General features: G+C 71.1%; 48 protein-coding genes and 1 pseudogene (1 of these 49 running past the window's edge). 20 read left to right on the plus strand and 29 right to left on the minus strand.

Annotated features, from left to right (window positions below; all coding sequences use genetic code 11):
* A partial coding sequence (locus HNO83_RS20180) for an Rv3235 family protein (RefSeq protein ID WP_249776390.1) occupies positions 1–564 on the plus strand: 564 nt, incomplete at its 5' end.
* Positions 565–797: 233 nt separating this feature from the next.
* Here HNO83_RS20180 and secA read toward each other — a convergent pair.
* The 6 genes from secA to mtrA all read right to left on the minus strand — a co-directional run bounded on the left by secA (position 798) and on the right by mtrA (position 9,495).
* Positions 798–3,605: a preprotein translocase subunit SecA gene (gene secA, locus HNO83_RS00010; protein WP_175335469.1), complete on the minus strand. Its 2,808-nt coding sequence runs from the start codon at positions 3,603–3,605 to the stop codon at positions 798–800.
* Between the two features lie 237 nt (positions 3,606–3,842).
* A complete protein-coding gene (gene hpf, locus HNO83_RS00015; RefSeq protein WP_175335470.1) occupies positions 3,843–4,544 on the minus strand; it encodes a ribosome hibernation-promoting factor, HPF/YfiA family in 702 nt (233 codons plus the stop codon).
* A 128-nt stretch (positions 4,545–4,672) separates the two neighbouring features.
* A complete protein-coding gene (locus tag HNO83_RS00020) occupies positions 4,673–5,371 on the minus strand; it encodes a ComF family protein (protein ID WP_217498542.1) in 699 nt (232 codons plus the stop codon).
* 90 nt (positions 5,372–5,461) lie between these two features.
* Complete coding sequence (locus tag HNO83_RS00025; protein WP_217498543.1) at positions 5,462–7,171, minus strand: LpqB family beta-propeller domain-containing protein; 1,710 nt, start codon at positions 7,169–7,171, stop codon at positions 5,462–5,464.
* Entirely contained in the window at positions 7,168–8,796 is a 1,629-nt protein-coding gene (gene mtrB, locus HNO83_RS00030) for an MtrAB system histidine kinase MtrB (RefSeq protein WP_175335471.1), read from the minus strand. The genes HNO83_RS00025 and mtrB overlap by 4 nt, the downstream gene beginning before the upstream one ends.
* A 15-nt stretch (positions 8,797–8,811) precedes the next feature.
* Entirely contained in the window at positions 8,812–9,495 is a 684-nt protein-coding gene (gene mtrA / locus HNO83_RS00035; RefSeq protein ID WP_175335472.1) for an MtrAB system response regulator MtrA, read from the minus strand.
* 176 nt (positions 9,496–9,671) lie between these two features.
* Here mtrA and HNO83_RS00040 point away from each other — a divergent pair, with 176 nt between their 5' ends.
* From HNO83_RS00040 to HNO83_RS00060, 5 genes are read left to right on the plus strand one after another with little or no spacing between them, the layout of a single operon-like run.
* A complete protein-coding gene (locus HNO83_RS00040; RefSeq protein WP_175335473.1) occupies positions 9,672–10,955 on the plus strand; it encodes a DUF7847 domain-containing protein in 1,284 nt (427 codons plus the stop codon).
* A complete protein-coding gene (locus tag HNO83_RS00045; protein WP_175335474.1) occupies positions 10,940–11,596 on the plus strand; it encodes a DUF4129 domain-containing protein in 657 nt (218 codons plus the stop codon). Before HNO83_RS00040 ends, HNO83_RS00045 begins: the two co-directional genes overlap by 16 nt.
* Positions 11,593–12,858 carry a DUF4350 domain-containing protein gene (locus HNO83_RS00050; protein WP_175335475.1) on the plus strand — a complete coding sequence of 422 codons (1,266 nt, stop codon included), beginning with the start codon at positions 11,593–11,595 and terminating at the stop codon, positions 12,856–12,858. Before HNO83_RS00045 ends, HNO83_RS00050 begins: the two co-directional genes overlap by 4 nt.
* The gene (locus HNO83_RS00055) at positions 12,855–13,862 is read left to right on the plus strand and encodes an AAA family ATPase (protein WP_175335476.1); all 1,008 of its coding nucleotides are present in this window, start codon (positions 12,855–12,857) and stop codon (positions 13,860–13,862) included. The genes HNO83_RS00050 and HNO83_RS00055 overlap by 4 nt, the downstream gene beginning before the upstream one ends.
* Before the next feature lie 8 nt (positions 13,863–13,870).
* The gene (locus HNO83_RS00060) at positions 13,871–15,202 is read left to right on the plus strand and encodes a DUF58 domain-containing protein (protein WP_175335477.1); all 1,332 of its coding nucleotides are present in this window, start codon (positions 13,871–13,873) and stop codon (positions 15,200–15,202) included.
* Between the two features lie 4 nt (positions 15,203–15,206).
* Here HNO83_RS00060 and HNO83_RS00065 read toward each other — a convergent pair whose 3' ends face one another.
* Positions 15,207–16,202, minus strand: a complete 996-nt coding sequence (locus tag HNO83_RS00065; RefSeq protein WP_175335478.1) for a stage II sporulation protein M — start codon at positions 16,200–16,202, stop codon at positions 15,207–15,209.
* 17 nt (positions 16,203–16,219) lie between these two features.
* Between HNO83_RS00065 and HNO83_RS00070 the strand changes: the two genes are divergently transcribed.
* Together HNO83_RS00070 and HNO83_RS00075 are read left to right on the plus strand one after the other, a co-directional pair.
* The gene (locus HNO83_RS00070) at positions 16,220–17,059 is read left to right on the plus strand and encodes an RDD family protein (protein ID WP_175335479.1); all 840 of its coding nucleotides are present in this window, start codon (positions 16,220–16,222) and stop codon (positions 17,057–17,059) included.
* A gap of 62 nt (positions 17,060–17,121) precedes the next feature.
* On the plus strand, positions 17,122–17,802 hold the full coding sequence (locus tag HNO83_RS00075) for a cyclase family protein (RefSeq protein WP_175335480.1): 681 nt from the start codon (positions 17,122–17,124) through the stop codon (positions 17,800–17,802).
* Between the two features lie 3 nt (positions 17,803–17,805).
* Here the strand turns inward: HNO83_RS00075 and HNO83_RS00080 are convergent, their stop codons facing one another.
* Genes HNO83_RS00080 through HNO83_RS00095 form a run of 4 tightly spaced genes read right to left on the minus strand, consistent with a single transcriptional unit; the run spans position 17,806 to position 21,537 of the window.
* Entirely contained in the window at positions 17,806–18,357 is a 552-nt protein-coding gene (locus HNO83_RS00080; RefSeq protein WP_175335481.1) for a GNAT family N-acetyltransferase, read from the minus strand.
* A complete protein-coding gene (gene ahcY, locus HNO83_RS00085) occupies positions 18,357–19,835 on the minus strand; it encodes an adenosylhomocysteinase (RefSeq protein WP_175335482.1) in 1,479 nt (492 codons plus the stop codon). The genes HNO83_RS00080 and ahcY overlap by 1 nt, the downstream gene beginning before the upstream one ends.
* A 27-nt stretch (positions 19,836–19,862) precedes the next feature.
* Positions 19,863–21,284 (minus strand): phosphomannomutase/phosphoglucomutase, encoded by a 1,422-nt coding sequence (locus tag HNO83_RS00090; RefSeq protein WP_175335483.1) that lies wholly within the window; start codon positions 21,282–21,284, stop codon positions 19,863–19,865.
* 43 nt (positions 21,285–21,327) lie between these two features.
* On the minus strand, positions 21,328–21,537 hold the full coding sequence (locus HNO83_RS00095; protein WP_175335484.1) for a DUF3499 family protein: 210 nt from the start codon (positions 21,535–21,537) through the stop codon (positions 21,328–21,330).
* Between the two features lie 42 nt (positions 21,538–21,579).
* Between HNO83_RS00095 and HNO83_RS00100 the strand changes: the two genes are divergently transcribed.
* Positions 21,580–22,023: a metallopeptidase family protein gene (locus tag HNO83_RS00100; RefSeq protein ID WP_175335485.1), complete on the plus strand. Its 444-nt coding sequence runs from the start codon at positions 21,580–21,582 to the stop codon at positions 22,021–22,023.
* Between the two features lie 32 nt (positions 22,024–22,055).
* Here HNO83_RS00100 and HNO83_RS00105 read toward each other — a convergent pair whose 3' ends face one another.
* The 5 genes from HNO83_RS00105 to HNO83_RS00125 all read right to left on the minus strand — a co-directional run bounded on the left by HNO83_RS00105 (position 22,056) and on the right by HNO83_RS00125 (position 29,570).
* The gene (locus HNO83_RS00105) at positions 22,056–23,489 is read right to left on the minus strand and encodes a DUF5719 family protein (RefSeq protein WP_175335486.1); all 1,434 of its coding nucleotides are present in this window, start codon (positions 23,487–23,489) and stop codon (positions 22,056–22,058) included.
* Positions 23,482–26,766: a glycosyltransferase family 2 protein gene (locus tag HNO83_RS00110; RefSeq protein ID WP_175335487.1), complete on the minus strand. Its 3,285-nt coding sequence runs from the start codon at positions 26,764–26,766 to the stop codon at positions 23,482–23,484. Before HNO83_RS00110 ends, HNO83_RS00105 begins: the two co-directional genes overlap by 8 nt.
* Positions 26,767–26,861: 95 nt before the next feature.
* Complete coding sequence (locus HNO83_RS00115) at positions 26,862–27,185, minus strand: WhiB family transcriptional regulator (RefSeq protein WP_175335488.1); 324 nt, start codon at positions 27,183–27,185, stop codon at positions 26,862–26,864.
* A gap of 187 nt (positions 27,186–27,372) precedes the next feature.
* Entirely contained in the window at positions 27,373–28,335 is a 963-nt protein-coding gene (galE, locus tag HNO83_RS00120; RefSeq protein ID WP_175335489.1) for a UDP-glucose 4-epimerase GalE, read from the minus strand.
* Positions 28,336–28,391: 56 nt separating this feature from the next.
* Complete coding sequence (locus HNO83_RS00125) at positions 28,392–29,570, minus strand: acyl-CoA dehydrogenase family protein (protein ID WP_175335490.1); 1,179 nt, start codon at positions 29,568–29,570, stop codon at positions 28,392–28,394.
* Positions 29,571–29,685: 115 nt separating this feature from the next.
* On the opposite strand from HNO83_RS00125, the gene manA reads away from it, so the two are divergent.
* The 4 genes from manA to HNO83_RS00145 all read left to right on the plus strand — a co-directional run bounded on the left by manA (position 29,686) and on the right by HNO83_RS00145 (position 34,831).
* On the plus strand, positions 29,686–30,852 hold the full coding sequence (gene manA / locus HNO83_RS00130; RefSeq protein WP_175335491.1) for a mannose-6-phosphate isomerase, class I: 1,167 nt from the start codon (positions 29,686–29,688) through the stop codon (positions 30,850–30,852).
* A gap of 14 nt (positions 30,853–30,866) precedes the next feature.
* Positions 30,867–32,198 carry an O-antigen ligase family protein gene (locus HNO83_RS00135; protein WP_175335492.1) on the plus strand — a complete coding sequence of 444 codons (1,332 nt, stop codon included), beginning with the start codon at positions 30,867–30,869 and terminating at the stop codon, positions 32,196–32,198.
* 94 nt (positions 32,199–32,292) lie between these two features.
* Positions 32,293–33,465: an SGNH/GDSL hydrolase family protein gene (locus HNO83_RS00140; protein ID WP_175335493.1), complete on the plus strand. Its 1,173-nt coding sequence runs from the start codon at positions 32,293–32,295 to the stop codon at positions 33,463–33,465.
* A 76-nt stretch (positions 33,466–33,541) separates the two neighbouring features.
* Positions 33,542–34,831 carry an O-antigen ligase family protein gene (locus HNO83_RS00145; protein ID WP_175335494.1) on the plus strand — a complete coding sequence of 430 codons (1,290 nt, stop codon included), beginning with the start codon at positions 33,542–33,544 and terminating at the stop codon, positions 34,829–34,831.
* Positions 34,832–34,843: 12 nt separating this feature from the next.
* On the opposite strand, the gene HNO83_RS00150 is transcribed toward HNO83_RS00145, so the two are convergent.
* Together HNO83_RS00150 and galE (HNO83_RS00155) are read right to left on the minus strand one after the other, a co-directional pair.
* Positions 34,844–35,821, minus strand: a complete 978-nt coding sequence (locus HNO83_RS00150; RefSeq protein ID WP_175335495.1) for a glycosyltransferase — start codon at positions 35,819–35,821, stop codon at positions 34,844–34,846.
* Positions 35,814–36,791 carry a UDP-glucose 4-epimerase GalE gene (galE, locus tag HNO83_RS00155; RefSeq protein ID WP_175335496.1) on the minus strand — a complete coding sequence of 326 codons (978 nt, stop codon included), beginning with the start codon at positions 36,789–36,791 and terminating at the stop codon, positions 35,814–35,816. Before galE (HNO83_RS00155) ends, HNO83_RS00150 begins: the two co-directional genes overlap by 8 nt.
* A 90-nt stretch (positions 36,792–36,881) precedes the next feature.
* Here galE (HNO83_RS00155) and HNO83_RS00160 point away from each other — a divergent pair, with 90 nt between their 5' ends.
* The gene (locus HNO83_RS00160) at positions 36,882–38,273 is read left to right on the plus strand and encodes a glycosyltransferase family 39 protein (protein WP_175335497.1); all 1,392 of its coding nucleotides are present in this window, start codon (positions 36,882–36,884) and stop codon (positions 38,271–38,273) included.
* Positions 38,274–38,288: 15 nt separating this feature from the next.
* On the opposite strand, the gene HNO83_RS00165 is transcribed toward HNO83_RS00160, so the two are convergent.
* From HNO83_RS00165 to HNO83_RS00180, 4 genes are all read right to left on the minus strand, one after another.
* Positions 38,289–39,386 (minus strand): glycosyltransferase family 4 protein, encoded by a 1,098-nt coding sequence (locus HNO83_RS00165; protein WP_175335498.1) that lies wholly within the window; start codon positions 39,384–39,386, stop codon positions 38,289–38,291.
* The gene (locus HNO83_RS00170) at positions 39,386–42,043 is read right to left on the minus strand and encodes an FG-GAP-like repeat-containing protein (RefSeq protein ID WP_175335499.1); all 2,658 of its coding nucleotides are present in this window, start codon (positions 42,041–42,043) and stop codon (positions 39,386–39,388) included. Before HNO83_RS00170 ends, HNO83_RS00165 begins: the two co-directional genes overlap by 1 nt.
* A gap of 148 nt (positions 42,044–42,191) precedes the next feature.
* The gene (locus HNO83_RS00175) at positions 42,192–42,599 is read right to left on the minus strand and encodes a DUF2304 domain-containing protein (protein WP_175335500.1); all 408 of its coding nucleotides are present in this window, start codon (positions 42,597–42,599) and stop codon (positions 42,192–42,194) included.
* Positions 42,600–42,611: 12 nt separating this feature from the next.
* The gene (locus tag HNO83_RS00180; RefSeq protein WP_175335957.1) at positions 42,612–43,292 is read right to left on the minus strand and encodes a glycosyltransferase family 2 protein; all 681 of its coding nucleotides are present in this window, start codon (positions 43,290–43,292) and stop codon (positions 42,612–42,614) included.
* Positions 43,293–43,421: 129 nt separating this feature from the next.
* Between HNO83_RS00180 and HNO83_RS00185 the strand changes: the two are divergent.
* From HNO83_RS00185 to HNO83_RS00200, 4 genes and pseudogenes are all read left to right on the plus strand, one after another.
* Positions 43,422–44,161, plus strand: a pseudogene (locus tag HNO83_RS00185) (glycosyltransferase family 2 protein).
* A complete protein-coding gene (locus HNO83_RS00190; RefSeq protein ID WP_175335501.1) occupies positions 44,158–44,526 on the plus strand; it encodes a DUF2304 domain-containing protein in 369 nt (122 codons plus the stop codon). Before HNO83_RS00185 ends, HNO83_RS00190 begins: the two are co-directional and overlap by 4 nt.
* Positions 44,523–45,770 carry a polysaccharide biosynthesis protein gene (locus HNO83_RS00195; protein WP_175335502.1) on the plus strand — a complete coding sequence of 416 codons (1,248 nt, stop codon included), beginning with the start codon at positions 44,523–44,525 and terminating at the stop codon, positions 45,768–45,770. Before HNO83_RS00190 ends, HNO83_RS00195 begins: the two co-directional genes overlap by 4 nt.
* A 20-nt stretch (positions 45,771–45,790) precedes the next feature.
* Positions 45,791–46,819: a polysaccharide biosynthesis protein gene (locus tag HNO83_RS00200; RefSeq protein WP_175335503.1), complete on the plus strand. Its 1,029-nt coding sequence runs from the start codon at positions 45,791–45,793 to the stop codon at positions 46,817–46,819.
* Here HNO83_RS00200 and HNO83_RS00205 read toward each other — a convergent pair.
* From HNO83_RS00205 to HNO83_RS00230, 6 genes are all read right to left on the minus strand, one after another.
* The gene (locus HNO83_RS00205) at positions 46,779–48,008 is read right to left on the minus strand and encodes a glycosyltransferase (protein WP_175335504.1); all 1,230 of its coding nucleotides are present in this window, start codon (positions 48,006–48,008) and stop codon (positions 46,779–46,781) included. The two genes, HNO83_RS00200 and HNO83_RS00205, sit on opposite strands and share 41 nt — an antisense overlap.
* A gap of 12 nt (positions 48,009–48,020) precedes the next feature.
* On the minus strand, positions 48,021–49,145 hold the full coding sequence (wecB, locus tag HNO83_RS00210) for a non-hydrolyzing UDP-N-acetylglucosamine 2-epimerase (RefSeq protein ID WP_175335958.1): 1,125 nt from the start codon (positions 49,143–49,145) through the stop codon (positions 48,021–48,023).
* A gap of 14 nt (positions 49,146–49,159) precedes the next feature.
* On the minus strand, positions 49,160–50,248 hold the full coding sequence (locus HNO83_RS00215; protein WP_175335505.1) for a polysaccharide biosynthesis C-terminal domain-containing protein: 1,089 nt from the start codon (positions 50,246–50,248) through the stop codon (positions 49,160–49,162).
* A 21-nt stretch (positions 50,249–50,269) separates the two neighbouring features.
* Positions 50,270–51,790 carry a DUF2142 domain-containing protein gene (locus HNO83_RS00220; RefSeq protein WP_175335506.1) on the minus strand — a complete coding sequence of 507 codons (1,521 nt, stop codon included), beginning with the start codon at positions 51,788–51,790 and terminating at the stop codon, positions 50,270–50,272.
* 87 nt (positions 51,791–51,877) lie between these two features.
* Complete coding sequence (locus HNO83_RS00225) at positions 51,878–54,172, minus strand: hypothetical protein (RefSeq protein WP_175335507.1); 2,295 nt, start codon at positions 54,170–54,172, stop codon at positions 51,878–51,880.
* Positions 54,172–54,654 carry a hypothetical protein gene (locus tag HNO83_RS00230; protein WP_175335508.1) on the minus strand — a complete coding sequence of 161 codons (483 nt, stop codon included), beginning with the start codon at positions 54,652–54,654 and terminating at the stop codon, positions 54,172–54,174. The genes HNO83_RS00225 and HNO83_RS00230 overlap by 1 nt, the downstream gene beginning before the upstream one ends.
* 227 nt (positions 54,655–54,881) lie before the next feature.
* On the opposite strand from HNO83_RS00230, the gene HNO83_RS00235 reads away from it, so the two are divergent.
* Together HNO83_RS00235 and HNO83_RS00240 are read left to right on the plus strand one after the other, a co-directional pair.
* The gene (locus HNO83_RS00235; RefSeq protein WP_175335509.1) at positions 54,882–55,817 is read left to right on the plus strand and encodes an ABC transporter permease; all 936 of its coding nucleotides are present in this window, start codon (positions 54,882–54,884) and stop codon (positions 55,815–55,817) included.
* 4 nt (positions 55,818–55,821) lie between these two features.
* Positions 55,822–57,033: an ABC transporter ATP-binding protein gene (locus HNO83_RS00240; protein WP_249776391.1), complete on the plus strand. Its 1,212-nt coding sequence runs from the start codon at positions 55,822–55,824 to the stop codon at positions 57,031–57,033.
* Between the two features lie 21 nt (positions 57,034–57,054).
* On the opposite strand, the gene HNO83_RS00245 is transcribed toward HNO83_RS00240, so the two are convergent.
* On the minus strand, positions 57,055–57,671 hold the 3' portion of the coding sequence (locus HNO83_RS00245) for an NAD-dependent epimerase/dehydratase family protein (protein WP_217498585.1). The gene runs 340 nt beyond the window's last position; only the last 617 of its 957 coding nucleotides appear in the window; the start codon falls outside the window, past its right edge; it ends in the stop codon at positions 57,055–57,057.

A 57,671-nucleotide genomic window follows, 5' to 3' on the forward strand; every position in this document is an offset into this window, starting at 1 on the left:
CGCCCCGCCCGCCTCCGCCGCCCCGGACGCGCGATCGCCACCCGCGCCGCCGGAGGGCGCGACGCCGCCGCCCTCCCCCGTCTCGCCCATCCGGAGTCCGGATTCGACCTCGCTCGCGCAGCGACCGTCCGGTCCCTCCCGCCGGCCGCTCTCGTCCCAGTGCCGCCGATCGGTACCGACGGGGTGGCCCCGCCGCGTCCTGGTCCCGATCTCGTCGACGCGGTCGACCCGAGCCCGGCGGTCCTCTGCTCGGCGCTCGCCCGGTGCGTCGTCGAGATCCTCGCCGGAGCGCGATCGCTCGACCAGGTCGCCCGCTGGGTCTCCGACGCCGTCTACGTGCATCTGCTGCGACGCAACATGCTCGCCCAGCGCGCTCGTCAGGATGCCTCGGACAGCGCCCCGCGGCCCAGAGTCCACATCGGGGATCCGAAGCTCAGCTCGCCGACCAAGGACGTCATCGAGGCTGTCGTCATGGTGCACCAGCCGGCGCGCTCCCGCGCCGTGGCGATCCGGCTCGAACGGCACCGGTCGCGCTGGCGCGCCAGCGCGATCAACGTGCTGTGAGCGCCCGGCGGGCGGCCGCATTCGGTCCGCAAGGCCCGCGCCCCGCCGCGCGCCCGGCGACCGCACGCTGGCGGCAGCAGGCCCGCTGGCGGCAGTGACTGCGCCCTGCCGTCACGTCTGCGGGTGCGCGCGCACCCGCAGACGGTCCCGGAGGGCGCAGTCGCACGATCCGGCTGATGCCGCACGCAGGAAGGGCGGTCCCGGCCGGGACCGCCCTGACCGCTTCGGCGAACTCAGCGCTTCTTGGACTGCGCCCGTCGCTCGGCGCGGTTGGCCGCGGGAGCCTCGTCGGCTGGGACGCGTTGGCCGAAGGCACCGCGCTGGGTGGCCCCCTGCGCGGGCGCCTCCGCCGGGGCGCCTTCCTGCTGCTGGGCGGCGCGCTGGGCACGGGCGGTGGCCGCCTGCTCCAGCTGACCGCGCTGGTTGCGGACCTCGACGCCGCCCTGCTCGCCCGGAGCCGAGTAGCTGAGCTTGGCCTCGCCCTCGCCCCGCGCGAGGCCCTTCGCCGCGACGGCCGGCGACTCGACCTCGCCCGGAGCCTGGTTGACCTCGACCTCCAGGTTGAACAGGAAGCCGATGGTCTCCTCGCGGATCGCGCCCATCATCTGCTGGAACATCGCGAAGCCCTCGCGCTGGTACTCCACCAGCGGGTCGCGCTGCGCCATGGCGCGGAGGCCGATGCCGTCCTTCAGGTAGTCCATCTCGTACAGGTGGTCGCGCCAGCGGCGGTCGATCACCGACAGCACCACGCGGCGCTCCAGCTCGCGCATCGCCGGGGCACCGAGCGACTCCTCGCGCTTCTGGTAGGCGATGCGGGCGTCGGACAGGATCTCGCGACGCATGAACTCGCGGTTGATCTTGCCCCTGTTGCCCGCCTCGGCGATGACCTCGTCGATGGTGACGCCCACCGGGTAGAGCGTCTTCAGCTCCGCCCACAGCGCGTCGAAGTCCCAGTCGTCGCCGCTGCCCTCGCCCGTGTGCTGGTCGAGGATGTCGTCGATCACATCGGTCAGGAACTGCTGCACGCGCTCGTGCAGGTCGTCGCCCTCAAGGATGTGACGGCGGTCGCTGTAGATCGCCTCGCGCTGGCGGTTGAGGACGTCGTCGTACTTCAGGACGTTCTTGCGGATCTCGGCGTTGCGCGCCTCCACCTGCGACTGGGCGCTGCGGATGGCACGGCTGACGACCTTGGACTCGATCGCCATGTCGTCCGGGACGCTGCTCCGGCCCATCAGGCTCTCGGCCGCGCCGGAGTTGAACAGCCGCATCAGGTCGTCGGTGAGCGACAGGTAGAAGCGGCTCTCGCCCGGGTCGCCCTGACGGCCGGAGCGACCGCGCAGCTGGTTGTCGATGCGGCGGGATTCGTGGCGCTCGGTGCCGAGCACGTACAGACCGCCGGCCGCGATGACCTTCTCGGCCTCCTCGGCGACCTGCTCCTTGACCTTCGTGAAGACCTCTTCCCAGGCGGCCTCGTACTCGTCGGGCGTCTCGACCGGTGACAGGCCGCGGGCGTTCATCTCGGCGACCGCGATGAACTCCGAGTTGCCGCCGAGCATGATGTCGGTGCCTCGACCGGCCATGTTCGTCGCGACGGTGACGGCTCCGAGCCGGCCGGCCTGGGCGACGATCGCCGCCTCGCGAGCGTGGTTCTTCGCGTTCAGCACCTCGTGGCGCACGCCCTTCTTGGCGAGCAGGCGCGACAGGTACTCGCTCTTCTCCACCGAGGTGGTGCCGACGAGGACGGGCTGCCCCTTCTCGTGGCGCTTCGCGATGTCCTCGACGACCTGGTCGAACTTCGCCTTCTCGTTCTTGTAGACGAGGTCGGACTGGTCGATGCGCTGCATCGGCTTGTTCGTCGGGATCGGGACCACCCCGAGCTTGTAGGTGCTCATGAACTCGGCCGCCTCGGTCTCGGCGGTACCGGTCATGCCGGACAGCTTCTTGTAGAGGCGGAAGTAGTTCTGCAGCGTGACCGTGGCGAGGGTCTGGTTCTCGGCCTTGACCTCGACGCCCTCCTTGGCCTCGATCGCCTGGTGGATGCCCTCGTTGTAGCGGCGGCCGACCAGGATGCGGCCGGTGTGCTCGTCGACGATGAGCACCTCGCCGTTCATCACGACGTAGTCCTTGTCGCGCTTGAACAGGGCGTTCGCCTTGATGGCGTTGTTCAGGAACGAGATCAGCGGGGTGTTGGCCGACTCGTAGAGGTTGTCGATGCCGAGGTAGTCCTCGACCTTCTCGATGCCGGGCTCGAGCACGCCGACGGTGCGCTTCTTCTCGTCGACCTCGTAGTCCACTTCGGGGGTGAGGCGCTTGGCGAGGTTGGCGAACTCGTTGAACCAGCGGTTCGCCTCGCCGGACGACGGTCCGGAGATGATGAGCGGCGTGCGCGCCTCGTCGATCAGGATCGAGTCGACCTCGTCGACGATCGCGAAGAAGTGTCCGCGCTGAACCATGTCGCTGGCCTGCCACGCCATGTTGTCGCGCAGGTAGTCGAAGCCGAACTCGTTGTTCGTGCCGTAGGTGATGTCGGCCGCGTACATCTCACGGCGCTCCTCGGGGGTCTGCCCCGCGAGGATCACGCCGGTCGACATGCCGAGGGCGCGGAAGACACGGCCCATCAGCTCCGACTGGTAGCTGGCCAGGTAGTCGTTGACGGTGACGACGTGGACGCCGCGGCTCGCGATCGCGTTCAGGTACGCCGCGGTCGTGGCGACGAGGGTCTTGCCCTCACCGGTCTTCATCTCGGCGATGTTGCCGAGGTGGAGGGCGGCCCCTCCCATGATCTGCACGTCGAAGTGACGCATGCCCAGCGTGCGCTTGGCGGCCTCGCGGACCGCGGCGAACGCCTCCGGCAGCAGGTCGTCGAGGGATTCGCCGTTGCCGTACCGCTCTCGCAGTTCGACCGTCTCGTGCGCGAGTTCCTCGTCGGTGAGTTCGCTGAAATCGTCTTCGAGGGCGTTGACCGCCTTCGCGTACGCCTCCAGCCGACGGAGGGTGCGACCCTCGCCGACACGGAGGACCTTTTCCAGAACTGAGGCCACTGATGCACTCCACTTATGATCGGTCGGGCTCACGGCCCGGCGCCCCGGCGGACGCACGCCGTACGGCAGACTCCGCCGACGCTATGGACATGCTACTTGTTCAGCCCCCGCGTTCGACCCGTGCGTCCTGAGAGGCACCTCAACGTCGCCTCCGAACGGTCACCGACGCGCGAGGCGCCGATGGCGACCGCCGCCCGGGCGGCCGCCATCGGCGCAGTCACGCGATCGGAGCGGACGTCAGCCGAGCTTGCGCGCGGCGGTGGCCACCTCCTGCAGCTCTTCGGCGTCCTCGTCGAGTGAGATCACGCCGTAGTCCCACCCCTTGCGGCGGTAGACCACACTCGGGCGCTGCGTCTCCTGGTCGACGAACAGGTAGAAGTCGTGGCCGACGAGCTCCATGTAATACAGAGCGTCGTCGACGGTCATGGGCACGGAGGCGAAGACCTTCTTGCGGATGACGACCGGGCAGTACTCCTCCTCGGCCTCCGTCTTCTCCTCCGTCTCATCGGACACGGCAGGCAGGCTGCCGGTGCGAACCTGGTCGAGCACGGCGACAGGAGCCGCCGCGAGCCCGACCGCACTGAAGCCGTCGGTGCTCGCCTCACGCAAGGAGGTCGGCCTGTGCTGACCGCGATGAACCTTCCTCCGGTCCTTCGCACGCCGCACGCGCTCGAGGAGCTTGCCGAGCGCGATGTCGAAGGCGGCGTACTTGTCCGTCCCCGTCGCCTCCGATCGCACGACGGCCTTCGGCCCGACGAGCGTGAGCTCGACCCGATCGTCGCCGTTCTGCCCACCGAGCTTCTCGTTGTGCCGGCTGACCTTGATCTCGAATGAGATCGCGCGTTCGGCCAGGTGCGACACCTTCTCCGACTTCTCGGTGGCGTACTCCCGGAAACGATCAGTGATGTCCAGGTTGCGTCCGATGATGTTGATGTCCATGAAGACCTCCCTGATCTGGCGCGATGTCCGCCCGGGATCAAGAAGGGCGGATCGCTCTCGCCTTTCCGACTACCGTAGTGCCGTCTCCCCCATTAGGAAACCGGAAAACACACGGCATTTCCCCGAGGTCACCTGAGCATCGCCTCAGCACCCGCCGAAGAGCGGCGAGGCGTGCTCGCAATGGTCGCCGCCCCCACCACCCTGCCGCCTGCCGCACTGATCGCCCGGGCCGCCTCCGCGACCGTCGCGCCCGAGGTGACGATGTCGTCGACGATGAGACACTCCCGTCCCGCGAGGCGCCGCGAGGCGACCATGCTGCCCTCCCGGTTGCCGGACCGCTCTCCTGCCGAGAGGCCGGCCTGATCGGCCGTCTGGCGCGAGAGGCGCAGCGCGCGCCACAGTGGAGGGACGAGGATGTGGGCCCTCGCCAGGACCGAACGGGTCGGATGGTATCCGCGTCGCCGCCACGCGGCCCGCGTCGACGGGATCAACACTGGCAGGAGCGCGTGCTGCTCCCCGGCGCCGGCCGGCGCGTGCCGCTGGGCCTCGGCGATCGCGGCGCGGAGAGCGCGCCCGAGCGCTCGGGCCACATCGACCCTGCCGCCGTCTTTGTACGCGAGGAGCACGCGCCGCGCGATGCCCTCGTACTGCAGTGCCGAGCACACGGGGACGCCGCGGGCGCGGTGGACGCTGGCCGAGGGACGTACGGCTTCGAGGCACGCGTCGCACAGCGACCGGTCGGGCCGGCCGCAGCCGGCGCACCGCACGGGGAGGACCACCGCGGCAGCGTCGAGAAGGGAATCGCGGATCAGGGTGTGAGCTGTCATGATCCGAGCCTCGTGGGTCGCCGCCGCCGGTGGAGCCGGAGGACCGGAACTGTGGAGAACGTCCGAGCCGCCGCGGTTGTGGACGGGTCGCTAGGGCTGCCCCTGCTGCACCGCGACCGCTCCCACCTTGTCGGTCTGCGCCTGCCAGCCGGTGCCCGTGGGCGCCAGCAGAGTCCCGTCGGCGCTCAGGACGACGTAGGGGGCGAGCCCCGACGCGCCGACGATGGTCCGGCCGCTCGCCGGCCCCGCGGTCGTGGTCTGCTCGCCGCCGACGGTCTGCTGGACGATGCTCGTCGCCTCGCCGGAGGTCGTGCTGAGAACGGCGACCGTGATGTCGCTCGTCCACGCAGCCGACCGCGGGGTGCCGTCGGGAACCGCCAGCTCGATCGGATCCGTCAGCGACAGGGGCGACCCGTTGCCGTTGCGGACGATGCCGGCCGCCATCAGCGAGTAGCCGGTCGTCGTGCGCAGGAGGGCTGCCACGCGCGTCCCGTCCCGGGAGACCGCGAGCGAGAGGATCGCGGTCGCTCCCGGCCAGTCGACGGCGACGGGATGCGGCTCGCCGCCGTTCGGCGTCGTGACCTGGATCGCCCGCGGCGACTCCAGCGGCACGGACCACACCCAGCCGTCCGGGTCGACCGACGGTCCGATCAGCCCGGACCGCGAGTCCACGCGCACCGGCTCGCCGCTCTTCCGGACGGAGTACACGCCCCCGGCCGAGAGCACCGCCGCCTGGTCGCGCGCCGCGGTGAGGCTCACCGCCGTCGGCTGGAGGGCGACGATCTTGTCGCTCATCCCGCTGAGCGCACTCACGGTGTCGCCGTTCAGCGAACCGAAGACGTCGCCGCGGGAGACGAACGGGTGCGAGTCGACCGGCGGGTTCCGCAGCGGGAGGGCCGACGCACCGAGCGAGGGCACCTGCTGGACGTTCCCCTCGATCGAGAGCTGGACGGTCTGCGCGAGACTGCCCAGCGACTGCTCCAGCTGATACTGCATCCGCTGCAGCTGCACGGGGTCCGCCTGCCCGGCCTCCGAACTCAGGTCCACCTGCGCCACTCCGCCCGCGGTCGTCACCGACGGAACGGCGAGCTGCGTGCCCTTCGGGAAGGAGGTGGCGACAGCGCCGGTCAGCCACGGCGCGGGACCGGCGAGCAAGGCGCTCGCCACCCGGGTCGCCGCGGAGGCGACACGGGCCGGGAACCAGCGCGCGTCCGGGACCAGGTACGCCCAGCCCGGGCTGTAGAAGTACAGCGTCTGCTGCGAGTACACCGCACGGAAGGTGGGGTCGTCGATGACCACGCCGTTCGGAGCCACGGCGATCCGCCATTCGCCGTTCTCCCGCACCAGCTGATAGTTGAGCCCCACCGGCGCCGTGCTGGCGACCGGGTGGAAGGCGCCGACCGCGTCCACATTCGCCACGGGCGTGACCTCCACGCGCCACAGCGTGCCCTGGTCGTCGTACGAACGGTTGCGGCCGTCGTCGACGGTGACCGACTCGTCCGGGTTCCAGCTCGCGGCCATCGACCGGGAGAGGTACTCGCGGGCGATCGCGAAATTGTTCTTCGGGTTGGAGGCAGCGTCGATGAAGCCCTGCACGATGCGCTGCTGACTGGCGCCCTTCTCGGGCGGCGACGGGTTGAAGTCCAGGTCGAGCGGGTCGTTCACCTGGGCGACGGGCGCGCCCTGCCGGACGGGGCCGGAGTCCGGGATGCTCGCGCACGCGGCGAGCGCGGCGAGCAGCACCACCGCGAGCGACGAGACCGCCGCCCGCACCGCCCGCTTCGGACCGCTCCGGCTCATGCGTGCGCCTCGCTTCCCGAACTCGCGCTCTGCGGCATCGTCGCCCCGGCGTCGGCCGGCGGCAGCGGGAGGGGGGACGCGGTGATCTCACGCCCGACCACACGCGGGAGGGTCAGCCGGAAGCAGGATCCGGCTCCGGGCGCGGACCACACCTGCAGCCAGCCCGAGTGGAGTGTCGCGTCCTCGAGCGAGATCGCGAGGCCGAGCCCCGTGCCGCCGAGGGTGCGCTTGCGCGAGGGGTCGGCGCGCCAGAACCGGTCGAAGACGTGGCCGGTGTCCTGCGGGTTCATCCCGATGCCGTAGTCGCGCACGGTGAGCGCGACGGCGCTCTCGTTGCTGTCGACGGTGACCACCACCGGCCGGCCCTCGCCGTGCTCGATGGCGTTGCCGATGAGGTTGCGCACCACGCGGCGGATGCGGCGGGGGTCCATCGGGACGTCGAAGTAGCCGCCCGGCGCGTCGAGGGTCAGCTCCGACCCGTTCTGCTCGGCCAGCGTCCGCAGCTCGTCGACGCAGTCCTCGGCGAGCCGGACCAGGTTGGTCGGCTCCGCATCGAGCACGACGGAGCCGGCATCGTAGCGGCTGATCTCGAGCAGGTCGGAGAGCAGCCGGTCGAACCGCTCGACCTGGGTGTGCAACAGCTCGGCGGTGCGGGCGGTCGCCGGCGCGAAGCCCTCCCGCTGGTCGTAGATGACATCGCCGGCGAGCCGGATGGTGGTGAGCGGCGTCCGCAGCTCGTGCGACACGTCCGACACGAAGCGCTGCTGCAGTTGCGACAGCGTCGCGAGCTGGTTGATCTGGCTCTGCAGGCTGTCCGCCATCCCGTTGAAGGAGCGCGCCAGCGACGCGAAGACGTCCTCGCCCTTCTCCGGGATGCGGACGGCGAGGTCGCCCGCGGCCAGCCGCTCACTCGTCTGCGCGGCCACCCGGATGGGCTCGACGACGAAGCGGACGATGACCCAGGTGATCGCTCCGATCAGCAGCACCAGCGCGAGCCCGGCGAGCAGCAGCGTGCTCTGCACGAACAGCAGCGTGTTCTCGGAGTCGCGCAGGTTGTAGCCGATGTAGAGCTCGTACTTGCCGTACGACGGAAGCGTCAGCTGCGAGCCGACGACGATCCCGGGGTCCGTGTTCCCGCCCGCCGCGGGGAGCGCCACCGATTGGTAGTACTGCTTCGTCCCGCCGTTCTGCACCTTCTCCCGCAGCTCGGGCGAGATCACGGAGTTGATGGCGGGGCTGCCGCGGTCGGGTGGCGCGAGCACCCCCGTGTCCTGGCCCGGCACGCGGTAGGCGGCCACCAGGCGGCTCGACGTCGAGGCCTGAACGCTCTGGAGCACGGTGTTGAGCAGATTCTTCCCCGCGTCGCCCGAGGACACGTCGGACGCGTTCAGGGTCGACTGGGCTGTGGTCGTCGCCCTCGACGAGTCGCGCAGCGCCTGGTCGAGGCGCGACTGATACAGGTCGTTGCTGATGCTGAGCGCCATGTAGACGCCGGTGGCGAGGATGGCGACGCCCGTGAGCAGAAGGGTGATCGCCACCGTCCGCAGCTGCAGGGACCTGCGCCACAGGTGGGCGATCCGGCCCGGCGCCTGGCGCCATCCGTCCCGCGTCGGCCACCAGCGCATCCCGGTCTCCGTCTGCTACGCGGCCGCGCCGGCGCGGTAGCCGACGCCGCGCACGGTCATGACGATCTTCGGGTTGTCCGGATCCTGCTCCACCTTCGCGCGGAGCCGCTGGACGTGCACGTTCACGAGGCGCGTGTCCGCCTTGTAGTGGTAGCCCCACACCTGCTCGAGCAGCATCTCGCGGGTGAACACCTGCTGCGGCTTGGAGGCGAGGGCGAGCAGGAGGTCGAACTCCAGCGGTGTCAGCGCGATGCGGGCGTCGCCCCGGCGGACCTCGTGGCCGGCGACGTCGACGACGAGGTCGCCGACGGTCAGCTCGTCGGAGGGCGGCGCGGCGGGAGCCGGGCGGAGCCGGGTGCGGATGCGCGCCACGAGCTCCTTCGGGTTGAAGGGCTTCACCATGTAGTCGTCGGCACCCGACTCCAGTCCCTTGACCACGTCGGCGGTGTCGGACTTCGCGGTGAGCATGATGATCGGCGTGCCGGACTCGGCCCGGATGCGGCTGCAGACCTCGATGCCGTCGAGGCCGGGGAGCATGAGGTCGAGGAGGACGAGGTCGGGCTTGGCTGACCGGAAGACGTCCACTGCGAGCGAGCCGTCCTCGCAGAAGACGGGGTCGAAGCCCTCGGTGCGCAGGACGATGCCGATCATCTCCGCAAGCGCGGTGTCGTCGTCGACCACCAGGATGCGACTAGTCATGTCGGATGTTCCCCGAACCCCTCTCGAGCGGCCTCAGCCGCGATACGACATGACCAGCGTAATGGAACGGGGCTGGCACCGGCTTGAATGAAAGCCCTGTGTGCCCTGTGGATGGGGCATCGCGCGGTGGGCCGATGTGCCAGCATGGGAGCTACGCGGGGACGGAAGGGCACGGGGTGAGCGACGAGCAGACGTGGCGGGCGCCAGGATCCGGTGGGGGCGACCCCGCACAGGGCGGCGAGCCGCAGGGCCAGCGGGGGCAGCCGCAGCAGCCACCGTACGGGCAGCCGCAGCAGCCACCGTACGGGCAGCAGCCGCCGTACGGGCAGCAGCAATGGCAGCAGCAGCCGGGCTGGCAGCAGGGCTACCCGCCTCCCGGCGCGCAACCCGCCTGGACGCCGCCGCCGAAGCCCGGCCTCATCCCGCTGCGTCCGCTCACGCTCGGGCCCCTCCTCGCCGCGCCCTTCCAGGCGCTCCGGCGCAACCCGAGGATCACCGTCGGCGCGGCCCTGCTGCTGCAGGGCATCCCGCAGATCGTGGTGACCGTCGTCATCGCGGGGGCCGCCGCCTTCCTCGTCAGCCGCGTCGCCTCCGGCGAGGCGCAGGACCAGCCGGCGCTGCAGGCCGGGCTGGTCGGTGGCGGGATCGTGCTCGGGGCGCTCGCGCTCGTCATCTCCACCGTCTTCAGCGGCCTCCTCCAGGGCGTCATCGTCGGCGAGGTGGCGCGCGAGTCGCTCGGCGAGAAGCTCACCTTCGGCGCGCTGTGGCGGCTCGTCCGCGGCCGGCTGGGAGCGCTGATCGGCTGGACGCTGCTCTTCGCCCTCGCCTGGATCGTCGCGGTCGCCCTCGTCGTCGCGATCGCGTTCGCGCTCGCCACCATCGGCGGCACGGCCGGCGTGATCGGCACCGTCCTCGTCGGCATCTTCGGCGCGCTCGCGCTCATCGTGCTCGCGTTCTGGGTCAACACGAAGCTCGCCATGGTGCCGAGCGCGATCGTGCTGGAGCGGCTGCCGCTGACGGCGGCGGTCGCCCGTTCGTGGCGCCTCACCACCGGCTACTTCTGGCGCACACTCGGCATCATCCTGCTCGTCGGCGTCATCGTCTGGGCCATCACGCAGGCGGTGACGACCCCGTTCGGATTCCTCGGCATCCTGATCGGCGGCGTGGTCGCCCCGACCTCCGCGACCTCGACCGATCCGCTGACCGAGGTGCTGGTGGCGCAGCTGAGCGTCAACGTGCTCGCGAGCGTGGTCGGCGCCATCGTCGGCGCGATCGGGAGCGTCATCCAGACCGCCGCCGTCGCGCTCCTCTACATCGACCTCCGGATGCGCAAGGAGGGTCTCGACCTGGAGCTCGTCCGGTTCGTGGAGGGACGCCAGACCGGTCAGGACCTCCCGGACCCGTACCTCCCTCCGGCACGGCCGGCCGCGGCGCCTCCCGCCGGGTGGCCCGCCGGCTGATCGTGGTGCCCTTCGACATCCCGGTCGACCCCAGCTCGCCGGAGGCGCAGGAGTGGCTGCGTGAGGAGTTGTCGCGCCCGGAATACCAGGCGGCGAAGCCGACCTGGTTCGACCTGGCCTCCAAGGCCGTGTTCGACTGGATCCGCTCGCTCTTCACAGGACCGGCCGGGAACGCCACCTCGGTGATCGTCGTGGCGATCCTCCTCGTCCTGGCCGGCCTGATCGTGGCCGCGTTCCTGATCTACGGCCGCCCGCGCTTCAATCGCAGGTCCGCCGACGAACGCTCCTCCCTCTTCGGCTCGGAGCTGCGCACCGCGCGGGAACTCCGCGCCTCGTCCGAGAGTGCTGCGCGCGCCGGCGACTGGGCCACGGCCATCGAAGAGCGGTTCCGCGCGATCGCCGCGGCCCTCCACGAACGGACGCTGGTGCGCGTCTCCCCCGGGACGACCGCCACCGAGTTCTCCCGCCGCGCGGCGGCCGTGTTCGGGGACGAGGCGTACGCCCTCCTTGCGGCGGCGCGCTCCTTCGACGAGGTGCGCTACCTCGAGCGACCCGGGACGGAGTCCGCCTACCAGCAGGCCGTCGCCCTCGATCAGCGCCTCGAAGCCGCACGTGTCGCCCTGCCGGCGGTGCCGGTATGACCACCGCAGCGCCTGAGCGCGGACGCACCGAGACGTCGGCGCCGGAGACGGCCACGGCCGTCTCCCCGACCGTCCGCCAGACCACCCGCCGCGCCGTCCCGTGGCTGATCCTCGCCGCGATCGCCGTCGCGGTGGCCGTGTTCGGCATCCTGCTGACCGGCGGCCGCGCCGACCAGGGCACACCGCTGGACGCGAAGAACCCTGCTCCGGGCGGGGCGAAGGCGGTCGCGCAGGTGCTCCGCTCCCACGGCGTGGACGTGCGGACGGCGGACACGCTGAAGGCGGCACAGGACGCGGCGGCCGACGACGCCACCGTGCTCGTCTACGACCCCGACGGCAACCTCACAGCGGACCATTACCGGGCGCTGGCCACCGACGGACTCACCCTGGTGCTGGTCGAGCCCGACTTCCAGGCGCTCCGGACCGTCGCACCCGAGGTCGCGGCGGCAGGCTCCCCCGGCGGTCCCGTCCGCGCAGGCTGCGACGTTCCCGCGGCCGAGCGGGCGGAGCGCATCGACCCGCGCGCCGTCTCGGACCAGAGCGCCGGATATCCCGGCACCTTCCGGGTCTCCGGCGACGACGACGCCGCGTGCTTCACGGACCGCGACGGCCGGGCCTCCCTGGTGCGGACGACGTTCGACGACTCCACGGTGTACCTGCTCGGCTCCTCCAGCGTGCTCACGAACGAGGGCGTCGAACGGCTCGGCAACGCCGCACTCGCCCTCAACCTGCTCGGGAGCCACCGGACGCTGGTCTGGTACCTGCCGTCGGTCGACGACCGGCCGGTCACCGGGCCGCCGGACATCGCCGCGCTCACCCCGGGCTGGGTCACTCCGGTCATGCTGCTGCTCGGCGCGGTCTTCGTGGCCGCCGCGGTCTGGCGCGGCCGACGGTTCGGCCCTCTCGTGGTCGAGAAGCTGCCCGTCGTGGTGCGCGCAGGGGAGACCCGGGAGGGCAGGGCCCGGCTCTATCAGCGCTCCAGCGCCCGCCTGCGCGCCGCCGACGCGCTGCGGATCGGCTCGATCGGCCGGCTCGCCGCGACGGCGGGGCTGCCGTCGACCGCGACGACGCCGGAGGTGGCCGACGCCGTCGCCGCCCTCACCCGCCGCGACCGTGGAGGAGTGCATGACCTGCTCCTCGGCCGCATCCCGCGCACCGATCGCGACCTCATCGCGCTCTCCGACGATCTGGCGGAGCTCGAACGCGCCGCCCGTGCCGCCGTTACGCCCGCCTCGGGCCCGACCGGAAGAATGGACGAATGACCGACGTGACGACGGGGGCTCCGGCCCCCTCCTCCCCCGGCTCCACCGCGGATGCCGCCCGACTGCGCGGCGCGCTCGGTGCCGTCCGCGCCGAGGTGGGGAAGGCGGTGGTCGGCCAGGACGGCGCGGTCACCGGGCTGATCATCGCGCTGCTGGCGCGCGGCCACGTGCTGCTCGAGGGCGTGCCCGGCGTCGCGAAGACGCTGCTGGTCCGGTCGCTCAGCCAGGCCCTCAACCTCGACACCAAGCGCGTGCAGTTCACCCCCGACCTCATGCCGGGCGATGTGACCGGCTCGCTCGTCTACGACGCGCAGACCGGCGGATTCGTGTTCCGCGAGGGGCCCGTGTTCACCAACATCCTGCTGGCCGACGAGATCAACCGGACGCCGCCGAAGACGCAGTCGGCGCTGCTGGAGGCGATGGAGGAGCGCCAGGTCAGCGTCGACGGCGTCAGCCGCCGCCTGCCCGACCCGTTCATCGTGGCCGCGACGCAGAACCCGATCGAGTACGAGGGCACCTACGCGCTCCCGGAGGCCCAGCTCGACCGGTTCCTGCTCAAGCTGACGCTCGATGTTCCGGAGCGCGACACCGAGGTGGAGGTGCTGCGGCGCCACGCGGCCGGATTCAATCCGCGCGACCTCACCGCGGCCGGGGTGACGCCGGTGCTCGGCGCCGCCGAGCTCGCGGCCGCCCGCGAGTCCGCCGCTTCCGTCGGGGCGAACGCGGACGTCCTCGCGTACATCGTCGACCTCGCCCGGGCGACGCGTCGCAGCCCGTCGGTGAAGCTCGGCGTCAGCCCCCGCGGCACGACCGCTCTGCTCGCCGCAGCGAAGGCATGGGCGTGGCTGTCCGGCTACGACTCGATCACGCCGGACCACGTGCAGGCGATGCTCGTGCCGGTCTGGCGGCACCGCATCCAGCTGCGCCCGGAGGCGGAGCTCGAGGGCGTCGGCGCGGATGCGATCCTGCAGTCGATCGTGCAGCAGGTCCAGGTCCCGATCTAGGCGCCGCTGTGACCGTATCCGGACGTTTCGTCGCCCTGCTCGCCTTCGGCGTCGTGCCCGTCGTGCTGCTCGGCGCGAGCACCGCGACGGCGTATCTCGCGCTCGCCGGGTGGATCGCGCTGTGCGTCGCGCTCGGCCTGGTCGACCTCCTGCTGGCGGCCTCCCCGCGGGCCGTGGCGCTCCAGCGGACGCTGCCCGCGCGCGTCCGCCTCGGCACCGAGGCGCTGTCCGAGCTGTACGTGACCAACGCCGGCCGCCGGATGCTGCGCGGCACGGTGCGCGACGCGTGGGAGCCGTCGGCGGCGGCCCAGCCGTCCCGGACGCGCGTGGCCATCCCCGCTGGCGAGCGCCGCGTCGTGCAGACCTCGCTCCGCCCCTGGCGGCGCGGCGAGCGCCGGGTGCGGAACGTCACCGTCCGGGCCTGGGGCCCGCTGCACCTGTGGGCGCGGCAGGCGACCCTCGAGGCGCCGGGCCGCATCCGCGTGCTCCCGCCGTTCACGGCTCGCAAGCACCTGCCCTCTCGGCTGGCCCGGTTGCGCGAGCTGGAGGGCAGCACGACGGTGCTGCTCCGCGGCCAGGGCACCGAGTTCGACTCGCTGCGCGAGTACGTGCGCGGCGACGACGTGCGCTCGATCGACTGGCGGGCGACCGCGCGCCGGCACGACCCGACGGGCGGGAGCGGCGCCCGCGTGATGGTGCGCACATGGCGGCCGGAGCGCGACCGCCGGGTCGTCATCGTGATTGACTCGGCGAGGACGTCGGCGGCCCGGGTCTCGGACGAGCCGCGGCTCGACACCGCCTTCGAGTCGGCGCTGCTGCTCGCGGCGCTGGCGACGCGCGCCGGCGACCGCGTCGACCTCGTCGCCTACGACCGGGTGCTGCGCGGGCGGGTGCAGGGCGCGAGCGGGCCGGAGCTGTTGGCCCGGATGGTGGACGCGATGGCCGGGATCGACCCGGCACTCATCGAGATGGACTGGAGCGCGATCCCGGCGCAGGTCTCCGCGGTGACCTCGCAGCGGTCGCTGGTGGTGCTGCTGACCTCGATCGAGTCGCCCGGCGCGTCGCGCGGTCTGCTGTCGGTGCTCCCCCAGCTCACCGAGAAGCATCTCGTGGTCGTCGCGAGCGTGACGGATCCGGACACCATTGCGGCCACCCACCAGCGCCAAGACCGCGACGAGGTTTACCGTGCTGCGGCAGCGGAGCGGGCGCTGCTCGACGTCAGCCGGGTCTCCGCGGCGGTGCGCCGGCTCGGCGGCGACGTGGTCACCGGCTCCCCGGCCGATCTCCCGCCGGCCCTGGCCGACCGCTACCTGGCCTTGAAGGCCGCCGGCCGCCTCTGAGCCCTCAGCCCGCGACGATGCGCCGGGCGCCCGCCTCGAACTCGGTGAGGTCGCCGGTCTCGCCCGAGCGGACCGCACGGCGGCCGAGAACGAGCATGTAGGCGAGGAACGCCGCGAGGGCGAGCGCGCCGATCCCGATCTTCGCCCAGACCGGCAGGCCGGACGGCGTCACGAAGCCCTCGATCAGGCCGGAGACGAACAGCGAGATGGCGCAGCCGACCGCGACGGTGAACAGCGCGCGGCCGTCCTCGGCGAGCGCCTGTCCCCGCGTGCGCGCCCCCGGCGCGATCCAGGCCCAGAAGATGCGCAGGCCCGCTGCGGCGGCGACGAAGACGCTGGTGAGCTCCAGGAGGCCGTGCGGCAGGATGTAGGAGAACATCACGTCTCCTCGCCCGTACGCGAACATGACACCGGCGGCCGTGCCGACGCCGATGGCGTTCTGGAGCAGCACGTACGGCACGTACAGGCCGGTGATGCCGAACGCGATGCACTGCGCGGCGATCCAGGCGTTGTTGGTCCATACCTGCCCGGCGAACGACGCGGCCGGGTTGTTCGAGTAGTAGTCGATGAACTCGTGCTCGACGTAGCGGCGGAGGTTCGCGTCGGAGCCGAGGTTGCGCAGCACCTCCGGGTTGCCGGTGATCCACAGCGCGTACAGCGTCGCCACCACGATCGTGGCCACCGCGACGGCCAGCACGATCCAGCGCAGCCGGTAGAGGGTGGCGGGCAGCTGGAGCACGAAGAAGCGCGGCAGTTGCGCGAACAGGTTCGCGCCTGCACCCGTGAAGCGCAGGCGCGCCGACGACAGCGCGAGCGACAGCCGGTCGCCCACCGCGGTCGAGCCCGCGCTCGTCTGGATCGCGGACAGATCGGCTGCGCTCGACTGGTACAGATCGATCAGCCGGTCGGCCTCCGCGCCGTCGAGGCGTCGCTTCTTGGCCAGCCGGGAGAGCTCCTCCCAGTCGGCGCTCCGTGCGGCGGTGTAGGCGTCGAGGTCCATCTGCTTAGATGATATCTATGATGCAGGCCGGGCCGGGAAGCACCGCGCACGCCGAGGAGGATGTGCTCACCGGGGAGGCCGTCGCCCTCGACGTGAAACCGGCCAGCTACGTGCTCCGTGCCGCAGGCACCATCATCGACTTCATCGTCTACGTCCTGGTGATGATCGGCTGCTTGCTGCTGGTCACCTACACGGGAGCCGGTCTCGACGATGCGCAGTCCCGCATCCTGCTGATCGTCATCCCGGTGTTCGGGATGGTCGTGCTGCCGACGACGGTCGAGCTGGCGACCCGGGGCCGCTCGCTCGGCAAGCTGGCCGTCGGGGCCCGGATCGTCCGCGACGACGGCGGAGCCATCGGGTTCCGGCATTCGCTGATCCGCGCCCTGGTCGGCGTGATCGAGATCTTCCTCACCTTCGGCGGGATCGCCGCGCTCACCGGCCTCCTCAACTCGCGCTCCAAGCGCCTCGGCGACCTGCTCGCCGGCACGTACAGCCAATTGGTGCGCGTGCCCGCGCCCCAGCCGCTCACCCTCTACCTCGCGCCCCATCTCGTCGGCTGGGCGCAGACCGCGGACGTGGCGCGCCTGCCCGACCGCCTCTCCCGGCGCATCGCGCAGTTCGTGCGGCAGGCGCCCGCCCTCACCCCCGCGGCCCGAGCGGGGCTCAGCACGGAGCTCGCCCGCGAGGCGGCGGCGTACGTCTCGCCGCTGCCTCCGGTGGACGCGGAGACCTTCCTCGTCGCCGTCGCGATCCTGCGGCGCGAGCGCGACGCCCGCGGCCTGGCGCTCGAACGCGGCCGGCTGGACCGGCTCGAGCCGGTGCTCGACGCGCTGCCGCACGGCTTCCCCGAGCGCTGAACCGCCGCACTCCTTCGCTGCACTCCCCCGCTGTACCCTCCCCGTCACCGATCGGAGACTCCGTGACCACGCCCCGCCGCCGCATCGTCGACCTCAGCCACCGCATCCGTGCAGGGCTGGTGACCTATCCCGGGCTCCCCGCGCCGGTCATCGAGCCGCACCTGACCCGGGAGGCGTCGCGCTCGGTGTACGCGACGGGCACGGAGTTCGCGATGGATGTCATCACGATGATCGGCAACACCGGCACCTACCTCGACAGCCCGTACCACCGCTACGCCGACGGCCCGGACCTCGCCGGCCTCGAGCTCGACACGCTCGTCGGGCTCCCCGCCGAGGTCGTGCACGTGGAGAGCGGCTCCGGGCGAGGCATCCCCGCCTCCGCCGTCGCCGGTCGCGCGCGGGAGGGAGCGGCGGTCCTGCTGCACACCGGGTGGGACGTGCACTTCGGGACGCCCGCCTACGCCACGGGCGCGCCGTTCCTGACCGAGGAGGGCGCCCGCGCACTGGCCGACGCCGGGGTGACCCTCGTCGGCATCGACTCGCTGAACATCGACGATACCGAGTCCGGCGGGAGCCGGCCGGCGCACAGCATCCTGCTCGCCGCCGGCATCCACGTCGTCGAGCACCTGACCCGGCTCGAGCAGCTGCCGGACCACGGCGCGCTGTTCACGGCCGCACCGCCCGCCGTCGAGGGCTTCGGCACGTTCCCGGTGCGCGCCTACGCGGAGCTGCCCGAGGGCTGACGCTCAGTCGTGCAGGATGCGCTGGAACAGCACGTGGTCCTGCCAGCGCCCCGCGATCTGCAGGTACTTCGGCGCGACGCCGATGCGCTCGAATCCGGCGCGGGTGAGCACCGACTGCGAGGCGTGGTTGGCGAGCAGCGTCGCCGCCTGGATGCGGTGCAGGCCGTACTGGTCGCGCGCGGCCTCGATGACGGCCGCGAGCGCCTCGGAGGCCAGCCCGCGGCCGGTGTGGGCGCGGTCGAGCCAGTAGCCGACCGTCGCCGACTGGAACGCGCCGCGCACGATCCCGCTCAGCGTCATCCCGCCCGCGATGTCGTCGCCGTCGGCCAGCACCAGCGGGAGGCCGGCGTCCATCTCGCGGAGGGCGAGCAGCTCGCGCGTCTGCGCGCGCTGCCCGTCCTCGGTGAAGAAGTCCTCGGTGCGGGTGGGGTCCCACGGCGCGAGGTGCCCGCGGTTGCGTTGGTACGCCGCGGCGAGGGCGGCGGAGTCCTGCTCCGTCCGCACCCGGAGGACGATGCCGCCGGGCAGCTCCCGGTCGGCGAATTCGAGCACCATCAGTAGCGGTAGTGGTCGACTTTGTAGGGGCCGTCCACGGGGACGCCGATGTAGGCGGCCTGCTCATCGGTGAGCGTCGTCAGCTCCACCCCGAGCGCGTCGAGGTGCAGGCGGGCGACCTTCTCGTCGAGGTGCTTCGGCAGCACGTAGACGCCGACCGGGTACTTCTCGGGCGAGACGTAGAGCTCCAGCTGGGCGAGCACCTGGTTGGTGAACGAGTTGCTCATCACGAAGCTGGGGTGGCCGGTGGCGTTGCCCAGGTTCATCAGGCGGCCCTCGGAGAGCACGAGGATGCTGCGACCGGTCGGCAGGCGCCACTCGTGCACCTGCGGCTTGATCTCCACCTTCTCCGCGCCGGGCAGCGCCTCCAGCGAGGCCATGTCGATCTCGTTGTCGAAGTGGCCGACGTTCGCGACGATCGCGAGGTGCTTGAGCCCGAGGAGGTGGTCGAGCGTGACGACGTTGACGTTGCCCGTCCCGGTGATCAGGATGTCGACCTGGTCGATGACCGATTCGAGCTTGGCCACCTGGTAGCCGTCCATCGCCGCCTGCAGCGCGTTGATCGGGTCGACCTCGCTGACGATCACCCGGGCGCCCTGGCCGCGCAGCGCCTCCGCCGCGCCCTTGCCGACGTCGCCGTAGCCGGCGACGAAGGCGACCTTGCCGCCGATGAGCACGTCGGTCGCGCGGTTGAGGCCGTCCGGGAGCGAGTGGCGGATGCCGTACTTGTTGTCGAACTTGCTCTTGGTGACCGAGTCGTTGACGTTGATCGCCGGGAAGAGCAGCTCGCCGGCCTTGGCCAGCTCGTACAGGCGGTGGACGCCGGTCGTGGTTTCCTCCGTGACGCCGAGGATGTCGGCGGCGATGCGCGTCCAGCGGTCCTTCGAGGAGGCGAGCGACTCGCGCAGGGCGGCCAGGATGACGCGGTACTCGTGACTGTCGCCCTCTGCGTCGTCCGGCACGGCTCCCGCCTGCTCGAACTCGCGGCCCTTGTGGACGAGCAGCGTCGCGTCGCCGCCGTCGTCGAGGATCAGGTTGGGGCCGGTCCAGTCGGCGCCCGCGCCGGCGGCCTCGGCCGACCAGTCGAAGATCTGCTGGGTGCACCACCAGTACTCCTCGAGCGTCTCGCCCTTCCAGGCGAACACCGGGACGCCGGCGGGGGTCTCCGGGGTGCCGTCCGGTCCGACGGCGATGGCGGCGGCCGCTTCGTCCTGCGTGGAGAAGATGTTGCAGCTCGCCCAGCGCACCTGTGCGCCGAGCGCGACCAGGGTCTCGATGAGCACGGCCGTCTGCACGGTCATGTGCAGCGACCCGGCGATGCGCGCGCCGGCGAGCGGCTTGCTGTCGCCGAACTCGGCGCGCAGGGCCATCAGGCCGGGCATCTCGTTCTCGGCGAGCCGGATCTGGTGCCGCCCGGCCTCCGCGAGGGAGAGGTCGGCGACCTTGAACGGCAGGGACGTGGCGGTGGAGCTAGGCATGCGGATATCCTCTCATGCCCTGTCTTTTCAAGCGCGGATGAGCGCGAGCACCTCGTCGCGGATGCGGGCCATCGTGGGCTGGTCGGCCGCCTCCACGTTGAGGCGGAGCAGCGGCTCCGTGTTCGAGGGCCGCACCGAGAACCACCAGAACGGGTCGTCCTGGCCGACCTGGCCGGTCACGGTCAGCCCGTCGAGCTCGTCGAACTCGGCCCGGCCGGTGAACGCCTCCACCACCCGGGTGAACGCGGCGGGGACGTCGTCGACCGTCGAGTTGATCTCACCGGACATCGCGTACGGCGTGTAGCGGGCCGACAGCTCCGACAGCGGGCGGTCCTGCGCCCCGAACTCGGCGAGCAGGTGCATCGCGGCCAGCATGCCGTTGTCGGCGCTCCAGAAGTCGCGGAAGTAGTAGTGCGCCGAGTGCTCGCCTCCGAAGACCGCTCCGGACGTCCGCATCGCGTCCTTGATGAGCGAGTGCCCGACGCGCGTGCGCAACGGCACGGCTCCCGCCGCCTCGATGGTCTCGGGGACGATGTTCGAGGTGATCAGGTTGTGGATGACGGTGATCTCCGCGTCCGGATCCTCGGCGCGGGCGCGCGCGATCTCCCGGAGCGCCACGATCGCCGCGACCGCCGACGGTGTCACCGCAGAGCCGCGCTCGTCCACCACGAAGCAGCGGTCGGCGTCGCCGTCGAAGGCGAGCCCGAGGTCGGCCCCGTGCTCCACGACCGCACGCTGCAGGTCGACCAGGTTCTTCGGCTCGAGCGGGTTCGCCTCATGGTTGGGGAAGGTGCCGTCGAGCTCGAAGTACAGCGGGACGATCGTGATGGGCAGCGCGGGCAGTCCGGCCGCCTCGCCGAGCACGGCGGGCACGGTCAGGCCGCCCATCCCGTTGCCCGCGTCCACGACGACCGTGATCGGCCGGATGCCGGACAGGTCGACGAGCGAGCGCAGGTAGTCCGCGTAGCGCTCCAGCACGTCCTCCTCGCGGAAACTGCCGGGCCGGTCGACCGCCGGGATGCCGTCGCGCAGGTACGCGCCGGCCCGGTCGCGCACCGCGCGCAGCCCCGTGTCCATGCTGAGTCCCTGGGCTCCGGCGCGCGACAGCTTGATGCCGTTGTAGGTGGCCGGGTTGTGGCTGGCGGTGAACATGGCGGCCGGCGCCTGGAGGTAGCCGGAGGCGAAGTACGACTCGTCGGTCGAGCACAGCCCGATGGAGACGACGTCGGCGCCGCGGGCCTGGGCTCCACGGGCGAACGCGGCGGCGAACGCCGGCGAGGAGTCGCGCATGTCGTGACCGACGACGACGTCGCCCCGTGCCGCCTCCACCTCGTCCACGAAGGCGGCGGCGATGGCCTCGACGACGTCCTCGGTGAGGTCGCTTCCGACCAGACCCCGGATGTCGTAGGTCTTCACGACGGACTGCAGGCGGTTGTCGGCGGCGCTCATGGCCCTAACCTACCGCGAGGGCCGCCGCCCGCGGGCGCGGCGCTCAGCCTTCGGTGACGCCGACGTGCCGCACGATCTGCCAGCCCTGCGGCGGCGAGAGCCGCTCCGCGTGGATCGCGCACAGGTCGTAGGCGTGCGGTTCGTGCTTGAGACTGAGCGGCCCGAGGACGGCCATCGAGTCCGCGTAGACGTAGGTGAGCGTCTGGACGGCGTCGCGCGGACAAGCGACACGGGAACAGGGACGGCTCAACATCGGGCTCAGAATACCCGAGCCCCGCGGACGTAGGATGGCGACATGCCCCGCAACCGCCGCACCAGCCGCCAGACCCCGGCGACGAGCCGCTGGCGGAGCAGGCACGGGCGCGGCGCCCGCGGTCCAGTGACCGGCCCTCACCTGCCCATGCTGCAGAACCGGATCGACTTCTTCGACATGACCGTCGCCTCCACCGCCGACTACCTGAAGGGGGTCTGGCCGGAGGAGCTCGCCGACGTGCACTTCGAGGTCGCGGCGACGCCGATCGGGAACTCCGGGGGCGACGGCGTCGACCGGTGGCGGGTCGATGCGTCGGGCCGACGCATCGTGCTCTACCGGGTGCCCATCCAGCGGCTCACCAAGCTGCACCGAGACGACGAGAGCCACCGGCGGATGTACATCGAGGGCTGCGTCTTCCGCGCGGTCGCCGAACTGCTCGGCAAGGACCCGTGGGATCTGGCACCGGACCGCTACCGCCATTTCTGACCCGCGGTCAGGATGCGGCCACGGCCGCGCGATCAGTTCGGGTAGACCGTGATCGGCGCGGCGAGCGGACCGGGAGGCGCGAGCGCGAACGAACTCGTCATCCCGTCACCGGTGAGGCTGACGCTGCCGCGGAGGCCATCAGCGCCCGTGATGCGGTAGCTGCCCGCGGGGAGCCGGATGTGCGACCCGCCCTCGGCCGGGACGGCGAGCGTGAGCGTGCTGCCCCCGGAGAGCGGCTCGATCGAGACCGTGCGGTCGGAGTCCCCCGCGTTGGCGACGTGGAGCGCCGCGACGCCGCCGGTGGGCATCACCGCGAGCGCGTCCTTCTGCAGGTCCTGGGCCGAGGAGAACCAGGCGAAGTCGCGCAGCTTCGCCCCGATCACCGACGTGCGCACGGCCGCGACCACCGGGACGCTGGAATTGACGGTGACGGTGTAGCTGCCGTCCTTGAGCCGCTGCAGCGGTACCTCGGCGACCGTGCCGGCCTTGACCGTGGTGGCGTAGGAGTCGCCCGCGGCGGTGCCGGCCTCGCCGACCGCGCCGATGGTGACCTGCGCGTCCGTGTCGCCGGGCACGAGGAGCCGGACCACGGGGTAGTCGACGCCGACGCCCTCGGCGGACTGCGCGGCCTCGATCGCGGCCATCGAGCCGAGGGTGACGCCGGGGATCACCTGCTGGCGGGCCGGGGCGCCCGTCGCGCCGGCGAGTTCCGCGCCCCGCGGCTGGATGCCGACCTCGTAGCTCTGCTGCAACGAGGCGACCACCTCGCCGCCGGAGGTGCGGACCCGGACGACGGGAGCGGCGGCCGACGGCGCGAGGCCGGCGAGCGGCACGACCTTCTGCGATCCGGCGGGCACCAGGATGCTGGCGGCGCCGGGGGCGCTGACCGGACCGGTCTCGGTGTAGATGGACAGGTCGACGGTCGCATCCACCTCGCTCGGGTTGGACAGCAGCACGAGGCTCGTCTGACCGAGAGAGGTCGACCCGGCGGCGAGCCACGTGTCGGCGCTCGGCTCCGCGCACGAGGCGGCCGCGAGGCCCGCGAGGTCGGGGGCGGTGGCGTTCTGGCTCTGAGCGCCGGCGAACAGCGGCGAGGTCGTGGCCCCCTGGGGCGTGGTCACCGAGGCGAGCAGCGGCGCCTCGTCCGGCGACGTGGTGTCCGCGTCGGGCTTGAGTGAGCGCGAGCGCACGTCGGCACCGATGGAGTCGGTCGAGAAGGAGGGTTCGCCGACCGCGCTCGGGCGCGTCGCGGCTCCCGCGTCGGCGGCGAGCTCGAGCAGCGGCCCGGGGCAGACCCGCTGCTGGTCCGCGGGGACCGGCGTCACGGTCTGCGACGGCGCACCGATCGCGAAGTCGGGGAGGGGGAGCAGGGTGGCGCCGGCGACGGCGACCACGGCGACGGCGACTCCGACGACGGCGCCCGCGGTGCGGAAGCCGATGCGGGCCAGGCCTCTGCGGTCAGCCACGGTCGCCTCCGTCGAAGGTGCGTCGGGGTCGGATGATGGTCTCCTCCAGTCCGTCTTCGAGCGTCGTGGGGGCGGGCGGGGTGGTCACGCGCTCCGTCTCCCGGCCGAAGGGGCGGTCGTCCTGCGGCTCGGTGGCCGGCTCGGGTGTCGGTGCGAACTCGGGCTCGGGCTCGGGCTCGGGCTCGGGCTCGGCGCCAGGCTCCGGCTCGGCCACGGGCTCGGCAACCGGCTCAGCAACCGGCCGCGGCTCGGCCAGCGGCTCCGGCTCGGCAACCGGCTCCGGCTCGGCCACCGGTTCCGGAAGCTCGGCGGATTCGACGGCCGCCTCGTCCTCGGGCTCCGCCTCGTATTCGTCGATGCTCTCGGCGGCCACACCGTCGGCCACGGCGTCCGGCTCGTCCGGCTCGTCGTCGGGCTCGACCGCCAGCTCGTCGTCTTCGCCGCGCCGCGGGCGGCGCGCCGACAGCTCGGAGACGCGGTCGGCCGACCGGCTGGTCGGGATGGCGATGAGCAGCGTCACGCCGATCACCACGCCCTGCACGATGAGCACGACGACCCGCCAGATCCCGCCGGCATCGGCCGGGATCCGCGCCGCGGGTGCGACCGCGGACGTGCCGCTGTCGAACGCCCACAGCCGGCCGTTCCCGGTGGCGCCGACCGAGGTGAGCACCGGGTTCGCATCCATCGCCACGGCGGCTCGCGCACGGGTGGCCTCCGCCGCGGACGGGTCGGCGTCGCCGACGGCGGTCGCCGACGGGGCGAGGAGGACGAAGTCGATACCCAGCTTCTTCAGCTGCGTCGTCGCGTCGTAGCCGCTGCGCGAGGCCAGGTTCCCGGCGAGCTGCGCGAGGTCACGCTGCCCCGTCGTCAGCCGGCGCTCCGTGTCGGCCAGGGTCGACTGCCCGTTCAGCGTGCTGCCGCTCCCGCGCACCAGCTCGGCGCGGATGCCTCCGTCGGGCTGCGGCACGATGCGCAGCGTCCCGACGCGCGGCTGGGTGGACGCCTTCGCCGTGACGACGGCCGGCATGGTGCGCCCGTCGCTCTCCGCGACCGCGGCGGTGCCGTTCAGCGAGGCGATGCCCAGCGGCACCGCGACGATCGCGAGGGTGACGATCGCGGCCCAGGCTGGGTAGAGCGCGGCGCGACCGAGCGCGGACAGCGCGAGCACCGCCGCCCCGACCAGGCCGATCCAGTACAGGCTCAGGGCGCTGCCCGGCCAGATCGGGACCACTGTCCCTCCGGTGACGGCGAGCTGCAGGTGCAGCGCCGTCACGGCGGTCAGGAACCCGGTGAGCGCCACCAGCAGGGCGACGATGGCCCGCACGGTCCCGCGGAGGAACAGCGCGAGGATGGCGAGCACGCCGAGCGGCGCGAGCAGGATGGGGACGACGATGTTGGCGGCGGTGGGCGGCAGCATCAGACTCGTGGCGAGCTGGTGCCAGCCGCCGAGGACGCCGTCGGGGAAGCCGAGGGCGAGCTGCCAGGCCGGTGTCTGTCGGGCGTCCACCGGGACGCCCGGATCGGCCAGCGCCGAGAGCCAGGCGCCGCGCGCCGCCTGCTGCCACACCAGGGGTGCGAAGAGCACGACCGCGGGGAGCGGGATGAAGACGATCCGGGCAGCGCGCCGGCCGGCGAAGACGATCGCCGCGATCCAGGCGACGGCGAGGGCGGGGATGAGGATGGGCGCGCAGGCGACCGTCGCCGCCGCGAGCAGCGCCGTGGTGGCGCTGGCCGCCCAGGAGCGGCGCGCCGCGAGTCCCGCGAAGAACAGCCACGGCAGCAGGATGTGCGCGAGCACTGCGGAAGGACGGCCGCCCTGCAACGCGACCAGGAGCGTCGGCGCCAGCGCGTACGCGAGAGCACCGAACGCGCGAAGGGTCGCGCGGGTCGTCAGCCGGGCCGCGGCCAGCCATGCGCCCAGCGCGGCGAGGGGCAGGGCGAGCACCCAGAGCAGGACGAGGGACAGCGAGGGCTGCCAGAAGGTGATGGTCCCGAGCACGGCGAGGACGGCGGAGAACGGGTCGGCCGCTCCGGTGAACCCGAGCCCGACATCCCGCCAGCCGTAGCCCAGGCCGGCCCAGAGCTGGCCGACGGACGAATCGAGGGGGAGGAGACCGCCGCCGCTCAACGCTCCGGAGCCGACGAGCGGGAAGAACAGCGCGACGCCGACCAGAAGGGCGGCGAGCACCGTCCAGCCGCCGCCGGTGCCGAAGAAGTCGAGGTCTTGTTTCTCGCCCTGCTGCCGCACGAGCGCGGCCTCGCGCTTCAGCGCGCGGGCACGGCGCACCTCGGAGAACGGGATGCGCAGCGGCGCGACCGCCGCCCAGCCGACCTCGCGTGCCGAGGCGAGCCTCCGGCGGGCGCTGCCGACGGCCATCCCGGAGAAGGCCACGCGGAACGCCGCCCCCAGCTCGCCGCCGATGGAGCCCGGCTCTTTGCGGAGCAGCCGGACGAGGCCGCGCAGGATCGCGAGCGGCACCAGGGTCAGCCAGTGCAGCGGCACGGCCCAGCCGGGCGCGTAGACCATACGGCGATGCAGCTGCGCACGGCGCCGCTCCCCCGCCAGCCGGCGGCGCACCGTCCACTTGGACGACAGGTTGGGACCGGCGACGCCGTCGCCGCCGAGCGCGACGCGCGCCTGGGCGACCAGCGTCACGCGGAAGCCGGCGAGCCGGGCGCGCGTGCAGAAGTCGAGTCCGTCGTCCACCGTCGGGAGGGCGGGGTCGAAGCCGTCGAGTCGCTCCCAGAGCGCCTGGCGGACCAGCATCCCTGCGCTGGAGACCGCGAGCACGTCGCTCAGGCCGTCGTGCTGCGCCTGGTCGAGCTCGTTCTCGACCAGCGGCACGGAGGCGCCGAACGGGGTCATCGTCTCGCCGAACTCCCGGATGAACGCCGGGTCCTCCGCGTCCACCAGCTTCGGGCCGACGACGGCGACGGAGGGGGACACTTCGAGCGCGGCGAGCAGGGCTTCGAGCGCCTGCGGCTCCGGAGCGGTGTCGTGCGCCAGCAGCCAGAGCAGCTCTTCGGGGCCGGAGGCGGTCGGCAGCACGCGGACGGCCGTGGCGACGGCCTGCCCGAAGGGCAGCTTCTCCGACACGGAGATCAGCTGGGTGGGCTGCGCCTCGGACAGCAGCCGGGTGGCGTCGTCGGCTGTCGCACAGTCGACGGCGATCACGGCGTCCGGTCGACGGGTCTGGTCCGCGAGGGCGTCGAGAGTGCGCTGCAGGCGGGGGCCGCCGCTGTGGGCGACGACGATGGCGGTGACTCTCGGATACATCGGGAGTCAGCCTAGGTTGGGGTCGCGCCGATTCCGTCTTTGCGCCGGGCGCGGCGTGGATCCTGGGAGGGGGCTGCGGGTCTGCTCAGACCGCGTCAGCCGGCGCGCTTGCGGAGCTTGCGACGCTCGCGCTCGGAGAGGCCGCCCCAGATACCGAAGCGCTCGTCGTTCGCGAGGGCGTACTCGAGGCACTGCGACCGGACCTCGCACGACGTGCAGATGCGCTTCGCGTCGCGGGTGGACCCGCCCTTCTCCGGGAAGAAGGCCTCCGGGTCGGTCTGGGCGCAGAGCGCGTCGGTCTGCCACGCGAGTGGATTGTCGTCGTCGACATCCGCCGCCCGCACGCCCGGAACCCCGAGCCGGACCGGGTCGATGAACCAGTCGTCGGGTACCCCAGAACGATATTCAGGAACTGGCATATCGGTCTCCCCACCCATCAACTGCTGAAACACGAGATTCCCGTGTAGCTCTAATTACACCGTTGTCATTCGCTCACGTCAAGCCGCGAATCGTAAAGCCTTGACCGCAGGTCGAGAGTTCACGACGCGCCGGAGAACGACAACAATCCCGACACGCCCGGGTCGGACGGGCGGGCCGGGAGCAGTCTCAGGACGCCGTCTGACGGGCTTCCCAGGCGCTGCGCACCATCTCGCGGAGCGTGTGACGCATCTTCCAGTCGAGGTCGCGCGCGGCGAGCTCTCCCGATGCCACGATCCTCGCCGGGTCCCCCGCACGTCGAGGCCCCACTTCTGGGGTGAAATCGATCCCGGTCACCTCGGCCACCGTCGACATGATCTGACCGACCGAGACGCCGTCGCCGCTGCCCAGGTTGTAGACGGGCTCGATCGTGTCGCGCGCATCCAGCCGCTTCGCCGCCGCCACATGCGACTCGGCGAGGTCGGCCACGTGGATGTAGTCGCGCACGCAGGTGCCGTCCGGCGTCGGGTAGTCGTCGCCGTTGATCCGCGGGGTCCGCCCCTCGACGAGCGCGTCGAAGACGAGCGGGAAGAGGTTGTGCGGGCTGGTGTCGCGGAGGCCGGCGTCTCCGGAGCCGACGACGTTGAAGTAGCGGAGCGAGGTGTGGCGAAGTCCGGCGGCCACGCCCTGGTCGCGGAGCAGCCACTCCCCGATCAGCTTCGACTCGCCGTACGGCGACTCCGGGTTCTTCGGCGTCGCCTCGGTGACGATGTCCACATCCGGGGTGCCGTACACGGCCGCCGACGAGCTGAACACGATCGCGTCGACGCCGGCGTCCTGCATCGCGGCGAGCAGCACCGCGGTCCCCGTGACGTTCTGCTCGTACGTGTGCAGCGGCCGCTGCACCGAGACGCCCGCGTACTTGAACCCGGCGACGTGGACGACGCCGCTGATCGTGTTCTCGGCGAAGATCGCGGCCAGCAGCTCCCCGTCGAGGATCGTGCCGCGGTAGAACGGGACCCCCGCCGGCACGAACTCCGCGTGCCCGCTCGACAAGTCGTCCACGATGACGACGTCGATCCCCTGCTCCCGGAACGCACGCACCACGTGCGCCCCGATATAGCCTGCTCCTCCGGTCACCAACCACGCCACGGGCGGTCCTCCTGCTGCTCGATGGAGCTTCCCACCCTAGCGGGCGGCGGAGAACGTCAGACGAAGGCGGCCTGGCCGGTGATCGCGCGGCCGACGATGAGCGTGTTCATCTCGCGCGTGCCCTCGTAGGAGTAGAGCGCCTCGGCGTCCGCGAAGAAGCGGGCGACGTCGTAGTCGAGCACGATGCCGTTTCCGCCGAGCGCCTCCCGGCACCAGGCGACGGTCTCACGCATCTTCGCGGTCGCGAACGCCTTCGCCAGCGCCGAGTGCTCGTCGCGCTGCTCGCCGGCGTCCAGCATCTCCGAGACGCGCGTGCACAGGCCGATGGAGGCCGTGATGTTGCCGAGGGACTTCACCAGCAGGTCCTGGATCAGCTGGTGGCCGGCGATCGGCTTGCCGAACTGGACGCGCTCCTTCGTGTAGCGCAGCGCCGCCTCGTACGCGCCGACCGCGACGCCGACCGCAGCCCAGGCGACCTCGGCGCGGGTGAGCCGGAGGACGCGGGCCGTGTCCTTGAAGCTGTTCGCGTTCTGCAGCCGCAGCGACTCCGGCACCACCACGTTCTCGAGCGTGATGTCGGCGTTCTGCACGATCCGAAGCGACTGCTTGCCCTCGATCTTCGTGGCCGTGTAGCCGGGCGTCGAGGTGGGGACGATGAAGCCCTTCACCTGGCCGTCCTCCGCGCTCTTGGCCCAGATGACGGTGATGTCGCTGAAGGTCGCGTTCCCGATCCAGCGCTTCGAGCCGTTCAGGACCCAGTTGTCGCCATCGCGCGTGGCCACCGTCTTGAGGCCCTGCGCCGAGTCGGAGCCGGAGGTGGGCTCGGTCAGGCCGAAGGCGCCGAGCACCTCGCCGCTCGCCAGCTTCGGCAGCCACTCCGCGCGCTGCTCCTCCGACCCGCAGACGCCGATGGCGCCGAGCGCGAGGCCGTTCTGCACGCCGACGTAGGTGCTGACGGACGCGTCGATCCGCGCGAGCTCCAGGGCGACCCAGCCGCGGAACACCGCGGAGTTCTCGAACGGCGCGGTCTCCGCGAAGCCGAGGCCGACGGCGCCGTTCCTGTGCAGCACGTCGATGATCTGGTGCGGGAACTCCGCCTTCTCCCAGTACTCGTTGACGATCGGCTTGACCTCCGACTCGAGCTGCGCGCGGAGGGTCGCGATGAACTCCTTCTCGCGATCGGTCAGCAGGTTCTCGAAGCCGTAGAAATCGCCGGCGATGGTCTCGAAGGGCATGTGCGCTCCCGTGCGTCCACAGTGTTGGTCTGGCCGCCGCCAGCCTAGGGATGCGGCGCTGCCGAGCAAAAGCGATTGGTAGTTTGGTCCAACGGAACGAAAGGGATGAGGACGCATGTTTGTGCCCATCGGCAACACCCCGCGCGACTACGCCTGGGGGTCCACCACCGCGATCGCCGGACTCCTCGGCACCGAGCCCAGCGGCGGACCGGAGGCGGAGCTGTGGCTGGGCGCCCATCCCGGCTCGCCCGCGCGCGTCCTCGACCCGGCCCTGACCGACGGCGCCCCCGACCTGGCCTCCTGGCAGCCGACGCACGACCTCCCCTACCTGCTCAAAGTGCTCGCCGCCGACGGTCCACTGTCGCTCCAGGCGCACCCGTCGCCCGAGCAGGCGCGGGCGGGGTTCGAGCGGGAGAACGCGGCGGGGCTCGCCGCCGGCTCCCCCGACCGCAACTACAAGGACCCGTTCCACAAGCCGGAGCTGATCTTCGCGCTGAGCGACCCATTCGAGGCGCTGTGCGGCTTCCGCGATCCCGCGGAGAGCCGGGACGCGCTACTGCGCCTAGCTGCCGCCACGCCCGGCGGAGCGGTACTGTCCGGCTTCGCCCGCACGCTCGAGGGCGAGCCGGGCGAGGTCCTCCGCCGGGCGACCGAGTGGATCCTCGGCGACGACACCGAGGTCGACCTGCTGGTCACCGAGGTGGTCGCCGCCGCGCAGAAGCTGGCGGACGACCGCGACGCCGACACGGTCCGGATGCTGCACGCCGCGTTCCCGGGCGACCCCGGCATCGTCCTCGCGCTGCTGCTCAACCGGGCGACCCTGCGACCGGGACAGGTGCTGTACCTGCCTGCGGGCAACATCCACGCCTACCTGCGCGGCCTCGGCATCGAGCTGATGGCGGCCTCCGACAACGTGCTCCGCGGTGGGCTCACCCGCAAGCGCATCGACGTTCCGGAGCTCGTGTCGGTGCTCGACTTCACCCCGATCGAGGCGGCCCCCCTGGCACCGGAGCACCCCGCACCCGGCGTCGAGGTGTTCCGGCCGGACGTCCCCGACTTCCGCCTCACCCGCGTCGCGGTCGGCGGCGAGGTCGCGTCGGCCGAGCTGCCGCTCGACGGGCCGGCGATCGCGCTGTGCACCGAGGGGACGCTGGAGCTGCACGGCCGCTCGGGATCGTTCACCGTGCACCGCGGCGAGTCCGTGCTGGTCACGCCCGACGAGGGCCCGCTCGGCGTGGCCTCCGGCGCCGGCACGCTGTTCGTGGCCACGCCCAACCGGTGAGCTATCCTTCGGGGGTGACGAGCCCGAGCCCCGTGCTGAACGACCGCGTGCGCGCCGCGCGCACCGCCACGGGGACGGGCGAGGCCGTGCTGGCCGCGCTCATCCTGTTCACGCTCTTCGCGGGGGACTTCTGGCGCAACCTGATCAGCTGGCCGGGGTACTTCGCCCTGGCCGGAGTGCTGGCCGTGGTGAGCGCCGTGCTGGTGGTCCGCTCGCGTCCGTCGTTCCGCTGGCGCACCACCCCGAAGACGCTCGTGCTGTTCCTGGCGTTCGCGATCGTGTCGATCGCCTGGTCCGCCTATCCCGGCGCCAGCGCTCTCGGCGTGCTCGCGACCCTCGCGACGACCATCGGCGGCCTGTTCCTCGGACTGCGGCTCGGCTGGCCGGGGCTGCTCAGCGCGCTCGGGAACGCCTTCCGCTGGATCCTGGGCCTGTCGCTGCTGTTCGAGCTCGTCGTCGCCGTGTTCGTCCGGCATCCGGTGCTCCCGCTGACCCCGGCGCAGCCGGTGCCGAGCGGCAAGCTCCCGCAGGCGTTCTTCTGGAGCCGGGAGCTGCTGTTCCACGGCGGCCCGATCCAGGGCATCGTCGGGAACAGCAACCTGCTGGCGATGATCGCGCTGCTGTCGCTCGTCGTGTTCGGCATCCAGCTGGCCGACCGCACGGTTCGCCGCGGGTCCGCGATCTCCTGGCTGGTGGTCGCCGCCCTGACACTCGCGCTGACGCGGTCGGCGACGGTGATCGCCGCCGCCATCGTCACGGCCGTCGTGCTCGGCTTCGCGCTCTGGGCACGGCGCGCCGGGCCCGCGCGCCGGACGCCCGTGTACGTGGTCGGGCTCGCCGCGATCGCCGCGGTGATCGTGCTGGTGTCGGTGTTCGCGTCCCGCATCCCGGCGCTCTTCGGCAAGAGCGAGGACCTGACCGGCCGCCTCGACATCTGGAAGGCCGTCACGGGGCTCGCCCAGCAGCGGCCGGTGTTCGGCTGGGGGTGGGTCAGCTACTGGGCGCCGTGGGTGAAGCCCTTCGACGGCCTCGCCACCCGCAACGGCGTCGAGTACCTCCAGGCGCACAACGCCTGGCTCGACGTCTGGCTGCAGCTCGGCATCGTCGGGCTCGTCGTGTTCATCCTCGTGGTGCTGACCACCTTCGGCCGGTCCTGGTTCCTCGCCGTCGACCGCGTCCGAACGAGCGTGACCGATGTGCAGCCCTACCGGGCGATCGCCCTGCTCCCGCTCCTGCTCCTGGCGGCCCTGATCGCGCAGAGCTTCGCCGAGAGCCGCATCCTGATCGAGGGCGGTTGGGCGCTGCTCGTCGCCCTGTGCGTCGCCACCAAGCGGACGGCCCCCTGACCTCGGCCGGCGGGACCGTCATCGAATAGCACGCACTCTCGTCCTCCCTAGGGGAGGACATCCGTGTCCTCTCCTCGAGAGGAGATCCGAACGGATGACACCGAGAATCGTCGCGCGCGTCGCGGCCATCGCCTGCATCGCCGTTGCGACCGCCGTGGCGACCTCTGCGCCCGCCCACGCGAGCACCGCGGCCCTGGCGGAGAAGAAGTACGTCGCCCTCGGCGACTCCTTCGCCTCCGGGTACGGGCTGCCGCCGTACTCCACGACTCCGGCGCCCGGCTGCGGGCAGTCGGCCGACAATGTCCCGCATCGGGTCGCCCGCACCTACGGGCTGCAGTTGACGGATGCGACCTGCGCCGGAGCGACGATCGGGAACGTCGTCGGCACCGCGCAGCAGGTGCCCGGCGGCACCGTGCCGCCACAGCTCGACGCTCTGACCGCCGACACCTCCGTCGTCAGCGTCATGATCGGCGGCAACGACGCCGGCTTCGTCCGGCTGGCCGGCTGCGTCGCCGCGTCCCCGCAGGGCCCGTTGCTGCAATCGCCCTCCGTCGCGAACTGCGCGTCGCAGCTCGGCGACCTGCCCCGTCTGATCGAGACGTCCGTCGCACCGCTCTACGACGGGATGTTCGCAGCCATCCGGCAGAAGGCGCCGAACGCCGAGATCATCATGCTCGGCTACCCGTCGCTCGCGCCGACCGACGCCACCGCGCCGGACGCCGGCTGCTTCTCCTCCGCACTGGGGAACGGCGCTCCGCCGCTTCCGGCGAACTCCTTCCCCTTCACCGAGGTCGACCGCGCCTTCATCGCCGAGGTCAGTGCGGCTCTCGACTCCGCACAGAAGGCCGCGGTCGAGCGCAACGGCGCCCGCTTCGTCTCGACCCTCGCCGCCTCGGACGCGCACACGCCGTGCGCCGGAACCACCGACCCCTACCTCAACGGGGTGTCGCTGATCTCCCTGTCGCCGCCCGCTGTGGCGGAGGGGGCGATGCATCCGAACTCCGCCGGACAGGCCTTCCTCGAGTCCCAGCTCGCCGCGGCGCTGGAGGCGGCGTTCCCCGCCTCGCCGCCGACGGCGGGCGGCGAGGACGCCCGGCAGCCGGAGACGGGAGCCGCCACCTCCACGGCCGCCACCGGAGCGACCACCGAGCTCGCCGCCACCGGGGTCGATCTCGCCGCCCTCTCCGCCCCGGCCGCGCTGATCGTCGTTCTGGGTCTCGCGATGGTCATCCTGGTCCGGAAGCGCACCATCCGGCAGGTCGGCTGAGCGACCGCCCGGGTCGGCGGGCGGCGGAACGGCCCCGGTTCCTCGCCCGCCGCCCGTCGCCGCCTAGGATCGAATCATGGCAACGCCCCCTCGGACCCTGGTGCCGCCCGCGGTCACCGAGTTCCTGGGTTCCGCGCGCTTCACATCCACCCTCGCACTGCTGGCGGTGGTCGTCGGGTTCTCCACCCACGCGATCCGCGCCCTCATCGGGTGGCCCGGCCTGATCGGCGCCCTCGGCGTGCTCGTCGTCCTGGCCGCTGTGTCGTTCGCTGCGCAGTGGAAGCTCATCGAGTGGCACGGGCTCCTGCCCGTCTCGGCGCTGCTGTTCGTCGGCTGGTGCGCCCTCTCCCTCCTCTGGAGCCAGTACCAGTGGGCGACGCTGGCCGGCGTGATCTACCAGCTGATCTTCGCCTTCCTCGCGGTCTACATCGCACTGGTGCGCGACGCCATCCAGATCGTCCGCGTGGTGGGCGACGCCCTCCGGTTCCTGCTCACGCTCTCGCTCTCGCTCGAGGTGCTCAGCGGCCTCCTGCTCGACGCCCCGATGCGCTTCCTCGGCATCCAGGGCAACATCGCCTTCGGCGGACCCATCCAGGGCCTCTTCGGCACCCGCAATCAGCTGAGCATCGTCGCGCTGATCGCCTTCGTCACCTTCCTCGTCGAGCTACGGACGCGTTCGGTGCGGCCCCCGGTCGCCGCGTACTCGATCACGCTCGCCGCACTCTGCATCCTTCTCGCGCACTCCCCCGTCATCGCGGCCGTCTCGGTCGTCGTCGGCCTCGCCACCCTGGCGCTGTACCTGCTGCGCAAGGTGCCGGCAAACCAGCGGCCCTACTTCCAGTGGGGGCTCGCGATCTTCACCGTCGCGGTGCTGGTCACGGCGTACATCTACCGCACGCGCGTGATCGACCTGCTGAACGCCCGCGCCGACTTCCAGGTCCGCTACCAGCTGTGGATCCAGATCTGGGAGCTCATCCCGGTGGAGCAGACGGTCGGCTGGGGCTGGGTGGGGTCGTGGCCCACCGACCTTTATCCGTTCACCGCCATCCAGGCCGCGACCGGGGTCTACCACGCCGACGGGCTGAACGCCTACCTCGACGTCTACCTGCAGGTCGGCGTGATCGGCCTGCTGCTGTTCGTCGCCCTGATCGCACTGGCGTTCAGCCGCTCCTGGCTGCTCGCCTCGAACCGCCGCAGCGTCGTCTACGCCTGGGCGCCGCTGGTGCTCGTCGCCCTGCTGGTGACCAGCGTCTTCGAGAGCTCGATCCTGGTGGAGGCGGGCTGGATGCTGCTGGTGATCTGCACGGTCAAGGCATCGCAGGGCATGAGCTGGCGGCTGCGGCTGCCGCACCGCGACGCGAGCTGACCGCGAGGGCGCTCAGACGGGCTGAACGAGGTCGCGCAGGACGTCCTGCGCCCCCAGGCCGAACCGGGCGTACGAGCCGGACCGCAGCTGAGCGAGCACCGGGCGGACACGGCGCAGCCGGGAGGCGGGGTACGCCGACCGCACCTCCTCATGCGCGAGTTTCGCCCGCACTGCCTCGCGCAGGTCAGGACGGACCGCCGGGTGGTCGCCGTAGCGCTCGGCGAGGGCTCGCGCCCGCTCCAGGAGTCGCGCGTTGCGTCCGGACCGCGATTCGGTCAGCCGGCCGAGAGCCGCTCTCGCGCCGAGCCGAGTGGCGCCGATCTCGTTTGCGCCGTGGAGCCGGTACGACGTCAGAGCGCGGCGGTCGACCAGCACGTCGCCGAGGAATGCCGCGGACACCGCGAGCCACTCGTCGTGCACCCAGCTCTCCGGGATCGGGAGCGCGAGCTCGATGAGACGGCGGGTCATGCCCGCCGTCGCTCCCGTGACGATGTTGCGCCGCAGCAGCGTCTCCGCCGCACGGCCGCTCTCGACCGCGGCGAGCTCCGCCTCGGAGACCCGGAGGTTGCCGAACAGCGTCTCGTCGGCGGACACCCCCGCGCCGTCGACGATCGTCGCGTCGGTGAAGACGAGTTGCGCCCGCGCAGGGTCGAGCCGTGCGGCGAGAACGCGGGCTTTGTCGGGGTCCCAGACGTCGTCCTGATCCGAGAGGAGGACGACGTCGCCGGTGGCCCGCGCGAGCACCGACTCGAAGTTCTTGGTGACGCCGAGGGCGGGTCGGTTGACGGTGACGCTCACGTTCGCCCGGTCCGCGCTCCGCTCCGCGAAGTCTTCGACGAGGTCGACCGTGGTGTCGGTCGAGTCGTCGTCCGAGACCAGGAGCTCGTCGACGGGACGCGACTGCTGCGCGATGGAGTGCAGCTGGTCGGCGAGGTAGCGGGCGCCGTTGTGCGTGCAGAGCGCGACGGAGACGCGAGCGGGTTCAGCCATCCGTGACCGACAGCAGTGCGTGCGCCGACCAGGCGGACTCGACGATGTCGGTCAGCCCGAACCGAGCCCGCCATCCCATGGCCTCGGCGGCCCTGGCCGGGTCCGCCACGACCACGGCCGGATCGCCGGCGCGCCGCGGGCGGACCTCCGGCACGAGGTCGGAGCCGGACACGGCGAGGATGGCGTCCACCATCTCCCGCACCGAGCTGCCCGAGCCGGTCCCGATGTTGAACACCTCGTGCCCCGGCCCCTCTGCCCGGGCGAGCAGGTCGAGCGCCGCGAGGTGCGCGTCGGCCAGGTCGCTGACGTGGATGTAGTCACGGATGCACGTCCCGTCGGGCGTGGCGTAGTCGTCGCCGAAGATGAGAGGCGGAAGCCCCTGGTCGATGCGCTCGAAGACCATGGGAACCAGGTTGAGGACCGCGGTGTCGCCGAGCTCCGGCCGTCCCGCTCCCGCGACGTTGAAGTACCGGAGGCTGGCAGCGCGCATCCCGACCGCTGAACTGGCCTCGCCGAGCAGCTGCTCGCCGATCAGCTTGGTGCGGCCGTACGGGTTGATCGGTTCGGTCGGGGTCGACTCGACCAGGTGCTCGCCCTCGGAGGAGCCGTACACCGCTGCCGACGAGGAGAACACGATGGTCGGGACGTCGGCCCGTTCCATGGCGAGCAGCACGTTCGCCAGCGAGCCCACGTTCTGCTGGTAGTACCACGCCGGTCGCCGCACCGACTCGTCGACGCGCTTCCGGGCGGCGAAGTGGATGACGGCGTCGTGGCCGCGCAGGATCGCCGCCAGCTCGTCGACGGCGGACTCGTTCTCGAGGCTGAGCCGGTGGGAAGGCGTGTCGCCGATGCGCTCGGCGATGCCGGTGACGAAGTCGTCGACCACTGTCACCTCGTCGCCTCGACCGCGCAGCTGCCACACCACATGGCTGCCGATGTACCCCGCCCCGCCGGTGACCAGAACCTTCATGCCCTCGATTCTAGGAGTTCCGCGCGTGACGGACGGCCCGCGCGCGCACGCTACGCTTGCTGGGGCCGATCCACGAGGAATGGGGGAACATTGACCACGATCGCACCGAACGCGACGGCAGCGACAGGATTCGCCGGCTGGTTGCGGAGGTTCTGGGTCCCCATCCTCCTCGTGGTCATCGCCCTCGGCTACAGCGTCCCGACGACGCTGCTGCACACGAAGGCGCTCTCCCCCGTCGACGAGTGGGTCTACAGCGACTACCTCGACAAGGTGCCGACCGAACTGCTCGTGCACCAGGGCGAGCTGGTCGGCCAGGAGGCGCGGGCGCGAATCGCGTGCGACGGCGTCTACCCGTATGGGCCGATGGGCCAGCCGTGCGGGTCGTCGTACAACAACCCGTCCAAGTTCCCGTTCGCCGGCAAGACCTCGGCCGACGCCTACACGCCGATCTACTTCGTGAGCACCTGGGTGGTCGGGGAGGCTCTGCGCCTGCTCCCCGGCGTGAACGAGCTGGAAGGCTGGCGGCTCACCGGCTCGCTCTGGCTCGCCGCGACGATGGTCATGCTGTACCTGGTGTTCCGCAGGTTCCGCATCCATCCGGTCGCGATCGTCGCCCTCGGGACGGCGTTCGTCGTGTCGCCCTTCTCGTGGTGGACCTACACCTACATCAGCACGGATGCTCCGTCCGCGTTCTTCGGCGCTCTCCTGCTGCTGCTGACCCTGCGCTACCTCGACGGCCGAGGGAGCGGCTGGTGGCTGGTCGGGTTCTCGGCACTCGCCGTCCTGGTGAAGGTCACCAACATCCTGGGCGTCTGCCTCGCGGCCCTCGTGCTGCTCCTCAGCTGGCTGTGGGAGCTGCGTCGGACGCGTTGGACGGACGGCTGGCGCAGCCTGCGGCCGGACGGGGAGCGACGCTCGCTCGGGCTGCCGCTCTTCGGCGTGCTGTCGGTCGCCGCGGCCATCGTCGCCCAGCTCGGCTGGCTCGGCCTGCACCGCGCCCTCGCCGTCGGGCCTGCCGCCGAGCAGGGCATCTCCGGTCCGCTCGGCGGCAAGGCCCTGCTGGAGCAGACCGTGAGCTTCCTGCCGGGGACGCTCACGTCGACCGTCTTCGTCGCGGGCAGCGGAGGCAACTCCGCCCTCCCCATGTACAACTGGGCACTGGCGCCCCTCACCTGGCTGTGCGTGATCGGCGTGCTCGGCACGTTCTTCGCACTCCGGATGCGGAGCCGCCTCGCCCCGCTCGTGGTCGCCATCGCGATCTCGTCGGTGTTCTTCGCTCCGATGCTGGCGGTCGTCGTCAAGGTCACCACCGGGTCGTACTTCCCGCTCCCCGCCCGCTACGGGGCGGTGCTGCTCGTCGCGTTCCTGCTGACCGTCGGCCTGCTGCTGCGCAACCGGTGGGCGTCGTGGATCGTGCTGGGCTACTCGGCGGCGCTGGGCATCGCCATGATCGCGCTCACGTACACGATCTCGGTGCACTGAGCCGGCGGCGCCGGGTCAGGCGCTGACGCTGTCCAGGATGCGGAGATAGTCGACCGCGCGCGCCTCCCACGACCACGCCCGGGCGTCGTCGCGTGCCCACGTGGGCAGCGGGTGCTCGCGCGCGTCGAGCATGGCGGCGGCGAGCGACGCGGTGTCCTGCGCGGCGACGATGCGGATGGGCGCACCGGCGTTCCGCAGCGCGGCGACGCCCGCCAGGTCGTAGCTGACGACCTGCGCGCGGCTGACGGCCGCCTCGATGAGCGTCGTCTGGAACCCCTCGGCGAGCGTGCTGGGGTTGACCAGGATGTTGTCCCGCAGGCTGATAAACACCTCGTCCGTGGGGATCCGCCCACGGAACACGACGCGATCGCCGACACCCGCGGCCGCTGCCCGGGCCTCCAGGTCGCGCCGCAGGGGGCCGTCGCCGACGATGACCAGCCGCGCGTCGCCGACGGCGTCGCCCAGCGAGGCGAACGCGTCGATGGCGCGATCGGCGCCCTTGCCCGGCACCAGACGCCCCACGAAGACGAAGTCGCGGCCGGCGGTCGGCGCACTGTCCGCCGGCGGCAGATCGATCGCGTTGTAGAAGACCTCGGCCCGCACACCGGAGAGCCGGCGCACGAAGTCGACCACACGCTCCGAGACACCGAGCACCCGATCCGACGAGCGCAGCGCACGCCTGCCGAGCGTCACGTCGACCAGGCGGCTCGCCGCAGCGACGGGCAGCGAGACTCCGCGGACGAAGTCGGACCCGTGCTCGGTGTGGATCAGCGGCGCCTGGAGGACGCGGGCGAACCGCTTCCCGCGCCAGGTCATCGGGAAGAACCGCGTCTGCGTGGAGATCGCGGTCACTCCCTCCCCGCGCAGCCCGTCCACCACGTGGGAGACACGGCCGGAGCGCGGGAACGCGAAGACACCGCCGATCGACCGTCCCCGGGCGAGGCGGATGACGCGCACACCGTCCTCGACCGTGTCCGAGTCCCCGGCGGCCAGCGTGACGACGGTCGCCCGATGACCCGCCCGGACGAGCTCGCGCGCCAGCGCGGCGACGTGCAGCTCCACGCCGCCGACGCTCGGGGCATAGTTGTTCACCACGAACACGACGTGGTGCATCAGCGGTACATGGTCCAGTTGCTGCCGTTCACGACCGCGGCGTCGAAACCGGGCGTGATCGATCCCGTCGTGCCGGTGCCTTTGTAGAAGAACGCGTTGCCGTCGGGCCGGATGCCCAGCAGGTCGGGCTTCCCGTCGCCGTCGGCGTCCCCGATCGCGATGACCCGGGAGTAGATCGACCAGTTGGTGCCGATCCGGTACGGCGAGCCGAAGACGGTGCCGGACGAGGCGCTGCCGGTTCCCGGGTACAGCCACAGGTCCCCGTTCTGGCGGCGCACGATCAGGTCGGCCTTGCGGTCGCCGTTGAAGTCGCGCGGAGCGCTGACGTCGGCGACCGATCCGAGGTTCGAGGTGATCGCGACACCGGCCCGGTAGCCCTGGTGGGTCGCGTCGACCACGCCCGTCCCGCCGTAGAAGACGGCACTCCCGTCGGAGCGGTACGCGAGCAGGTCCGGCTTGCCGTCGCCGTCGAGGTCGCCGACTCCGACCACCCGGGTGAAGATGTTCCAGCCCCAGCCGACCTTGATGCCCGGCTGGTAGCCGCTGTCCGTGCCCGAGACCCGACCGGTGCCCGCGTAGAACCACAGCGTCCCGTCCGGCTCGACGCCGAGCAGGTCGGGCTTGCCGTCGCCGTTCAGGTCGCCCGCCGAGACGAGATAGCGGAACATGTTCCAGCCCCAGCCGATCTTCGCCGCTCCGGTGAAGACCGGGGACGCGCTCCCGGTGCCGGTGCGGAGCCACAGGGTGCCGTCCGCGGCTTCGGTGAGCGCGTCCGGCTTGCCGTCGCCCGTGAAGTCGCCCGGAACCGCCATCTCCGCGATCTGGGTCCAGACGCCTCCCGCGTTCTGGGCGGCGGCGTAGCCGCCGGAGGAGGCGATCCCCGCACCGCCGATGAACATCAGCGACCCCGACAGGGTGCGGTCCAGGATGTCCGGGTAGCCGTCGCCGTTCAGGTCGCCCGGGGTGGCGAAGACATCGGTCGATGAAAGACCGTTCAGGGCGATCGGCTGGCCCGGCTGGTAATAGCCCGCCGTTCCCGTGCCGGCGTAGAAGGTCGCCGTGTTGTCGTTCCCGATGCCGATCAGGTCGGCCTTGCCGTCCTTGTTCAGGTCGCCGACGCCGAGGAGGACGCGGAAGATCGACCAGTTGGTGCCGATCTGCACGGCCGCACCGAACGTGCCGCCGTTCGAGATGCTGCCGGTGCCCGGGATGAGCCACAAAGACCCGTCGGCCTTCCTTCCGATGAGGTCGGGCTTGCCGTCGCCGTTGAAGTCTCCGACAGCGGTGATGTCGGAGTAGTCCTTCCAGCCGGTCGCGATCTGCTGCGCGGACGAGTAGCCCTCGCCGCCGGCGACACCGGCCTTGCCTGTGCCCTTGTAGGCGTACACGGTTCCGTCAGGCTTGCGGGCGATCAGGTCGGGCTTGCCGTCACCGTCGAGATCGCCAGCGCCCACCAGGACGTTGTAGATGCCCCAGCCCGCACCGATCTGCACCGCGGGCTGATACCCCGGGCTGGACATCCCGCCCACGGTGCCGGTTCCGGCGTAGAACCATAGCGTCCCGTCGGAGCGGCGCGCGATGAAGTCCGGCTTGCCATCGCCGTTGAAGTCGCCGACGCGGATGATGGGGCTCGTGATGGGCTGGACCATGGGTCCGTTGCTGGCGAAGGCGACCAGGTCGGCGGCGGTGCCGTTGAAGGTGTCCTGATCGCCGGGGAACAGGCCCGTCGAGCCGTACTGCCAGATCGTGTAGTTCGGCCAGCCCGCCGGGAGGGTCCCCGCCCCGGAGGCGAGGTTGCTGGGGTAGCGCGCGATGAAGAGGGGGTTCGCGCCGAAACCGGAGTCGTTCCCCGTGCAACGGGTCCACCAGTCGGTGGTCGTGTAGATGGCGGGCAGCCGGCCGACGCGGGCGAGGACCGTGTTGGAGAAGTCCCGGATCCAGGACAGCATCGCCGATGTGGTGAGGCCCCAGCAGGTGTTCCCGTTCGGGCCGTACTCGATGTCGAGGAGCGGAGGCAGCGTCCGGCCGTCGTTGACCCAGCCGCCACCGTTGCTGACGAAGTAGTTGGCCTGCGCCGCACCGGAGGAGGTGTTCGGCGTGGCGTAGTGGTACGCGCCGTGCATGAGACCGGCTGCGTACGAGTCGTTGTACTGCTCCGCGAACTGGCTGCTCTGGTAGTCGGTGCCCTCCGTCGCCTTGACGTACGCGAACTTCGCGCCGTTGCCGGCGATCGTGTACCAGTCGGAGAGGGTGAGCTGCTGCCAGCCGCTGACATCGAGCCCCGGGATCCCCGGCGGCAGTCCGGAGACGGCGGCGAAGGTGCGGAAGCGCGACGGCGCCGACGGCTCGTTCGCGGCCACTGTCGCACCCATCGAGTGGTTGCCCGTCGCGTCCATCTCGGCGAGCGTCGGGTCGGCCGTCACCGGCGACGGGAGGGGATCGGCGGTCGTCGTGGGAGCAGGGGACGGTGTCGCGGTGCCGGTCGCGGGAGGTGCGGCCGGGTCGGTGCCCGCCGGGGACGGTATGGTCGTCGCGGGAGCTGGAGCGGACGTGTCCGCCACCGCCGGGAGCGGCCCTCCCGCCACCAGCGAGACGAGGATTCCGGCCGTGGCCGCCGTGACGAGCCACCTCACGGTGCGACCGGTGAACGTACCCATGGGATCCTCATTCTCGGCGGGGCGGGGATCGGCGAATCGCGAGAGGCCTGCCTTCCGGTCGGGGAAAGGGCCGCCCGCGCCCTCCTAGAGTAGATCGTCTACCCGCTGGACGGCGGGAATGACGCGGACCGGGATCGGTGGATGGCGTCTATTCCGAACGCTTCTGCACGCCGGGCTCGACCTCGGCCGCCTTCTCCCCCTCGAACGCGGTGGCCGCATCCGGTGCGTTCTGGATCGCGATCAGCCGCGCCAGGCGGGTGATCTCGAGGTCGGTCTTGCGGTGCCGCCGCTGCACGACGAGCGAGTTGCCGATGAAGACGACGATGAGCCCGTAGAGCAGCAGGTCCGTGCCACGCCCGACGCCGAGCAGGTTCGCCACCGCCGTCACGGACGACGGGAACACGACCGCGAGCACGACGATCAGCAGCAGCGCCAGCATCGAGAGCCGGCGGAGCGCCAGATGACGCGCGCCCTTCCCCGGCAGCATCAGGAAGATGCTGAACGCGACGATGACGACGATCAGGATGATCTTGATCGCGAGCTGTCCGGTATCCATGCGTGCGGGCCCTTACTTCAGAAACAGATCGCTGAGGATGTTGACCGAGTTCCACACCGACTGGCCTTTGGAGCGCGAGTAGTCCGTGTAGAGGACGTGAACGGGCGACTCGGCCCAGCGCAGCTTGTTGCGCCCGATCTCCGACACGATCTCGGAGGCGTGCGCCATCCGGTTCTGGTCGATGACGATCGCCTCGGCCGCGTGCCGGTTGAGTGCCCGCAGACCGTTGTGGGCGTCGGTGAGCTGCACCCCGCTGCTCATCCGCTCGAAGACCACGCCGGCGCGCAGCACGAGCCGCTTGATCGGCGAGAGCTTGGTGCGGTCGTCGAGGAAGCGCGAGCCGATCACGATATCGAGCGGCTCGGAGTCGAGCCTGCGCACCATCGCGAGGGCGTCCTCGGTGCGGTGCTGGCCATCGGAGTCGAAGGTGACGAAGTAGTCGGCCTCCGGGTCGCCCAGCGCGTAGTCGAGGCCGGTGCGCAGGGCCGCGCCCTGCCCCAGGTTGATGGGATGGCTCACCACGACGGCTCCGCCCGCCCGCGCCTCTGCGGCCGAGTCGTCCGAGCTTCCGTCGTCGACGCAGACGATCTTGGGGAAGGTCTCACGAGCCGACCGGATGACGCTGCGGACCACCTGCGCTTCGTTGTACAGCGGCACGACGAGCCATGTGCGCTGCTCTACGGGCTTACTGATAGTCCACTCCTGTCGGCATGCGGAGGCTCACCACCGCAACGAATGCAATGCAAGTAATTGTACTGGGGCGCTGGCCGCAAGCTGTCACGGGCCCCCGACTCCCGGATGCCTTCGGTAGACTCGGCTCCCATGGCCGAATCCCTCGCGCGCACACTGATCGTGATGCCTGCGCTCAACGAGGAGGCTTCGGTCGGCGAGGTGGTCCGAGAGGTGCGCGAGAAGCTCCCCGGCGCGGCGTGCCTGGTCGTGGACGACGGCTCGAGCGACGCCACGGCGGAACGCGCGGCCGAGGCGGGCGCGATCGTCGCCTCCCTCCCGTACAACCTCGGGGTCGGCGCCGCAATGCGCGTCGGCTTCGTCTACGCGCTCGAGAACGGCTACGACAATGTCGTCCAGGTGGATGCCGACGGCCAGCACGACCCGGCCGGCGTGCAGAGCCTCGTCGCCGCGCTCGCGTCGAACGACATCGTGCTCGGCGCCCGCTTCGCCGGCGAGGGGCAGTACGAGGTCCGCGGGCCACGCCGCTGGGCGATGGTCTTCCTCGCGTCCGTGCTGTCGCGGTGGCGAAGACCAGGCTCACCGACACGACCTCCGGATTCCGTGCGAGCGGGCCGAAGGCCGTGCGGCTCTTCGCCGAGCACTACCCCGCCGAATACCTCGGCGACACGATCGAGTCGCTCGTCATCGCAGCACGGTCCGGCTGCCGGATCGCGCAGGTGCCGGTATCGATGCGCAAGCGGACGACCGGGACGCCGTCGCACGACCCGCTGCGCTCCGCGGTCTACCTCGGTCGCGCGGGCCTCGCGCTCGTCTTCGCCCTGTTGCGCCCGCCGGTCATCGTGACCGAGAAGGAAATCGCCGTCCGATGAGCCTCGCCAGTTACCTCCTCGGCATCGCCGCGGCCCTCGCCACCCTGCTCGTCGTGTTCGAGATGATGCGCCGTCGCCGCCTGCGCGAGCGCCATGCGATCTGGTGGCTGATCGCCGGGACGCTCGCCTTGATCGTCGGGGTCTTCCCCGCGACCCTCGCCTGGGCAGCGGCTGTCGTCGGCGTCGCGGTCCCGACCAACCTCGTCTTCTTCGTGAGCGTCGCCATCCTGTTCCTGGTCTGCATCCAGAGCAGCTCGGAGCTGACCAGACTCGAGGCCCAGACGCGCCTGCTCGCCGAGCGCAGCGCACTGCTGGAGCTGCGCGTCCGGGAGCTCGAAGCGCGCGACGGCGAGCGTCGCTCGTGAGCGAACAGCCGAGCGGGCGCATCCCCGGATTCGTTCTCGTCCTGATCGGGACGGGCCTGGTCGGCGTCGCCGGCTACGTGATCACATGGCTCGTCCCGCGCGTGATCGGGGTCAGCGCCTATGCCGGTTTCGCGGTGTTCTGGGCGGGGCTCTTCCTCGTCGTCGCCGCGCTCTCGGGTATCCAGGCGGAGACGACGCGCTCCGTCCACTCCGACCCGCCGGAGGGCCGCGTGCCCGCGAGAGCCTCGGTGTTCGCCGTGGGGGCCGCCCTGGTCGTGCTCGTCGCCGTGGTCGTGACCGCACCGCTCTGGGTTGGCCCGGTGTTCGGCGGCGACTGGGGTCTCGTCTGGCCCCTCGCGCTCGGGACCGCCGCCTATGTGCCCCTCGCCGTCGTGACCGGGACGCTGTACAGCCGCAAGGCGTGGAAGTCGATCTTCCTCGTCGTCATCACCGAGGGCCTGCTGCGCCTGGTCCTGATCGCGGCCGTGCTGTTCGTGACCTCGTCCATCGACGCCCTCGCGTGGGCGACGGCGATCCCGACGCCGGTCGCCGCGATCGTCGGAATCGTCCTCGTGAACCGGCCGGGCGCGCTGGCCTCCTACCTCGACGTGGGGTACCGCCGGCTCACCTGGAACACGGCGCGCACCATCGTCGCGGCGGCATCCATGGGGATGCTCGTCAGCGGCTTCCCCACCCTGCTGACCGCCACCTCGCCCGGTGTGCCGGCCGCGGAGCTCGGTCTCGTCATCCTGGCGGCGACCATCGTGCGCGCGCCGCTCATCGTGGTGGCCATGGCCGCGCAGAGCTACCTCATCGTGCTGTTCCGCGGGGCCGGCGAGCGGATGTTCCGTCTCGTCTTCGTGCTGGAGGTCGCCGCCATCGTGGGCGGTGTGGTGCTGGGGCTGATCGCATGGGTGATCGGCCCTCCCGTGTTCTCCTTCCTGTTCCCCGGAACCGACGTGCCGCCCGGCTGGCTGCTCGGCTCGTTCGTCGGCACGGCCGGGGTTCTCGCGGGCATGGGGATCTCCGCCCCCGCCGTGCTCGTGCTGGGCAAGCACTCGGTCTTCACGGCCGGATGGCTGGTCGCCGCCGTCGGCACGTTCGTCGCGCTGCTGCTGCCGCTCCCCCTCGACCAGCGCGCCGCCCTCGCCCTCCTGATCGGCCCGCTCGCCGGGCTCCTGGTCCACACCGGCTACCTCGTCACCGTCCGGCGCACCGTGCCGGTCGAGGCTCCGGTGCCCTAGCCACGCAACGAGAGAGACACATGAAGCACAGAAAGATCGAAGACTCCGTCGTGACGATCACGGGCGGGACCGGCTCCTTCGGCTCGACCATGGCCAAGCACCTGCTGTCCCGCGGCGTGGGCGAGGTCCGGATCTTCAGTAGAGACGAGTCCAAGCAGGACGCGATGCGCCACGCCATCAAGGACCCGCGGATGCGCTTCTACATCGGCGACGTGCGCGACTCGCTCAGCGTCGGACGGGCGATCCGTGGAAGCGACCACGTCTTCCACGCCGCGGCGCTCAAGCAGGTGCCGTCGGCCGAGTTCTTCCCGCTCGAGGCGGTGAAGACAAACATCGACGGGAGCGCCAACGTGATCCGTGCCGCCGTCGACCACTCCGTCAGTTCGGTCGTGTGCCTGAGCACCGACAAAGCCGTCTACCCGATCAACGCCATGGGGATGACGAAGGCGCTCATGGAGAAGACGGCGCTGGCCATGGCACGTGACTCGCTCGATTCGGACACCGTCATCTCGGTGACCCGGTACGGCAATGTGATGTACTCGCGCGGGTCGGTCATCCCGCTGTTCGTGAACCAGCTCACCTCCGGCTCCCCGGTCACCGTGACCGACCCGGAGATGACGCGCTTCCTGATGTCGCTCGCGCAGTCGGTCGATCTGGTCGAGTACGCGTTCACGCAGGCGACCACGGGCGATCTCTTCATCCGCAAGGCGCCGGCGAGCACCGTGGGGACGCTGCTCCAGGCCGTCGCCAACGTTCTCGGTGTTCCGCTGCCGAAGGTGGACGTCATCGGCGTGCGCCACGGCGAGAAGCTCTTCGAGTCGCTCCTCGGCTCGGAGGAGATGGCGAACGCCGAGGACCGCGGCGACTACTTCCGCGTACCGCTCGACACCCGCACGCTCGACTACCGCCCGTACTTCGAGGAGGGCGCCGACCACGGCGCGACGGTCGAGTCGTACACCTCCCACAACACCGAGCGGCTGGACGTGGAGGGCGTCGAGAAGCTGCTGCTCACGCTGCCCGAGTTCCAGGAGCTGGCCGCGAAGCGCTGACCCGCTCCACCAGCGACTGCAGCGTCCGCTCGAACGCGTCGACCGCCCGCTGCTTCGAGAAGGTCCGGTCGACGTACTCGCGCTGCCGGCGGACGATCTCGGCGCGCACCTCGGCCGGCTCGAAGGCGAGGGCGGCCGCGACGGAGGCCACGTCGCGCTGGTCCGCCACGAGGGTCACGCCCGAGTCGGTCCCCAGCACCCCTCGCAGGCCGTCCAGGTCGGTCGACACGGCCGTGACGCCCGCCGCCATGTACTGCAGCACCTTGTGGGGCAGGGCGACGTTGGTCAGCAGCTCCGACCGGAACGGGTTCACCGCGACATCGGCGGACGCGAGGTAGGCCGGGAGGGCGGAGTACGGCACCACCCCGGTGAAGATCACCCGGTCCTCCAGCGAACGCGCCTTCACCGTCGACCGGAGCTTCTCGTCGAGCTCCCCTCCCCCGACGAGCACCAGCTTCAGCTCGGGATGCGCAGCGAAGTGCGGCGCGAGATCGTCGATCAGCACGTCCAGCCCGGAGAACTCGAAGAACGACCCCATGAACAGGAGCACGCGGTCCTCGGCCGAGAGCCCGAGCGAAGCCCGGACGTCGTGCGCCCCCGTGTCCTCGAAGTGCGTCAGGTCGATCGGCGGCAGGTCGGTGATGGCAGGCCCGCTGCGGTGCGAGATGCGCACGCAGTAGTCGGTCATCGCCGGGTTGTTGCCCGAGACGAGGTCGGTGCGGCCGGCGACGAACCGCTCCGCACGGTGGATGAGCGGCGCGAGCGGGTTCTCGCGGATCTGGTGCGAAACATCCAGCGCGCGGTACACGATCGGCACGCCGGCGCGGCGCGCGATGGCGACGGCCTGCCACCCGGTCGTCGGCACGGCATAGAGCACCACGACGTCGTAGCCGCCCTTGCGGATCTCGTGCCACAGCGCCGGAGTGGAGATCACGGGCGCGAGGTAGCGCTCGAACGACCGGCCGCCGAACGTGGGAGGGGTGATCAGGGTCAGGCGGGCGTCGGGGTGGACGCGGCCGGGGATCGTCTGCCGGGTCGTGCGCAGCGACACGCGCGGCTCATCGGGCGACTCCGGGTAGTGCAGGAACGACACGTCATGCCCCTGGAGCGCGAGCAGCTCCGGGAACTCGTGCATCTCGAAGATCACCTTGTTGACGTAGTTGACCTCGTGGATGAAGAGGATGCGCACAGTGCGGTCGACCTAGCCTTTGCGACGGATGCCCCGGCGGGCGTGGTGGGTGCCCGCCGTGGAACGGATGAAGTTGACCACCCGGCGGGAGGTGTCGTCGATGTCGTACTCGAACGGCGCGGCGGCGGGGCCGTCCTGGGCGAACTGCTCCAGCGTCAGCGCGACGGCGTCGAGCACCGTCCCCGTGTCGACCCCGGTGGTGATGGTCACACCGGTGTCGATCGCCTCCGGGCGCTCGATCGCATCGCGCAGCGAGACCGCCGGGAAGCCGAGGATCGCCGACTCCTCGCTGATGGTTCCGCTGTCGGAGAGCACGAGCTTCGCCGCCTGCTGCAGCCGGACGTAGTCGTGGAAACCGAACGGCGGGTGGAAGACGATGCCCCGCTTGGCCTCCTCGGCCTGCCCCTCGAGGCGCTTCCGGGTGCGCGGGTGCGTCGAGACGAGCACCGGCAGCCCGTACTCCGCGGCGAGCGCCTGGAGCGCGGCGAGGGCGGAGGCGAGCCGCTCCGGGTTGTCGACGTTCTCCTCCCGGTGCATGCTCACCAGGAAGTAGCCGCCCTCGGTGAGTCCTTGCCGCTCCAGGACGTCGCTGGCCGCGATCCCTTCCCGGTTGGCGTCGAGGACTTCGCGCATCGGCGAGCCGGTGAGGTGGATGCGGGAGGGATGGATGCCCTCGGCGAGCAGATTGCGCCGGGCGTGCTCGGTGTAGACGAGGTTGTAGTCGGCGACGTGGTCCACCAGGCGCCGGTTGACCTCCTCCGGCACGTTCTCGTCGTACGAGCGGTTGCCCGCCTCCATGTGGTACACGGGGATCTGGAGGCGCTTGGCCATGACGGCCGAGATGCAGCTGTTGGTGTCGCCGAGCACGACCATGGCGTCCGGCCGCTCCTCGAGCAGCACCGGCTCGATGCGGCTGAGCACGGAGCCGAGCACCGCCCCGAGCGACGACGTGTCGCTCTCCAGGAAGTGGTCGGGACGCCGCAGCCCGAGGTCCTCGAAGAAGACCTCGTTCAGCTCGTAGTCGTAGTTCTGGCCGGTGTGGACGAGGACGTGGTCCGTCTCCCGCTCCAGCCGGCCGATCGTCGCCGCCAGCCGGATGATCTCCGGTCGCGTCCCGACCACCGTCAGGACCTTCATCTTCGTGCGCTCGCTCACACGGCCTCCGCTATCGTGTCCGGGCTCTCCGGTCGGAAGAGCTCGTTGGCCCAGAAACTGGTCACCAGGGTCCGCTCTCCGGTGTTCTCGATCTTGTGCGGCCACAGCGTCGGCATGTCGATCGCGACCGGGCGTTCGCCCGAGACCGCGAAGCGGACGACATCGGAGGTGAAGAGGCGTCGCATCGAGATGACGGCCTCCCCCTCGACGACGGCGAACCGCTCGACCTTGCGGCGGTGGAAGTGGTCGCCCCGGCTGATGCCGGGGACCGTGGTCGAGAAGGAGGCCTGGCTCTCTCCCCCGCCGGCGCGGACCAGCTCGAAGAACGACCCGCGGGAGTCGGTGTTGGCGCGGAGCGGGAACGGGCCGCCTGCGGGGAAGGAGAAGGACCGGTAGGTGTTGAACAGGTCGCGGTCGAACGGTGCGGCGATGTCCGGGATCTCGCCGGCCCGGTAGATCTCGGCGATCGAGGTGAGTCTCGCCAGCACGTCGGTGACCGTCGCCCGCGTCACGTGCGGCGCTGCGGTCGCGACCGACCCGGTCAGCAGGTCGGCGGCGTCCTGCGCGTGCAGCAGCTCCAGTTCGCGGTCGACCTGCACGGTCGGCGCGCCGCCCGTAGCCAGGAGGTGGCTGAATGTCGCCACCACGGAGTTGTAGAACGGGACGCCGTGCTCGCCGAACAGGTTGGGCAGCAGGTGGTCCTCGAAGCGGACACCGCGCGACTCCGCGGCCTGGCGCAGGATGTCGGCCGCGTCGGCCTTCGCGCGTCCGTAGACCGAGTCACCGGTCGCCTGCACCGAGTTCGCGTAGACCACCACCGCGGGAGGCGCGTCCGCCGCTCGCAGTGCGCTCGCGACCTGGCGGGCGAACCGGAGGTTGCCCTCGCGGACCTCCTCGTCGGTGCCGCGGTTCACCCCGGCCACGTGGATCAGCCGTTCCGCCCCGTCGATCGCGGCGATCGCGTCCGCTTCGGACCACGCGTCCCCCACGGCGACCGGACGCGACTCCACCCCGCGCTCGCGCAGCGCGCAGCGGAGGTGCCAGCCGAGGAAGCCGTGAGCGCCGGTCAACGCCACTGCGGTCATCGTCGCCTCCTCCTCTGATCGTCAGCCATCGATCGTACCGACCGGACGCACTACGGGTCGCGCCGAAGCGAACCGGGAGAACTGAACGACGATCAACGCCAGCAGACCGGCGAAGGCCGTGGACGCCAGCAGCCACAGCCACATCGGCGACACCGGGATGTGCCACCACCACTCGACCTTGTCGCTGAGGTTGAAGCTCTTGTCGTCCACTCCGGTGACGTAGCGACGGATATTCGTGTACAAGGCCAGGGATTGGGCGATGGCAAGACCTGCAGCGAGGATCCACCACTGCGTCGGCGACAGGTCGAAGCGCCGCTCATCGGGCTCCCACAGGGCGATCACCGCGAACAGGATGACGAACGGCAGCACGTAGCGTGGCTGCAGGCGATCGCCAACGAGCGCACCGGTGGAGATCTGCAGGTAGAAGGGCAGCACGACCAGGCCGACGGCGGCAGCCGTGAGGACGAGCCCCTTGCGCACGCCGAGGAACCGGATGCCTGCGAAGACCAGGGCCGCGAAAACGGCGCAGGTCACCACCCAGACCCCACCTGGCATGATCGTGTCCACCCAGCCGAGCCCGAACACTGCGCCGAGACCGCCCGCCCAGAGCACCGGCAGCTGGCTGAGGACCGGGAACCACAGTGACCAGTTCGCGCTTCCCTTGCCACCGGCGCCGAGACCACCGCCGAGCGCGCTCCCCGTCTGGTGAGAACTGAGGAAGAGCAGAATCGAGAGCACGACGATCCCGAGTGCGAGCAGAGCCGACAGCCAGTACCGGCGGTCGCGCCTCATCGTGAGCAGCACCGCCGCTCCCGTCGCCAGGACGCTGATGACCGCGCCATCCGAGCGGGCTGCTCCGCCGACGAAGGCCGCGACGATCGCGACGGCGCCCAGGCCCGCTTTTCGCCATCCCGCCGATTCGAAGTACCCGACGACGGCGGTGAGCAGGAGTGCGCTCGAGATCAGACCCCACGAACTCGGATTGACCGAGGCGATGAGGAAGAGCCCGAGCGGCACGAGCGTGATCGCGAGCGACCAGACCATGGTCCAGCGCCGGCGCGCGGGGAGCAGCCAGCACAGGATGCTCGCCAACGCGACGAAGATGGCCGCGTTCACGAGACGCATGACCACGATGGAAGCGGAGACGCTGCCGCCCACGAAGGTGTGCATGAACGCGTAGTAGAAGGGCGGGTACAGGCCGTGGAAATTGCCGCGGGCGGTCGTGGTGCCGCCACCGACGGATGCCTGGCAGGCGGCACTCGTCTCCGGCTGGAACGCGAAACAGGATCCGTTCGCGACCAGGGGCGGCACCGTGTAGGTGTCCGGGCGCCCGGTCGCCGAGCAGACACCGGGCGCGGCGCCGTCGGCGCACCAGATGCTCGTCTGATGGAAGTCGTCGTCCGGACTCGATCCGGCCGGCGACGACAGTGCCCAGCCGGTGAGGACCAGGAGCGCGAGGAGCGGCATCAGGACGACGCGCGCGATCCGCAGTGCGCCGGACAGACCGGAGGTGCCGGAGGCACGGGCGGCTGGACTGGTCACGGAGGTGTCTCGCTTTCCCGTGGCTCGGTGGAACTCCTCACACCCTAGTGGCGGTCCGTGGCGATCGCGAACCGTGGCCGCAATCGCTCACGCCAGCGGACCCGTCGGGATCTTCGCGGCGAACGCGGCGCTGATCGACGTCCACCCGATCGAGCCGCCCAGTTCGGCGAAGCGGGCCATCGAGCCGATGGGCCGCTTCGTTCCGGCCTCGAGCAGGTAGATCGACCCGTCCGGCGTCCGGATGAACTTCGTCGCCGGCGCACCGACCGTCAGCCGCGCGCAGGTGTAGGCGTCGAGCGGCGTGAACGCGACCGGGTACAGCGGTTTCGTGGTCGCATCCACCGCGCGCAGCGTCCCCGAGGCGCCGACATAGTCGGCGGAGCCGCAGGTCACTCCGTAGCCCAGCAGCGTTCCCGCCAGCGGGTAGCCGTCGAGGACGGCCTGGGAGACGACCGAGTACCCCTCCACGCCGATCGACGACGTGATGTCGAACGACGAGAAGGCGATCTTGTTGGTCAGCCCGTTCACGAGGTACACGGTGGCGTTCTCCGGGCTCCGCACCAGGGTGCCCGAGGTCAGCGCGATGCGCCCGGCCGGGAGAGCCGTCAGGGCGGCCGTCGACATGGTCAGGATGGTCGGGTCGGTCCCGCGCGGGATCAGCGCGAGCAGCGAATCCCACGACGAGATCGGCTTCAGGTCGGTCGGGCCGACGATGTAGACCGTGCCCCCGTCGCCCTTCACGAACGAGCCGACGTTGATCGTGCCCTTCGTCGCGAACGAGTTCAGCAGGCCCTGTGTCACCGGTGTGGCCGCGACGCCTCCGATCCCGGCGCCGCCCGCCCACACGAACCGGCCGCCCGACCCCAGCACCGACACGCTGCCGGAGCCGGGGACCGTCACGAGCCCGGTGAACGAGGCGCCGGACGCGGGGATGCGCGCGAGGCTGTCCGCACTCAGCGTCCCCGTCACGCGGGCGCCGACGCCCGACTGACCGAGGGCCGTCGGCGCCACCGGGTACGTCTTGCCGCCGGAGACGAAGGAGATGGTGGAGCTGCCGCGCTGCTGCGCGAACGACTGGTCGTTGACGACCGGGGCGCCCAGGGGGAACGCCGAGACGGCCGAATCGGAGAGCACGTTGCGCGCGAGCGGGATGCCCGCCGCCTGCTGCGAGGCGTCGTCGAGGATCTCGCGCTTGGTGCCCGCGGTGACGAGGTAGCGCGCGCCGCTCGTCGTGCCGAGCACGGAGGTCATCAGGGGCCCGGTCCAGAACTGCGCCAGCTGACTGTCCGTCAGCTGCATGTACCCCGTCGAGGTGCAGGAGCCGCCGTAGTCGGCGACCAGGGTGCAGGAGGAGAACGGCAGCTTCAGAGCCGAGTCGAAGAAGTAGATGGTCCCGTTGTTGCCGCGCAGGATCCGGCCCGCCGCCGGACCCGTGCTGTACCCGTCCAGGTAGTTCTGCGAGACGTACCCGACCGCGCCGAGCGGCGACAGCGCGGTGAGGAGGTCGTAGCTGCCGATCGGGTACTTCACCGATCCGCTCAGGACGTACACCGTCGGGTTGTCGAGGGTGCGGGCAAGGCTCGACGCCGCCGTGGTCGACCCGAACCAGTCGGTGAAGATGCGCCAGAAGTTGCGGTTCCCGTACTCGCTGCACGCACCGCCCTTGCCGTAGAGGTTGGCGAGGGCGGCGGCATCCGGCTGGTACGGGGTGTAGTTGTAGAGGCCGGCGGTCGCCTGGTTCTGGATGAACACGGCGCCGGTGCCGCAGGTCGCGTCGCGACTGAAGCGGATCTGGTTGACGCGTCCGGCGACGTGGTTCCAGTTCGTCGGCGTGGCAGCGTACCGCTTGAACTGCAGCGCGGCGCTGTAGACCTGGTTGAAGAAGCCGTAGTACTGACTGTCGCAGGCGGCCGTGTCCGGGCAGCCGTAACCGGTTGCACTCTTGTACTGGTTCGCCTCGGGCCAGGTGTCGGTGACGAGGCTCTGCTCCTTCTCCAGCAGCACGAGGATCGCCTTCTGACTGATCCCGCACGCCTGGCCGACCTTCGCGATGATCGCGGCGGCGGTCTCGACGCCCGAGCTGGTGTACGCGTCGCAGCGCCCGGAGACGGCGGCGCGGCTCTGGGTCGCCTGCGTGTAGCTCTTCAGGCAGGTGTACCCGGAGCGGCAGGTCGGGACCTTGCCGTTGAGGAAGCTCTGCACGTCGTTCGCGGTCATGGCGCCGCCGTCGAAGAACAGGCCGTCGCTGATGATGTTGCCGGCGTCGAACAGGCGGGCGTCGGCCGCGGCGGCGGGCGACGGGGCGCTCAGCGGTCCCGGCACGATGGTGAGAAGGCCCGCGACGAGCGCTCCGGCGACGACCGCGACGATGCTCCTGCGCATCAGGGGACCTCCAGTTGGACGGGAGCGGACTCGTAGCCCCGCCCTCCGGACGTGTATCCGAGCGTCACGCTCCAGGTTCCGCGTGCGAAACGTGACGCGTCGGGCTGGACCGTCCCGCAGGAGGTCGTCAGCCGGTCGGCGGCGCCCTCGTGGTCGACGCTGACCGGGGCGGAACCGGTTCGCGTGAAGGTGAAGGTGCACCTGCCGCCGTCCTCGATGACGCCCTGGACGTATCCCGACGCCGTGACGTGGGCGCCGTCGACGTCCACCGCCGCGACGACGAGCACGGGTTCGATGGTGGGCGCCGGGGTCTCGACGGCCGCCTCCGGCGACTTCGAGCCGGTCGGGATGGGGCTGGAGCCGGTGGCCGCGGACGTCGCCGGCCGCGGGTCGCCGCCCGGCGGCGTGCAGGCGCTGAGTCCCACGATCAGGCTCGCGGCCACCCCGAGGGCGGCGGACAGCCTCACTGCTCGGTTGCTCACGGGTACGTCCTGATCACTGGTCGGGGGCGGGGGCGCACCCCCAGCGTACCGTCGAGGGCGCGTCGTCCTCCGATATCGCGCGCCGAGGCATACCCCCATTGAAGGGGCGCCGCCGACGCGCTCGCGGGTGCTCCTCGGCGAATTCCCGGCAAGACCCGGGCTAAACTCGCACGTGCTCGGAGCTCCGTTCCGGCGCATCCCCACCCCGTCCCGTCCGAGGAAGAGCAATGACAACACCGATCGATGCGGCCACTCGCGCCGCCGTGATCGAGACGCTCCCGATGGAGCACGTCGGGCAGAAGTCCGGCTTCGTCCGCGGTACGCGCCGGTCGCTCGGCGATGTCTGGGCGCACCGCGAACTCCTCGGGCTGCTGGTCCGGCGCGAGTTGAAGGCGCGCTACAAGGACAGCTCCCTGGGCATCGTGTGGAGCCTGTTCCGCCCGCTCGCGCAGCTCCTGATCTACTACTTCGCCATCGGGCAGGTGCTCGGCGCCGCCCGCGCCACCCCCGACTTCGCGATCTTCGTCTTCATCGGCCTGACGATGTGGGGCCTCTTCGCCGAGATCGTCAGCGGAAGCACGACGGCCATCCTGGCGAACGCCGGGCTGGTCAAGAAGGTGTACCTCCCTCGCGAGATCTTCCCGCTGAGCGCCATCGGCGGCGCGATGTTCAACTTCCTCGTGCAGCTGGTCGTGCTCGTCATCGCCATCGTCCTGCTCGCCTCGGTCCCGTTCGCCTGGAACGTGAACCTGCTTCTCGCCCCGCTCGCGGTGGTCACCCTCATCGTCTTCGCCACCGCCATCGGCCTGTTCCTGTCGGCGGTGAACGTCTACCTCCGCGACACCCAGCACCTGGTGGAGATCGCGATCGTCATCCTCTTCTGGGCCTCCCCGATCGTGTATTCGTTCACGTACGTGAACAAGCTGCTGCACGGCAACTGGCTGGAGCAGCTCTACCTCGCGAACCCCGTCACCATCGCCGTCATCGCGATGCAGAAGGCGCTGTGGACAGCCGGGTCCACGAGCACAGGCGCGCTCGCGCAGACCTGGCCGCCGAACCTCGGCCTCCGCCTCCTCATCACCCTCGTCGTGAGCATCGTGCTGCTCTGGCTTTCGCAGCGGATCTTCTCCCGTCTGCAGGGCAACTTCGCACAGGAGCTCTGAGAACATGTCCATGCCCTCCCTCGTCAGCGCCAGCGGCGTCTCCAAGCGGTTCGTCCTGCACAAGGACAAGTCGCTCAAGGAGCGCCTGGTCAATTTCAGCGCCTCCCGCCGTCACAAGGACGACTTCTGGGCTCTGCGCGACATCAGCCTCGAGATCCCGGTCGGGAGCACCGTGGGCCTGGTGGGCCACAACGGTTCCGGCAAGAGCACGCTGCTCAAGGTCGTCGGCGGCATCATCCAGCCGACCACGGGATCCGTCACCCGCCGCGGCCGGATGGCCGCCCTGCTCGAGCTCGGCGCCGGCTTCCACCCGGACCTGACCGGGCGCGAGAACGTCTACCTGAACGCCGCGATCCTCGGCCTCAGCCGCAAGGAGACCGACCGCTACTTCGACGCGATCGTCGACTTCTCCGGCATCGAGTCCTTCATCGACACGCAGGTGAAGTTCTACAGCTCCGGCATGTACGTGCGGCTCGCCTTCGCAGTCGCGGTGCACGTCGACCCCGACCTGCTGCTGGTCGACGAGGTGCTGGCGGTCGGCGACGAGCCGTTCCAGCGCAAGTGCATGGACAAGATCGAGGAGTTCCAGCGCGAGGGCCGCACCATCGTCCTGGTCAGCCACTCCGCCGAGCAGGTCGGCCGGCTCTGCGACCGCGTCGTGGTGCTCAATCACGGCAACATGCTCTTCGACGGCGACCCCGCCGACGGCCTGCGCGTGCTCCGCTTCGGGTTCGAGCAGGAGCGCCTGGAGCACGACCGCACGCACGGCGGCGGCCAGCTCGTCGAGCCGGAGGCCAAGATCGCCGGCATCGACGTGGCGTCGGCCGAATTCGACGAGGAGCGGATCATCGTCCGGGCCGCGAGCGATCTCACCCTGCGATACCGCTACACGCTCTCCGCTCCGCAGAAGCCGCTGGTGGCCGGCATCGCCATCGAGACCTCGACGGGTCAGCCGGTGTACGGGCTCAACACGAAGATGCTCGACATCGACCTGCCCACGACTCCGGGCGAGCACTCGGTGGACTTCTCGTTCCCGAACCACACGCTCGGTTCGGGCAACTACATCGTCCGCGGCAGCCTGGAGGAGAAGTCGGGACGGTCGCTCGACCGGCTCAACCCGGCCGCGACCTTCGAGGTGGACCAGCCGCAGCACGGCTCCGGCCTGATCCGGCTGGACGTGCGCGTCTCCGTCGACGAGCCCGCCCGGGAGGGCTGACACAGGACCGCGGCGGGACGCTCAGGCCAGGCCGCGGACCCACTCCCACTGACGCGCCAGACCGCTCTCCAGGCTGGTCTCCGGGTGCCAGCCCAGGGCATCCTGCGCCTTCTCGCTCGAACCGCCGGTGCGGAACACGTCGCCGCGCACGTGCGGCTCGTAGCGCACCCCGACGTCGAGACCGGTCACCGAGCGGACGACGTCGAGAACCTGGTTGACCGAGACGCTCGATCCGCCGGAGAGGTTCATGACGCGCGGAAGCGGCCGCTCGGAGTCGAGGGCCGCGATCAGCGCCGAGACGATGTCGCCGACGTAGGTGAAGTCGCGGATCTGCTCGCCGTCGCCGAAGACGCGAATGGTGTCCCCGTCCCGAGCCGCCGTGAGGAAACGCGTGAACGCCATATCCGGGCGCTGACCCGGGCCGTACACGGTGAAGAAGCGGAACGCGACCGTGTCGAGACCGTCATTGGCCCGGTAGAGACCGACGAGGTGCTCGCCCGCCAGTTTGGTCACACCGTACGGGCTGTACGGAGCAGGCAGCGTCTCCTCGGTCGTCGGGTAGGTCTCCGCCTGCCCGTACACCGACGAGGAGGAGGCGTAGATGACCCGCACGCCGGGAGCGGCCTTGACGGCCTCCA

Source organism: Leifsonia sp. C5G2, from assembly GCF_013359685.1.
In the GTDB taxonomy this organism is placed as follows: Bacteria; Actinomycetota; Actinomycetes; order Actinomycetales; family Microbacteriaceae; genus Leifsonia.

Coding starts and splice junctions, on each gene's coding strand:
- hpf (WP_175335470.1), bottom strand. CDS start 4,544: ATGGACATCAACATCATCGGACGCAACCTGGACATCACTGATCGTTTC.
- HNO83_RS00020 (WP_217498542.1), bottom strand. CDS start 5,371: ATGACAGCTCACACCCTGATCCGCGATTCCCTTCTCGACGCTGCCGCG.
- HNO83_RS00025 (WP_217498543.1), bottom strand. CDS start 7,171: ATGAGCCGGAGCGGTCCGAAGCGGGCGGTGCGGGCGGCGGTCTCGTCG.
- mtrB (WP_175335471.1), bottom strand. CDS start 8,796: ATGCGCTGGTGGCCGACGCGGGACGGATGGCGCCAGGCGCCGGGCCGG.
- mtrA (WP_175335472.1), bottom strand. CDS start 9,495: ATGACTAGTCGCATCCTGGTGGTCGACGACGACACCGCGCTTGCGGAG.
- HNO83_RS00050 (WP_175335475.1), top strand. CDS start 11,593: ATGACCACCGCAGCGCCTGAGCGCGGACGCACCGAGACGTCGGCGCCG.
- HNO83_RS00055 (WP_175335476.1), top strand. CDS start 12,855: ATGACCGACGTGACGACGGGGGCTCCGGCCCCCTCCTCCCCCGGCTCC.
- HNO83_RS00065 (WP_175335478.1), bottom strand. CDS start 16,202: ATGGACCTCGACGCCTACACCGCCGCACGGAGCGCCGACTGGGAGGAG.
- HNO83_RS00070 (WP_175335479.1), top strand. CDS start 16,220: ATGATGCAGGCCGGGCCGGGAAGCACCGCGCACGCCGAGGAGGATGTG.
- HNO83_RS00080 (WP_175335481.1), bottom strand. CDS start 18,357: ATGGTGCTCGAATTCGCCGACCGGGAGCTGCCCGGCGGCATCGTCCTC.
- ahcY (WP_175335482.1), bottom strand. CDS start 19,835: ATGCCTAGCTCCACCGCCACGTCCCTGCCGTTCAAGGTCGCCGACCTC.
- HNO83_RS00090 (WP_175335483.1), bottom strand. CDS start 21,284: ATGAGCGCCGCCGACAACCGCCTGCAGTCCGTCGTGAAGACCTACGAC.
- HNO83_RS00095 (WP_175335484.1), bottom strand. CDS start 21,537: ATGTTGAGCCGTCCCTGTTCCCGTGTCGCTTGTCCGCGCGACGCCGTC.
- HNO83_RS00100 (WP_175335485.1), top strand. CDS start 21,580: ATGCCCCGCAACCGCCGCACCAGCCGCCAGACCCCGGCGACGAGCCGC.
- HNO83_RS00110 (WP_175335487.1), bottom strand. CDS start 26,766: ATGTATCCGAGAGTCACCGCCATCGTCGTCGCCCACAGCGGCGGCCCC.
- HNO83_RS00115 (WP_175335488.1), bottom strand. CDS start 27,185: ATGCCAGTTCCTGAATATCGTTCTGGGGTACCCGACGACTGGTTCATC.
- HNO83_RS00125 (WP_175335490.1), bottom strand. CDS start 29,570: ATGCCCTTCGAGACCATCGCCGGCGATTTCTACGGCTTCGAGAACCTG.
- manA (WP_175335491.1), top strand. CDS start 29,686: ATGTTTGTGCCCATCGGCAACACCCCGCGCGACTACGCCTGGGGGTCC.
- HNO83_RS00140 (WP_175335493.1), top strand. CDS start 32,293: ATGACACCGAGAATCGTCGCGCGCGTCGCGGCCATCGCCTGCATCGCC.
- HNO83_RS00145 (WP_175335494.1), top strand. CDS start 33,542: ATGGCAACGCCCCCTCGGACCCTGGTGCCGCCCGCGGTCACCGAGTTC.
- HNO83_RS00150 (WP_175335495.1), bottom strand. CDS start 35,821: ATGGCTGAACCCGCTCGCGTCTCCGTCGCGCTCTGCACGCACAACGGC.
- galE (WP_175335496.1), bottom strand. CDS start 36,791: ATGAAGGTTCTGGTCACCGGCGGGGCGGGGTACATCGGCAGCCATGTG.
- HNO83_RS00165 (WP_175335498.1), bottom strand. CDS start 39,386: ATGCACCACGTCGTGTTCGTGGTGAACAACTATGCCCCGAGCGTCGGC.
- HNO83_RS00170 (WP_175335499.1), bottom strand. CDS start 42,043: ATGGGTACGTTCACCGGTCGCACCGTGAGGTGGCTCGTCACGGCGGCC.
- HNO83_RS00175 (WP_175335500.1), bottom strand. CDS start 42,599: ATGGATACCGGACAGCTCGCGATCAAGATCATCCTGATCGTCGTCATC.
- HNO83_RS00190 (WP_175335501.1), top strand. CDS start 44,158: ATGAGCCTCGCCAGTTACCTCCTCGGCATCGCCGCGGCCCTCGCCACC.
- HNO83_RS00200 (WP_175335503.1), top strand. CDS start 45,791: ATGAAGCACAGAAAGATCGAAGACTCCGTCGTGACGATCACGGGCGGG.
- wecB (WP_175335958.1), bottom strand. CDS start 49,145: ATGAAGGTCCTGACGGTGGTCGGGACGCGACCGGAGATCATCCGGCTG.
- HNO83_RS00215 (WP_175335505.1), bottom strand. CDS start 50,248: ATGACCGCAGTGGCGTTGACCGGCGCTCACGGCTTCCTCGGCTGGCAC.
- HNO83_RS00225 (WP_175335507.1), bottom strand. CDS start 54,172: ATGCGCAGGAGCATCGTCGCGGTCGTCGCCGGAGCGCTCGTCGCGGGC.
- HNO83_RS00235 (WP_175335509.1), top strand. CDS start 54,882: ATGACAACACCGATCGATGCGGCCACTCGCGCCGCCGTGATCGAGACG.
- HNO83_RS00240 (WP_249776391.1), top strand. CDS start 55,822: ATGTCCATGCCCTCCCTCGTCAGCGCCAGCGGCGTCTCCAAGCGGTTC.